Raw genomic sequence first — 55,194 nt, 5'->3', positions numbered from 1 at the left:
CGAACACAACATCTAGTGGTCGCCCCTGAGCCTGCGCCTCGTGATATTCATCATGATCGAGCAGTTGACGGGACACGGTCACAGCCATCAGAATGCCGAACTGCACAGCAGAATGAAGGAGTCGTCATGATCACCGTGTACACCAAGCCAGCTTGCGTCCAGTGCAACGCCACCTACCGTGCTCTCGACGCCAAGGGCCTGAAGTACAAGTCGGTGGATCTCAGCGTCGACGAGAACGCCCTCGACGTCGTCAAGGCCATGGGCTACATGCAGGCTCCCGTCGTCGTCACCGACAACGATCACTGGTCGGGCTTCCGTCCGGACAAGATCGCCACCCTGACCGGCGAACAGTCTGCGTCCGTCGTGGCCTGACAATGCTGCTGGTCTACTTCTCCGCCAATTCCGAGTACACGCACCGCTTCGTCGCGAAGCTGCGTCACCCGGCAGTGCGGTTGCCGACGTTGACCAAGGAGCCGACGCTGCGAGTGGATGAGCCATTCGTTCTCGTCACCCCCACCTATGGGGCCGGTCGCAATCGTGGGGCTGTTCCCAAACAAGTCATCAAGTTCCTCAATGTCGAAGAGAACCGGCGCCATCTGGTCGGTGTCATCGGCGCCGGAAACACGAACTTCGGCATGGACTACTGCCGCGCGGCCTTCAAGGTCGCGGCAAAGTGTCAAGTACCCCTCATGTATCGAGTCGAACTCCTGGGCACTCAGGAAGATGTCGACGCTGTCAACCTAGGATTGGACAAACTGTGCGCGAGCTCGCTGAAGACCGCAATGTAGAGGACATCATCCGCGAAGAGACGGATCTGGATTACCACGCGCTCAACGCGATGCTGAACCTGTACGACGAGGACGGCAGGATCCAGTTCGAGCGTGACAAGCAGGCTGCCCGGCAGTACTTCCTGCAGCACGTCAACAACAACACCGTCTTCTTCCACAACCTCAAGGAGAAGCTCGACTACCTCGTCGAGAAGGACTACTACGAGCCCGAGGTTCTGGAGCAGTACTCGTTCGATTTCATCGAGCAGCTCTCGACGCGCGCCTACGATCAGAAGTTCCGCTTCCAGACCTTCCTCGGCGCGTTCAAGTTCTACACCTCCTACACGCTGAAGACCTTCGACGGAAAGCGCTATCTCGAACGCTTCGAGGACCGCGTCGTCATGGTCGCTCTCTTCCTGGCTCGCGGAGACGAGACTCTGGCCACCGAGCTCGTCGACGAGATCATCGCCGGCCGCTTCCAGCCGGCCACCCCGACGTTCCTCAACGCCGGCAAGAAGCAGCGCGGTGAGCTCGTCTCCTGCTTCCTGCTGCGCATCGAAGACAATATGGAGTCGATCGGTAGGTCCATCAACTCCGCTCTGCAGCTGTCCAAGCGCGGCGGCGGCGTGGCCTTCGCTCTGACGAACATCCGCGAGTCCGGTGCACCGATCAAGAAGATCGAGAACCAGTCTTCGGGCGTCATCCCCGTCATGAAGCTGCTCGAGGACTCGTTCTCCTACGCCAACCAGCTCGGAGCCCGCCAGGGTGCCGGTGCCGTGTACCTGCACGCCCACCACCCCGACATCTACAAGTTCCTCGACACCAAGCGCGAGAACGCCGATGAGAAGATCCGGATCAAGACCCTGTCCCTGGGCGTCGTGATCCCGGACATCACCTTCGAACTGGCCAAGCGCAACGAGGACATGTACCTCTTCAGCCCCTATGACGTCGAGCGCGTCTACGGTGTGCCCTTCTCCGACATCAACGTCACCGAGAAGTACACCGAACTCGTCGACAACGCGGCGATCAAGAAGAAGAAGATCAACGCCCGCGAGTTCTTCCAGACTCTGGCCGAGATCCAGTTCGAGTCCGGCTACCCGTACGTGATGTTCGAGGACACCGTCAACAAGGCGAACCCGATCGACGGCAAGATCATCATGTCCAACCTGTGCTCGGAGATCCTCCAGGTCTCCGAACCGAGCAAGTACGACGACGATCTCGGCTATGACGTCGTCGGCAAGGACATCTCCTGCAACCTCGGTTCGCTCAACATCGCTCTGACGATGGACTCGAGCAACTTCGGGCAGACGATCGAGACCGCGATCCGCGGACTCACTGCGGTCGCCGAGACCTCGAACATCCAGTCCGTGCCTTCGATCGCCCGCGGCAACGACATGTCGCATGCCATCGGCCTGGGGCAGATGAACCTCCACGGCTACCTTGCTCGTGAGCACATCTACTACGGTTCCGATGAGGGCCTGGACTTCACGAACATGTACTTCTACACCGTCGCCTACCACTGTGTGCGGGCGTCGATGGAAATCGCGAAGGAGCGCGGTGAGACCTTCGCCGGCTTCGAGCGGTCGAAGTACGCCACAGGCGAATACTTCGACAAGTACACCGATGAGGTCTGGCAGCCGCGCACCGCTCGTGTGACCGAGCTGTTCTCCGAAGCAGGCGTGCACATCCCGACCCAGGACGACTGGCGCGAGCTCAAGGCTCAAGTGGCTGAGCACGGCATCTACAACCAGAACCTCCAGGCCGTGCCGCCGACCGGTTCGATCTCCTACATCAACAACTCGACCTCGTCGATCCACCCGGTGGCATCGAAGATCGAAATCCGCAAGGAGGGCAAGGTCGGCCGCGTGTACTACCCGGCTCCCTTCATGGACAACGACAATCTCGAGTACTACCAGGATGCCTACGAGATCGGCTACGAGAAGATCATCGACACGTATGCCGAGGCCACGAAGCATGTGGACCAGGGGCTGTCGCTGACGTTGTTCTTCATGGACACCGCCACCACTCGTGACATCAACAAGGCGCAGATCTACGCGTGGCGCAAGGGCATCAAGACCATCTACTACATCCGGCTCCGGCAGCTTGCCCTGCAGGGCACGGAGGTCGATGGCTGCGTCTCCTGCATGCTCTGATGATGGAATCGGCGGACCGATGTGAATCGGTCTGCCGGCTTCGTGCGGGTCCCAAGTCGCCGGCTGGGCCTGCACACATGACTTTCGTCTGCCGCGCAGACAGCACGTACTTACGACGAACAGCACTTTGGGAAGAGAGAGAGCGTTGGAGAATCTGACTCTGGCATCGCATGTCGATGCCATCAACTGGAACCGCGTCGTCGATCCGATCGATGACGAGGTCTGGGACCGCCTGACCGGCAACTTCTGGCTGCCGGAGAAGGTCCCGCTGAGCAACGACATCCAATCCTGGGCGACTCTGACCGACGATGAGAAGACGCTGACGATGCGCGTCTTCACCGGTCTGACCCTGCTCGACACGATTCAGGGCACCGTCGGTGCGATCTCGCTCATCCCGGATGCGGTCACGCCGCACGAAGAGGCGGTGCTGACGAATATCGCGTTCATGGAGAGCGTGCACGCGAAGTCGTACTCTTCGATCTTCTCGACCCTGTGCTCGACGAAGGAGATCGACGAGGCCTTCCGCTGGTCGCGTGAGAACAAGTACCTGCAGTCCAAGGCGGATATCATCCTCAGCTACTATCGGGGTGACGATCCGCTCAAGCGCAAGGTCGCCTCGACGCTGCTCGAGTCCTTCCTCTTCTACTCCGGCTTCTACCTGCCCATGTACTGGTCGGCACACGCCAAACTGACGAACACCGCTGACCTCATCCGTCTGATCATCCGCGATGAGGCCGTGCACGGCTACTACATCGGCTACAAGTATCAGAAGGGTCTGGAGTCGCAGTCCGAGGAGCGCAAGCAGGAGCTCAAGGACTACACGATGAACCTCATGTTCGAGCTCTACGAGAACGAGGTCGCCTATACCCACGACCTCTACGATTCGGTGGGACTGTCCGAGGACTGCAAGATGTTCCTCCACTACAACGCCAACAAGGCGCTGATGAACCTCGGTTACGAAGCGATGTTCCCCAAGGAGGTCACGCAGGTCAACCCGGCCATCCTCGCGGCTCTCTCGCCCGGCAGCGATGAGAACCACGACTTCTTCTCCGGTTCGGGATCGTCCTACGTTATCGGCAAGGCTGAGAACACCGAAGACGACGACTGGGACTTCTGAGTCCTCGCGCCACAGATGCCGAAACGGCCCATCCGAGCACACTCGCTCGGATGGGCCGTTGGCCGTTGTCATAGGGGAGTGTAGCCGTATTCGATGCGGCCGTGAATGACAGACGCCCACCCGCTGCTTAAAACCCGGCAGCAAGTGGGCGTCTTCTCAATCAGTGAGGATCGGGCCGACCCGGTTGGGCCGTGCTGATCCCTGCAGATCGGGGTGACCGAGGTTTATCAGGCGGCGGCCATCGGCGTGATCTCACGCAGCGAAGTGCCGGTGAACAGCACAACACGGCCGGTCGCATCTTCGATCGTGATCTCACCAGGAGCCTGACGGCTGATCCGGGGATCGATCATTCCTGCGTGTGCGAGTCCGCGCTGGACCCACTGTGGGAACTCAGACATGGTTCCCTCCTTTCTTCAGTTGTGAATAGCAGGCAACGACGCGCGCTATTCTTCAGGTTCTCAATACGGCGATTGGGTGGTCGCCATGGGGATCTGCGATTCGAAGAGACACAGTGTCCGGAACATTCATCTGCAAAGTCGAACCATGATCGGGGCCTACGACTTCAAAAGCTTGTCGTCAGGAGCAACGCAACGATCGGTTCGATGAATGCGGACAACTTCGAACGCAAGTTCTAAGCGTAACGCGTCTATGTCGACGTTGTCCAATTGAGGGCAGATCCCTGGGCCCAGGCCGACCGACCTTACCGCCGGGAATCTCGCCGGGGCGGCACCGAACTTTACTGCTGATCCTCTCGCCGTGGTGGACCTGCAAATCGTTTTTGCCGGCCTCTGGCCGAGGAGGCTCTGAATGTTCCTATCGTCGGCCCTGCATCCGTGCCCGGATTCGCAGCCACAGGATCACCGTGGCGATGAAGAGTACGACCCCACCCGCCAAGAGGACGAGCGCCAGGGGATTGTCCAGTGCTGCACCGACAGTCTGGGACGCTATGGATGGCTCCGATTCATCGGACTTCTGGGACTCCGTCGTTCCGCTCGAATCCGATTCGGCGCCCCCGGCATCACTCGAGCTGCCAGTGGCGGTGGGGGCCGCCTCGGCGGTGGCCTGAACCCCGACGGGCACGGTCTGCAGCGATTTCGGGTCCTTCTGGGCGAAATCCCAATCGAGCAGGTCGACGGCTACTTGGCGAGAGTTGTTGTCGATGCCGAGCATGGTCGCGACCACACGGTGCCCGTCACGCTCGGCCACGGCGACGTACGAGCCCTTCGCAGCCCGAGTGAACCCGTTCTTCAGGCCCAGCCCGCCGTCGACCTGGCCGACGATTTTCGTATGGTTCTGGATCTCGTAGCCCTTGAACTTCTCTTTCGTCTGCGGGTTCTTTCCGCCCGGGAATTTGAACGTCTCCGTGCCGATGACCTTCATGAGGTAGTCGTCTTCGCACACCGCCCACGCGAGCTTCATGAGGTCCTCAGCGGTCGTGTACTGGCCCTTTGCATCGAGTCCCGAGGTGTTCTTCGCCTGCGTATTCGACATGCCCAGCTCGGCGGCCTTCTCGTTCATCAGCTTCACGGCCTTGTCCTGCCCGCCGGCTGCACGACCCAGAGCATTCGCCGCATCATTGGCGCTCGACATCAGCATCGCGTGGAAGAGCAGATCGATGGAGTACTTGTTCGTCTGCATGAGACCGACCTTCGTCCCATCGACTTCCATGTCCTCGAACTCGGCGGTCACTTTCTTCTTCCTGTCGTCGAACTCGTCCACGAGCGCCAGAGCCGTGAGCAGCTTGATCGTCGACGCCGGAGCGTGCCGCTTCTCCACATTCTTCGCCACATGCAGCTCCCCGGAGTCGAGGTCGCCGACAAGCCAGGACGTGCCCGTCGGCTCCGGCGGCTTCGCACCGTCACCGAGGTCCTCTGGACTGACATACGCCGGTGTTGTCGACTCCGCCGGCTGCGGCACCGCGTGTGTGGGGGCGGGGGAGTGGACGAGCTGCGCGGCGACCATCAGCAGCGCGGCGGCGAAGCCGATGATGCTCAGTGGAAGGGCGCGTAGTGAGGAAGCAGTCGAGCCGGTGAAACGCATGCGCACCAGTCTACTTTCGCCGCAAGCAGCTCGTCCTCAGGATTCCCTCACTCGGACGAACAATCAACGAGGCGGCACCCACCGAGGCATCCCCACCGAGGCGGCACCCACCGAGGCATCCCCACCGGCAGGGGTGCCCCCCCATCGGCTCGAGTGAGCTTTAGGTACAGATTCTTTCGGACTGCTCAGGTTCCTCACTGTGCAATTGAGAGAATTGTGTACCGAAATCCGGCTGGAGCACGGTCGAAGCGACGACACCCCACCCACCGAGGCGGGACAGACGAAAGCGGCCCCGCACCAAATGGTGCGGGGCCGCTGCAGTCCGGATCAGGCTGGCGCGATCAGAATGCGCGCTGCAGGATCGCCTGCTTCACCTCGGCGATGGCCTTGGTGATCTCGATGCCGCGAGGGCAGGCCTCGGTGCAGTTGAAGGTGGTGCGGCAGCGCCACACGCCTTCCTTGTCGTTGAGGACCTCGAGACGCATGTCTCCGCCTTCGTCACGCGAATCGAAGATGAAACGGTGCGCGTTGACGATCGCGGCCGGACCGAAGTACTGGCCGTCGGTCCAGAACACGGGGCACGACGAGGTGCACGCAGCGCAGAGGATGCACTTCGTGGTGTCGTCGAAGGCCGCACGCTGTTCGGCGGACTGCAGACGCTCACGCGTGGGCTCGTGTCCCGAGGTGACGAGGAACGGCATGACCTCGCGGTACGACTGGAAGAAGGGCTCCATGTCGACGATCATGTCCTTCTCGAGCGGAAGGCCCTTGATCGCCTCGACGGTGATCGGCTTGGACGTGTCGAGGTCCTTGAGCAGCGTCTTGCAGGCCAGGCGGTTGCGGCCGTTGATGCGCATCGCATCGGAGCCGCAGACGCCGTGGGCGCAGGACCGGCGGAAGGACAGCGAACCGTCGATCTCCCACTTGATCTTGTGGAGAGCATCCAGCACACGGTCGGTGCCGTACATCGTGATGCTGTATTCCTCCCAGTGCGGCTCGGAATCGACCTCGGGGTCGAAGCGAGCGATCCGGAAGGTGCAGTCGAAGGACGGGATGGACCCGCCTTCGCCTGACACATGTGTCGGCAGGTCGATCTTCGACGCTGGCTCTGGGGTGGTATCGGTGCTCATCAGTACTTACGCTCCATCGGCTGGTAACGGGTGACGATGACGGGCTTCGTCTCAAGACGCATGCCCTTGATGCCGTCGGTCTCCGCTTCGGGATCGAGGTAGGTCATCGTGTGGTGCATGAATTTCTCGTCGTCACGATCCGGGAAGTCCTCGCGGAAGTGTCCTCCACGCGATTCCTTGCGGTGGATGGCGGCGACAGAGATGACCTCGGCGAGCTCGAGCAGGAAGCCGAGCTCGACGGCCTCGAGCAGATCGAGGTTGTAGCGCTTGCCGCGGTCCTGGATGCCCACGTTGTTGTAGCGCTCGCGCAGTTTGGCGATCTCATCGAGTGCCTCACGCAGAGTCTCGTCGGTGCGGAAGACCTGCACGTTGGCGTCCATGATGTCCTGCAGATCCTTGCGGATCGCTGCGATGCGTTCGGTGCCGTCCGAGGTGCGCATCTTCTCGAGCATCTCGACGACGTCGTTCGCCGGGTTCTCGGGCAGTTCGACGGACTCGGCGGTCTTCGCGTATTCCGCGGCGGCGATGCCGGCGCGTTTGCCGAAGACGTTGATGTCGAGCAGCGAGTTCGTGCCCAGACGGTTCGAACCGTGCACCGACACGCAGGCGCACTCACCGGCGGCGTAGAGGCCGGGGATGACGGTGTCGTTGTCTGCGAGGACTTCGGCCTCGATGTTCGTCGGGATGCCGCCCATCGCGTAGTGCGCGGTCGGGAAGACCGGCACCGGCTCTGTGTAGGGCTCCACACCGAGGTAGGTGCGGGCGAACTCGGTGATGTCCGGCAGCTTCTCGTCGATGTGTGAGGGCTCGAGGTGGGTGAGGTCGAGCAGGACGTAGTCCTTGTTCGGCCCGCAGCCACGGCCTTCGCGCACTTCGTTGGCCATCGAACGGGCCACGATGTCACGCGGAGCGAGGTCCTTGATCGTCGGGGCGTAGCGCTCCATGAAGCGCTCACCCTCGGAGTTGCGGAGGATGCCGCCCTCACCGCGAGCCGCCTCGGAGAGCAGGATGCCCAGGCCGGCGAGGCCTGTCGGGTGGAACTGGAAGAACTCCATGTCCTCCAGCGGGATTCCGCGGTTGTAGGTCACGGCCATGCCGTCACCGGTCAGGGTGTGCGCGTTCGAGGTGGTCTTGAAGACCTTGCCGACACCGCCGGTGGCGAAGACGACCGACTTGGCCTGGAAGACGTGGATCCCACCGGTGGCCAGTTCGTAGGACACGACGCCTGCGGGGCGCTTGACCCCGTCGACCTCGGTCATGAGGAGATCGAGGACGTAGAACTCGTTGTAGAACTCCACACCGTGCTTGACGCACTGTTGGTACAGGGTCTGGAGGATCATGTGACCGGTGCGGTCGGCGGCGTAGCAGGAGCGGCGCACAGCGGACTTGCCGTGGTCGCGGGTGTGACCGCCGAAACGACGCTGGTCGATCTTGCCTTCGGGGGTGCGGTTGAACGGCAGCCCCATCTTCTCGAGATCGAGGACGGCGTCGATGGCTTCCTTGGCCATCACCTCGGCGGCGTCCTGGTCGACCAGGTAGTCACCGCCCTTGACGGTGTCGAAGGTGTGCCATTCCCAGTTGTCCTCTTCCACGTTCGCCAGTGCGGCGCACATTCCGCCCTGGGCGGCTCCGGTGTGCGAACGGGTGGGGTAGAGCTTGGTGAGAACGGCGGTGCGGGCACGCTGGCCCGACTCGATCGCCGCACGCATGCCGGCGCCGCCGGCACCGACGATGACGACGTCGTAATGATGTACCTGCATGTTTCTCCTTTAGGCCTTGCAGAACTCAGCCAGGACCGAGGGGTCCGCTCCGGCCGGGCAGGGATCGAACGTGAAGATGACGAGCGTGCCGAGCACGATGACGATGACCGAGGCGATGTAGAGGATCACCTGCAGGGACATGCGTGTGCCGGGCTTCTCGGAGTAGTCCATGATGATGGTGCGCAGACCGTTGGTGCCGTGCAGCATCGCCAGCCACAGCATGAGCAGATCCCAGATCTGCCAGAACGGGCTGGCCCACTTGCCTGCGACGAAGCCGAAGTCGATGGCCTGGACGCCGTCGCCGGCCCACAGGTTCACGAACAGGTGGCCGAAGATGAGGATGACGAGCACGACGCCGGAGATGCGCATGAACAGCCATGCGAACATCTCGAACTTCGAACGCGTCGACTTGTGCCGGGAGTAGCCGGTCCGCGGAGCCGGAATGGATGTTGTGCTCATGTCAGCCTCCGAAGGTGTGCATCAGCTGGCGGGGAATGAAGGCGATCATGATGATGAGCCACACAATCATGACTCCCCAGAACAGCTTCTTCTGGTTTTTCGGGCCACTCTTCGAGAAATCGACGAGAATGACGCGCAGACCGTTGAACGCATGGAATGCGATGGCGGCGACGAGCGCGATCTCACCGAATGCCATGACCGGTGTCTTATAGGTTCCGATCACTGCGTTGTAGGCCTCGGGCGAGACGCGGACGAGTGCAGTATCGAGCACGTGGACCAGAAGGAAGAAGAAGATTCCGACGCCTGTGACGCGATGCGCGACCCAGGACCACATTCCTTCGTTTCCTCGGTACAGAGTGCCCGTAGACGCTTTGGCCACGGAGCATCCTCCATCTTGAATATTCGGGTGTGTACGTCTAGAAACTACGCCGAAGACCGCTTCGGTGCCAGTCGAGACACAGCTGAGCGTCCCGGATCACACCGCAACCCTGGCAATTCCCTCAAAACTGGGATTTCGTGTCTCACGAAATTTCAATTACATCATAGTCGTGTGCTCTAAATTATTGCGCTCTCGTCCTGACCTGGGCGGCCCAGGAACTGAGGCGCACCATCACCGAGGCGGCCCTGAGGTGGGGAGATCCCCACCGGAGCCTTGGGGATTGGCTCATCCGACACGGCGGACAACGTCGGGGAAGGTGTGCCCGAACTCTGAGACACTGAGACCGTGAACACGCACTTCCACGCCATCATCCCCGCCGGCGGATCCGGAACGCGCCTGTGGCCGTTGTCTCGCCGGGCGACGCCGAAGTTCCTCCACGATGTCCTCGGCCTCGGTCGCACCCTCCTCCAGGCCACCTGGGACCGGGTCGCGCCGTTCGTCGGCGACGACAGAGTCTGGGTGGTCACCGGCGAGAGCCACTTCGATCAGGTCGCCGAACAGCTGCCGCATATCGCCCGCGGCCAGATCATCACCGAACCCTCCCCGAAGGACTCTGCCGCCGCCATCGGACTGGCGGCCATGATCATCGCCCGCGAGGACCCCGACGCCATCGTCGGTTCGTTCTCTGCCGACCATTCGATCACGAACGTCGACGAATTCCGACTCGTCATCGACCAGGCCGTCGCTGCCGCGGAGACCGGTGACATCGTCACCATCGGCATCATGCCCCGCAATCCCGCCACCGCCTACGGTTATATCGAGACCGGTGAGCTGCTCGGGCTCGACGGGGCGCCCACGGCCAGGCGGGCGCTGGCATTCGCGGAGAAGCCGGAGGCGAGCACGGCTCGTCAGTATGTGAATTCCGGACGCTACCGCTGGAACGCAGGCATGTTCATCGCCAAGGCATCCTCCCTTCTCGACATCCTCGCCGAGGAGGACCCCGCCCTCTACTCCGGGCTGGCCCGGATCGCCGAGGCCTGGCACACCCCAGATCATGACGAGGTCCTCAGTGCCGTGTGGCCCGGACTGGAGAAGCGAGCCATCGACTATGTGGTGGCCGAACCCGCGGCCGCGGCCGGTCGTGTCATCGTCATCCCCGGTGACTTCGGCTGGGACGACGTCGGCGACTTCGACTCGGTGGCCCGACTGCGCCAGCCGGTTCCCGGGGAGCCGCGCGGAGTGATCTCGATCGGCGGGAACACCGACCTGCTCGAAGTCGATGCCTCGGGAGTCGTGTTCTCCGAAGGACCGAGGACGGTGGCGATCGTCGGACTCGAAGACCTCGTCGTCGTCGACACCGACGACGTCCTGCTCATCACCTCCCGTTCACACGCCCAGGATGTGAAGAAGGCAGTGTCCGTCGCCGGTGAGCGCGGACTCGACGAACTGCTCTGATCCTGACGCCCGCCTCCGGGGCGGACGGATGCGAACCTGGCCGGGCACGACAAGTGTGGACTGAGCTCGACCTGGTCGTGCGTGCCAGGGGTGGGCGGATATGAACTGGGCGGTCGCCTCGGCGAGGGCGGGGAGCAGGATGCGAAGTATGTCGAAATTGGTCGCAATGGGCACATTTATGACATCGAGTGCCTAACATTGCTTGAAATGTTCGACATCGCCCATCCCCGACCTCCCCGCCCTGAAGGACCCGACGTGATCAGCTCGACAATCGCTGAGATCGGTGCAGAACTCATCGATTTCCGCCGCGACATCCATGCCCATCCGGAACTGTCCTTCCAGGAGTTCGAGACCACCGACAAGATCGTCGCCCGCCTCGAGGCCGCAGGTCTCAGACCCCAGCGCCTCGAAGGCACCGGGGTCGTCTGCGAGGTCGGCGAGGGTCCGGTGGCCGTGGGGCTGCGAGCCGATATCGACGCCCTGCCCGTCGATGACCTCATCGATGAGGAATTCCGTTCCACCGTTCCCGGCGTCGCCCATGCCTGCGGCCACGACGTCCACCTGACCTCCCTCATCGGCGCCGGCATCGCCCTGCAGAAGATCGATCAATCACGGCCCGGCGGCCTCGGCGGAGGGGTGCGACTGATCTTCCAGCCCGGCGAGGAAGTCACCCCGGGTGGTGCGCTGCGCGTGATCTCGCAGGGTGTCCTCGACGATGTGCCCGAGGTCTATGCCGTCCACTGTGACCCGAACGTCGACATCGGCAAGGTCGGTTCGCGCATCGGCGCCATCACCGCTGCCGGCGACACGGTCATCATCCGCCTCTCCGGTCACGGCGGGCACACCTCCCGTCCCCATCTGACCGAAGACCTCGTCTATGCGCTCGGCAAGCTCGCGACCGACCTGCCCTCGACCCTGGGCCGGCTGATCGATCCGCGGCACGCGATCTCCCTGGTGTGGGGCGAGATCAGCGCCGGCCATGCCGCCAACGTCGTCCCCAGCGAGGGGATCCTGCGCGGAACCCTGCGCTGCCTCGACGTCGACGGCTGGAACCAGGTCGCCGAGGTGCTGCCCGAGCTCGTCGACCGCATCGCCGGACCGTACGGAGTCGAGGTCGACCTCGAACACCGCCGAGGCGTCCCCCCGGTGGTCAACACAGAAGACCAGGTCACCCTCATCGAATCCGCCGTCCGCGGGGAACTCGGCGAGAACTCCGTGCAGCTGACCCCGCAGTCCATGGGCGGGGAGGACTTCGCCTGGTACCTCACCCACTGCCCGGGTGCGCTCATCCGGCTGGGTACCCGCACACCCGGCGGTATCACCTACGACATCCACCAGGGTGATCTGCTCATCGACGAACGCGCCGTGGAGATCGCCGCCCGCGTGTTCACCGCCACCGCGCTCAAGGTCCTCGACCGCGATCGCTGATCGACCAGTCACGGTCGGCGACCGTTCGACAGTGATCGGCGGCTGCTTCGCTGCGCCGGCTGTCCACGCTGATTACCCGGCCAAGACGGCGGGCCGATAATCTTGATGTCATGAGTCTCCGAGTCCGCAGCACCTCCATCGCCGCCTTCGCCGCGGTGGGCACCCTGGTGCTGACCGGCTGCTCCGGCACGACTCCCGAGGCCCTCGTAGAGGAACGGCTCGGCTGCCTCGTCTCGGCCCCGGCCGGCTTCGACGATCACTCGGCCGGTGCGCTCACCCTCGAGGAGGCGGAACTGGCCCGTGGAGCCGGGGTCTTCTCGGGTACCTCGAGTCAACGTGTCTCGGGTGGGTCGGCCACTTCGGCGGCATTGGATCGGATGCACAGAAACGACTGTGCCCTGACCACGGTGATCGGACCCGGGGGAGCGGACGAACTCGCGGACTTCGCCGCCGCCCACTCCGACGATCTGTTCCTCGGGGTCTCCAGCGGCACCGATGACCTGCCGAAGAACGTGCTGAGCATGGACTTCGACCTCGTCCCGCCCGCGTTCATCGCCGGCTACACCGCAGCCATCGCCTCGGAGACGGGGAAGGTCGGGGTCGTCGTCGCGCACGGTTTCCCCCAGTCCGAACGTATTCTGGCCGCCTTCGACGCCGGGGTCGACCTGTACAACAAGGAGAAGGACGAGGACCTGCCGAAGGCGGAGTCCTACCGTCCCTCCTCCGGCGGGGCCGCCTCGGCGAACGGTTCGCCTCGGGCGATCGACGATGCCCGCGACGCCGGGAACGACTACTTCGAACGGTCCTTCGATGCCGATGTCGATGTGCTCGTTCCCTTCGGATCGGCGGCCGCGATGGGGGTGGTCACCTCGGCGGATGAGAAGCGGACCGAGCTGACCGCGGCCACACAGGACCCGGACGGCGACGACGAGGGACCGAGCTTGCCGAAGGTCGTCTGGTACGGCACCGCCGGCGGGTTCTCCAAGGCGATCGTAGCCACCGTGGAGCCGAACGTGCGCCGCGGACTGCGCACGATGTTCCCCGACTGGCCTCAGAGCAAGAACCCCGACGAGGTGGCCCCCGCCCCGACGACCGGGCCCGAGGAGATCGGCGGATTCCGCGTCGCCGACCGCCGCTACTGGGGCACCCTCGACAACGGGGGAGTGCGCATCGTCGCCGAGGACGGATTCCTCTCCCGTGTCTCCGACGCCGGACGCGGAATCACGGACCTGCGCGAGCGGATCAAGAGCGGGGAGATCGACCCGGAGAAAGGATGAGGGGCGCGCGCCGCATCGGATAAGCTGAGATGGTGATGAATGTACCCGCCGGCGTCGCATCGGACGACCCCATCCTGCAGCTGCCCAAAGTCTCCCTCCACGATCACCTCGACGGCGGTCTGCGCCCGTCGACGATGCTCGAACTGGCCGACTCGATCGGTCACACCCTGCCCGCCTCCGATGTCGAATCGCTGCGCCGGTGGTTCTCGGAGTCCGCGAACTCCGGTGACCTGGTCCGCTACCTCGAGACGTTCTCGCACACCGTGGCGGTCATGCAGAGCGAGGACAACCTGCGCCGCGTGGCCAAGGAATGGGTCCTCGACCAGGTGGCCGACGGAGTCTTCTACGCCGAGGCCCGGTGGGCTCCCGAACAGCACCTCGAAGGCGGACTCGAACTCGACGCCGTCGTCGAAGCCGTCCAGGACGGTCTGGAAGCCGGCGTCTCCGAGGCCGCGGCCGAGGGCAAATACATCCGCGTCGGACAGCTCATCACGGCCATGCGCCAGGCCGACAACTCGCTGGCGATCGCCGAACTGGCCATCCGCCATCGTGAGAAGGGTGCGGATTCCGGTGTCGTCGGCTTCGACATCGCCGGACCCGAGAACGGCTTCCCGCCGTCTGCGCACCTCTCCGCTTTCAACGCCCTGCACCAGGCATATGTGCCGGTGACGATCCATGCCGGTGAGGCCGCCGGCAAGGAATCAATCCACGAGGCGGTCACCATCTGCCACGCCCAGCGTCTGGGCCATGGTGCGCGCATCGTAGAGGACATGGACATCGTCGACGGTCAGGGGCAGCTCGGCAGCCTCGCCGCCTGGGTCCTCGATCAGCAGATCCCGCTCGAACTGTGCCCGAGTTCCAACCTGCAGACCGATATCGGCGGCACCATCGCCAGCCACCCGATCACGGGGCTCAAGGATCTCGGCTTCGCGGTCACCATCAACCCGGACAACCGACTCATGTCCGGCACTTCCGTGTCGCGTGAGATGCGTCTGCTCGTCGATGAGGCCGGTTGGAACCAGACCGACCTCGAATGGGCGACGGTCAACGCCATCACCGCTGCCTTCCTGCCGCTGGATGTGCGCGAGCGCATGCTCGACGAGATCCTCATCCCCGGATTCGCCCGGGTGACCATTTGAGCTCACACAATGACCGGGCCGCAGCGTCTGGTGCCTCACCGGAGCCTGAGGGACACGGCGTTCCGACCCCACGGGCGATGCTTCTGCCCGTGAGCGTCCTCGGCATGCAGGCGCTGGCCCTGGTCGGTGCGGCGGTGTCGTTCGTCATCACCGCGATCACCGCCGGCCCCTTGGCGGCTTCGCTGATCGGTCTGGCCGTCATGTTCCTCATCTTCGCGGCCGGTGTCGGCGCCGCGGCCCGGGGCGCCTGGCGTCTGCATCGGTGGGCGCGTCCGGCGGCGATCGCCTTCGAGCTGCTCGTCATCGTCTTCGCCTTCAGCGTCATCGGCGGTTCCCTGTGGCTGGGGCTGGCCTGCCTGGTCACCGCCATAGCCGTGCTCTTGGGCTTCTTCCTGCCCGCCGTCGTCGACGCCTACAACCGCGCCCTGACCGACTAGGCGGGTTTAAGCGGGTACTCGTCCGGATGTAGGTCGTTATCGGATACTTTCGAGCGAGAGAAGTATCCGATACCGACCTGAATTCTGCGCTGTGTATCCGATGGCGACCTGCGTTCTTTCGAATTCGAGCCTTTGCAACCACCCACCACCGCTGGGAGAATCCGTTAACTGTGCCAAGATTGCCCAAAAACAGCGTCAGAATGGCAATCTGCGCACACTTAATTCATGTCAGCGGTGCTGGCTGGGCGGATTCCGACCGACAGCGCCGTCCGCAGTGCGCCAGCGGCAGCCGGCCGGCAGCCTCACAAGGGCGGCGGTGACCATTTCTGGACGCTCGCAGCCTGAGCGGCGATGAGTCGTGAGGGAACCGCTGAGAAAACGGCGTTGCGCAGGCCCGCCAAGAACGGCGATTCGAGTTGGAACACCTGCCCCATCAGCCGAGACTTCTGGGCGATCGACTGCGTCCGCGGGCGGCGCAGCGAGTCATAGCGGCCCAGTGCCGCAGCGACGGTCTTGGCCGATGATTCGGCAGCGCCGCCGGATCGGCGGCGCGCGAGCAACGGGGCGAGCAGGACGGTGAGCGTCGCCGCGTCTTCGAGGGCCTGACCTCCTCCCTGACCGAGGTTCGGCGTCATCGCATGCGCGGCATCGCCGAGGAGGACGACTCGGCCGCGGTGATAATGACGCAACCGGCGGGAGAGGTCGGAGATCGCGGTGCGGCGGATCTCATCGGAGGGGGTGGCGGCGATGAGATCGGCGATGGGGGAGTGCCAGCTTGTGAACATCTGCTCGATCGTCGCCTTCTCATCGGCGAAGACCGCGTTCTGCGGCATATTCGCCACGGCGAACCAATAGACGCGGCCGTCGGCCAGTGGAGCGATGCCGAATCGGCGTCCGTGCCCGACCGGCTCCCCGGCCTCGCCGGACAGATCCACCGGCACCGAGGTGATGCCCCGCCACGCGGAATACCCGGAGTACCGCGGTGCCACCAGTTCACCGTCGACGACGGTGCGGACCCGGCTGCGCAGACCGTCGGCGCCGATGATGAGGTCGAAACGCTCTGCCTTCGACTCCGTCGTGGGAGCTTCCTCGGCGGACCCGGCCCTGATAGTCAGCGTTCCATCGGTGCCGGTCGCCGTCGCCTCGGTGCCGGTGCGCACTGTCCCAGGAGCCAGAGCATCGAGGAGGATGCGGTGGAGGTCGGCCCGGTCGACGATGCGCAGCGCACCGACGGAATCATTGGGCACCTGAGCGATCCAGCGGCCGTCGGCAAGACGCTGGCCCGCGGCGAAACCTTCGACGCTGGCATCGGTCACGGCGTCGAACGCCTCACGCAGACCGAGAGACTCCAGCGCGGCAAGCCCGTTGGCGAAGATCGACAGTCCCGAACCACCGGCCCTCACTTCGGGGGCACGTTCGAACACGGTGACCTCGGCGCCGACCCTCTGCAGTCCCACGGCCGCTGAGAGTCCGCCGATTCCAGCTCCGATGACAGCGATCTTCATGAACTCATCGTCGCACGCAGAACGCCGGGTGACGACGCCGCCGGCTGCACCAAGGCGAGGCGAGGAGTGCCCGGAGATTACTGGAGGAACTCTCCGCAGGCTTCGGTGAGGTAGTCACCGGCGACCCCGCCCTCTTCGCCGAGGCTGATGGCTGTCATCTGGATGCCCCACCAAACGCGCGGCGAACCGCCCCACTGTTGGCGGAACTCCTCGCGACGACCGGGATCCTCGGCGAGGTCGTCGGCGGCCAGGCCGATGCGGTCCTGGGCATCATCGGCGGTGCAGCGCTTCGCGTCATCCGGGCCCTTCGGGTCGAGCTCTGGAATGTCTTCGTCATCGACGGTCTTGAGTGTGTAGGCCGAGTTGCCGATCTCCTCGACCTCGAAAGTGCCGTGGATGAGCAGGAACGGGGAGGCACCGTCGTCGACGTTCTTCGAGTCGACGGTGACGCTGACGCTGTCGGGGCTGTCGGCGGTCACGGTCGTCTCGCCGGAGTCGGGGACTTCCGGGTTGCCGGTGTGCACGTAGACCTTGAGGTAGGCCTCGGTCTTCTTCTCGGCCGCCTCGGCGAGGCCCTGCCACAGCGGGTCGGTGTCCTTCGCCCCACCTGGCGAGGAATCGACGATGGACACCTTCGGTGCATCGTCTGGCTTCTCGATTGGGGTGACTTCTTCTCTGCTCACCGAGGGGCGCGGCTGGGGTCGGGTCTCATCGGGAGTCGACACGCAGGCCGTCGTCGTGGCCAGCAGTGCTGCGGCGGACAGCAGGGCAAGGGGGCGAAGTCGCATGGTTCCTCGAGGTGTCTCAGCGTCCAAATGGTGTCGCTTCCACCCTAATGCGCGGGACGGCCCGAGACCGGGTGGACGCGCGGCGATGCGGCGAAAGCGGCGCAGGTGCGAGGCCTCAGCCGCGGCGCGCTGCGGCGATGAGTTCGCGCAGGCTCTGGCGCTGGCCGCCCGCGGCATCGAAGTTCGCTTCGTCGAGCCACTGCTCATAGGCCGATCGCAGCGCCGGCCATTCGCTGTCGATGATCGAGAACCACGCGGTGTCGCGGTTGCGGCCCTTGTACACGAGGTGCTGCCGGAACACTCCTTCGAAGGTGAACCCGAAGCGTTCGGCGGCCGCTTTCGACGGGGCGTTCGCGTCATCGCACTTCCACTCGAACCGTCGGAAACCGGAGGCGAAGGCGAGATCGGCGCAGAGGAAGAGCGCCTCGGTGGCTGCTCGCGTCCGCCGCAGCCCCGGACCCCAGAGGATGTGCCCGATCTCCATGACCCCGTTGGCGGTGTCGATGCGCATCAGTGCCTGCCGCCCCTCGGCTCGACCGGTGGATCGGTCCACGACGGCGAAGAAGAGGGGATCCGAGGAGGTGGCCGCCTCGGCGATCCAGGTATCGAAGTCGCTGCGTTCGGTCTGCGGAGACTGCGGCAGGTAGCGGAACCGCTCCTCGATCCCGTCGGGAACTGAGACCGCAGCGAACAGATCATCGCCGTGGACGGCAGGATCGAGGGGCTCGAGATCGACGTAATGACCGTGGATGGGCTCTCGCCGAGGCGGCTGTGCACCGGTGAAATTCGTGAGGTCGTCGTTCATGGTTGGGTCCTCGTCGTTGGGGTTCGGGTGGGTTTCGTGCGTCCGTGCCTGTGGTTGGGCAGGTGTGACTGGGGTTCAGTCCTCGCCGCCGTCGAAGCCGGTGGACAGCTCGCGCAGCAGCCCGGCGAGTTTGCGACTGCCGGCGGGGGTGAGGCCGCTGAGGATCTCGCGCTCCTTCACGAGCAGGTCCGCCAGGGCGGAGTCGACGGTGGCGCGGCCGCTGTCGGTGAGGTGAACGAGCACTCCGCGGCGATCACCCGGATCGGGGCGACGCTCCACCCATCCGCGGGCCACGAGGCGGTCGATGCGATTGGTCATGGTGCCGCTCGTGACAAGCGTCTCCTGCAGCAGCGTCGAGGGGGAGAGCTGATAGGGCTCACCGGCTCGGCGGAGGGCGGAGAGCACGTCGAAGGCCCATCCCTCGATTCCGTAATCGGCGAAGCTCGCCTTCCGTGCCAGGTCCAACTGCCTAGCCAGCCGCGAGACTCGGGAGAGGATCTCCATCGGGGAGACGTCGAGATCCGAACGCTCACGTCGCCAGGCTGCGACTATTCGATCCACTTCGTCCATGAATCGATTTTACGTCCATATCAAGAATCTTGAGAGCAAAGATACTTTTTGACGAGAGATTCCTTACGCTCAGGGTCCATTTAATCTGCAAGGTTGGATGGACGGGTGCGTTTGGGAATATGGTTGTCCTTGGTTGTTGCATCCGTCAACGAACCTGCAGGGGCCAACCACCCGGCAGTGAGAGCGAAGGAATACACGTGGATCTTTTCGAGTATCAAGCACGTGACCTGTTCGAGAAGCACGGAGTGCCCGTGCTCAAGGCCCAGGTCGCGACGACGCCAGAAGCAGCGAAGAAGGCAGCCGAAGATCTTGGCGGCGGTGTCGTCGTCGTCAAGTCTCAGGTCAAGATCGGCGGCCGTGGAAAGGCCGGCGGCGTCAAGGTCGCCAAGAACCCCGATGAGGCCGAGGCACGCGCCAAGGACATCCTGGGTCTCGACATCAAGGGCCACATCACCGAAAAGGTGATGATCGCCGAAGGTGCCGACATTGCTGAGGAGTACTACTTCTCCGTCCTCCTCGACCGGTCCAACCGCACCTACCTGGCCATGTGCTCGAAGGAAGGCGGAGTGGAGATCGAGCAGTTGGCCGTGGAACGTCCGGAAGCGCTCGCCAAGATCCCCGTCTCCGCCATCGACGGCATCAACGATGCCAAGGCGGCAGAGATCGCCGAGGCGGCCGGCTTCGACGCCGATACCGCCGCGAAGGTCGCCCCCGTGCTGACCAGCCTGTGGACCGTCTTCGAGAAGGAAGACGCCACCCTCGTCGAGGTCAACCCGCTGGTCAAGACCGGTGCCGGTGACATCATCGCCCTCGACGGCAAGGTCTCGCTCGATGACAACGCCGACTTCCGCCAGAAAGAGCACGAGGAGCTGCGCGACATCAGCGCAGAGAACCCGCTGGAACTCAAGGCCAAGAAGCTCGACCTCAACTACGTCAAGCTCGACGGTGAGGTCGGAATCATCGGCAACGGCGCAGGACTGGTCATGTCGACCCTCGACGTCGTCGCCTATGCAGGTGAGAACCACAGCGGCGTCAAGCCCGCGAACTTCCTCGACATCGGAGGCGGCGCCTCGGCTGAGGTCATGGCCAACGGACTCGACGTCATCCTCGGCGATGATCAGGTGAAGTCCGTCTTCGTCAACGTCTTCGGCGGAATCACCGCCTGTGACGCCGTGGCCGACGGCATCGTCAAGGCACTCGAGATCCTCGGCGACCAGGCCACCAAGCCGCTCGTCGTCCGCCTCGACGGCAACAACGTGGAAGAGGGACGCGCCATCCTGCAGAAGGCCGCGCACCCGCTCGTCACGCTCACTGACACGATGGACGGTGGAGCCGACAAGGCCGCCGAACTGGCTGCTGCCAAGTAAGGAAAGGTCTTTACAACAATGTCTATCTTCCTGAATTCCGATTCGAAGATCATCGTCCAGGGCATCACCGGCGGAGAGGGCTCGAAGCACACCGCCCGCATGCTCGCCGCCGGATCGAACGTCGTCGGCGGTGTCAACGCCCGCAAGGCCGGCACCACTGTGAAGCACAACGACCAGGCCGGCAACGAGGTCGAACTCCCCGTGTTCGGAACCGTGGCCGAGGCGATGGAAGCCACCGGTGCTGACGTGTCCGTGGCCTTCGTGCCGCCGGCATTCTCCAAGGACGCCGCGATCGAGGCCATCGACGCGAAGATCGGTCTGCTCGTCATCATCACCGAGGGCATTCCCGTGCAGGATTCGGCCGAGGTCTGGGCTCGTGCGCAGGCGGCCGGAAACGCCACCCGCATCATCGGGCCCAACTGCCCGGGCATCATCACCCCCGGTGAGTCGCTGGCCGGCATCATCCCGGCCAACATCACGAAGAAGGGCAAGCTGGGCCTCGTCTCGAAGTCCGGCACCCTGACCTACCAGATGATGTACGAGCTGCGTGACCTCGGCTTCTCGACCGCCATCGGCATCGGCGGAGACCCGGTCATCGGCACCACGCACATCGATGCGCTCGAAGCCTTCGAGGCCGATCCTGACACCGAAGCCATCGTCATGATCGGCGAGATCGGCGGAGACGCCGAAGAGCGTGCTGCCGCCTTCATCAAGGAGAACGTGACGAAGCCGGTCGTCGGCTACGTCGCAGGCTTCACCGCTCCCGAGGGCAAGACCATGGGCCACGCCGGCGCCATCGTCTCCGGCTCCTCGGGAACCGCTCAGGCCAAGAAGGAAGCCCTCGAGGCTGCAGGCGTCAAGGTCGGCAAGACCCCGACCGAGACCGCCGAACTCATGCGCGGACTCCTCGCCTGAGTCGCGTGAGACGCAACCGCTGCTGAGGGCGGGCCAGCCGATTTCGACCGGCTGGCTCGCCCTCAGTGCATACCAGCTGGCTCAAAGTGCAGGCGCACGGCATAAATGCTCTGCTCCTGCACTTTGAGCCAGCTGCTGTCTTTGGAGGATGAACTGCGCCGATTGTGGCGGTGCGCAACAGCTGGGTCAACGTGCGGGCGCAGCGCGCACATGCTCTGCGCATGCACGTTGAGCCAGCGGGTGTATGGAGAGGTGCGTGACGCCGGCGACTCCACTCCGGACAATTCGCCGCGCGTGGACCGCACCGCACACCTCGCGCGGCACGTACTAGTCTGAGATCGTGAACTCCCAGACACCTGATCAGACAACGCCGTCGACGAACCCCGCGGACATCCTCCCCGACATCGGCACCGCCGCCCCGCCCGTCGACACCAGACCGACCGCGCACCCGCGCAACTTCGGCTCCGACAACTGGGCCGGAGTCCACCCCGAAGTCATCACCGCCATCGCCGAGGCCAACGTCGGCCACACACCCGGCTACGGCGGCGACCCGTGGACGCAGCGCTTCCGCGACATCATGGCCCACCATTTCGGGCCCGAGGCCCAGGCGTTCCCCGTCTTCAACGGCACCGGAGCCAATGTCCTGGCCCTGCAGTCGGCGCTGCCGCGGTGGGCCGCAGTGATCACGGCCGCCTCGGCGCATATCAACTACGACGAAACCGGAGCCCCGGAGAAGGTCGGCGGACTCAAGATCGTCGGTGCCGCCACCGAGAACGGCAAACTCACCCCCGAAACCATCACGGGTGCGATCATCGGCCGCGGCCACGAACACAATGCGCAGCCGCTGGCCGTGAGCATCTCCCAGTCCACCGAATGGGGCACGACCTACACCCCGGACGAGATCGCGGCGATCGCGGCCACCGCGCACGAGAACGACATGATCCTCCACGTCGACGGGTCCCGACTCGGCAATGCCGCCGCCCACCTCGGCGTCGGACTCGGCGACATCACGACTGTGGTCGGAGTCGACATCCTCAGCCTCGGCGGAACGAAGAACGGCCTGCTCGGTGCCGAGGCGGTCGTCGTTCTGAACCCCGACATCGGCCACGGAATGCGATTCCTGCGCAAGATGAACCTGCAGCTGGCCTCGAAGATGCGCTTCCTCTCCGCTCAGCTGAACGCACTGTACGAGGGCGATCTGTGGCGCAACTCCGCCACCCGGTCGAATGCGATGGCGCAGCACCTTGCCCACAGACTCGCCGAGGCGGCCGAACGCGGCCGTGTCCCCGGGCTCGAGATCGTGCAGAAGGTCGAGTCGAACGTCGTGTTCGTCCGGATGCCCGCCGAGGTGGCCGCCCGGGCCCGGCAGACGTTCGCCTTCGCGGACTGGCCGTTGGCCAAGGACATCGTCCGCCTCATGTGTGCGTTCGATACGACGACCGAGGACGTCGACGCCCTGGTCGCCGCCATCGTCGGTGACTGAAGGACCTCAAGCTCGGTTTCGGGCCCGGGCGAGGGTGACCGCACCGGCGACGAGGAAGACCGCGACGGGAAAGATCGCGCGGGGCCCCGATGCGATGAGCGACCATGCCATGAGCGGGACGAGCGCGAGATTGGCCACGCTCCACACTCGCAGTCCGGCGGTGCGGACGTAGGCGACGATGCACATGATGTAGATGATGACGAAGACGCCGCTGGCCGCGCCGATCATGTCGACGACGAGATCCGGTCTCACCAGGAGAATCACCAGCGACACCGTGAATCCGACGCTGAGGACCAGGATGGCCCGGCGCGGCGTCGCACCGGTTTCGACGGCCAAGGACCGCGGCAGAATCCGCTCCGTCGCGGCCACAGCGACGATGGTGGCCACGCCCCTGGTCCAGGCCACGGCATTGAGCGTGATCGCCAGGATCCCCATGGCGGCCAGGACGCTTGCGGCGACTCCTCCCCACGGCGTGGACCGCAGAGCGTCGACGATCCCGGTGACCGGATCGACCTGGCTCGACTGCGCCTGAACGGCCACGGTGAGGGTGAGGACGAGGACCAGCAGCAGTGCCAGCGAGATGATCGCCACCGGGGCGAAGTCACGCCGTGGATCCGGCAGCTCACGGGCGAGGAAGGTGAGATTCTCGAAGCCGATGAACGCCCAGAACGCGATGAGCGCCCCGGCGGGGATGAGGGCCAGCTCGGGGATGTCGGGGACGACGTCGGGCGTTCGGCTCGGGTGCAGCAGAGACCAGGCGACGACCGCGACGATGGCGATGACGAGGACCACCGCGCCGACGCGCTCGACAGTGCTGCCCAGCGACCGGCCGCGCAGATTGACGACGACGGCGAAGGCCATGAGCGCGGCGGCGATCGCGATCTCGGGAACGTCGATGGCCATGATGGCCGCGAGGTTCCGCGCCGCCATCACGGACCCCGAGGGCAGTCCGACGACCACGACCATCGAGAACATGAGGGGGACCATCTCCGCGGGACGACGCCCCAGCCCGACCCTGATCGTCTCGCGAAGAGGATCGGCGCTGTGCCCCGAGGCGGTGACGGTGTCGCGGAAGAGCATGAGCATGGGCAGGCAGACGAGCGCCGCGATGATCCAGGTGAGAGCGGCCGCGCCTCCGGACTCATGCAGGACGGCGGCCGGCACCGCGATGAGTCCGGCTCCGACGATGGATGACAGACCTGCGGCCACGCCCGGTCCGAGTGACCAGATCCTCGCCCACCCCGTATGGTGTCCGTCGGGGAACCTCGGTGCAGACGATTGTGATGGTGCGACCGAGGTCGCAGAGGTGCGTCGTGAAGTCATGACTCCACTCAACCGTCGATCGCAGAGAACCACGAGTGTCTTAAATGACACGCCTCACCGGTTTTCGGTCATACTGGGACCATGTTCACCGCAGCAGTACTCGTTCGCAATGGGCTCTCACTCTTCGAATTCGGCGTTACGGCCGAGGTCTTCGGGATCGATCGCACGGAAGTCGGGTCACCGCCGATCGACTTCCGCGTCTGCTCGGAGGACGGACCGCGCTGGTTGGAGACGAAGCACGTCTCCACGGTGAGGATCGAGTCCACGCACGGTCTCGAGGGCCTTCGCGGCGCCGACGTCGTCATCGTCAGCGCCAGCCTGCCCCACACCGGCACCGAGGCGGAACGGGCAGCCCTCCGCCGTGCCCATTCGGAGGGTGCCGTGATCGTCTCACTGTGCAGCGGTGCTTTCCTGCTCGCCGGCGCGGGCCTCCTCGATGGTCGTCAGGCGAGCACTCACTGGCTGTTCGCCGACCAGTTGGCACGCGATTTCCCACGCATCGACGTCGTCGAGGCCAACCTGTTCACCGATGCGGGGCAGATCGTCACGGCCGCGGGCACCGCTGCGGCGATCGACGCCTGTCTGCACATCGTCCGACGCGAGATCGGAGCGACGACGGCCCGCATGATCGCGCGGAGAATGGTCGTCGCCCCGGCCCGCAGCGGAAACCAGCTGCAGTTCGTCGAGCGGCCGGTTCCCGCAGCCGCCGATCAGGGGCTCTCGGCCACGCTCGAGTGGGCGGCGAGCCGCCTCGGCGAGGACATCGACGCACCTGCCCTGGCCCGGCACGCGAACGTGTCCGTACGGCAGCTGGGCAGGCGGTTCAAGCAGGAGCTCGGAACGACACCGCTGCAATGGATCACGCAGGAGCGGATCCGCGCGGCACAGGAGCTGCTCGAGGTCAGCGACCTGTCGATCGAGACGATCGGGCGGAAGGTCGGCTATTCGTCGGCGACCCAGCTGCGTGAGCACTTCCGCCGCTCGGTCGGGACGAGCCCATCGCAGTATCGGGAGTCCTTCGCCGCGGTTACTTCTTCGTCCGTCGGTCGACCTTGACCGAGACGACGGGGACGTCGGAGTCGAGGATGATGCGTTGGGCCGTCGACCCCATGATGAGCTTGCCGACAGGGGAGCGGCGGCGTGAACCGATGACAATCATGCGGGTGTCGGAGGTCGCCTCGGCCAGCGCCAGGAGCTCTTCGACGGGATCGTTGCCGCGGAGGAACTGAAGGATCTCGTGGGAGACGTCGGAGGACTTCAGAGTCTCCTTGAGCTCCTCGATGTCTTTGCTGGTGGCGACGCCGCGTTCGTCGGGGGTCTCACCGATTCCGGCATTGAGCACGACGAGGACGTCGTCGAATGCGCGGGCCTGCTCGATGCCGAATTCGACAGCGGCCTTGCCTTCGGGCGACGGGGAATAACCGACGAGGATTGTCATGATCTCTCCTGGTGCGACATTGGACGAAGCTCTCTCAACTACTAGCATATCCGCCCAGTTCGGACGGGTGGCTGTTCACTCTGCGGGGAGGGCCTCGGCCGGTGATTGACGGCACACAAGCGAGGAGGCGGCACACGGCCCGCTCGGTTTAGACTGATCGAATGTCCGCCTCCCTGCTGCCCTCTGACTCCGCCGCCGCCCACCGCAGCCGGGAACTGTTGGCGGCTTACCCCCGGCTGAGCGACATGCCCGGTCTGCCGCAGGCGCGGATGCTCATCGATTACGTCATCGGACGCCGCTGCGGAGTCCTCGACGTCTCGGGCCGAGACACCGAAGGCACCTTCGTCGCCGCCGAACTCTCAGCTGAGGTCCCTGAGAACCTCATCCTCGTCGATGATGGGCACGGCCTGCAGGCGACCCTGCTCAGCCGTCTGACGCAGGTGTGCACATACAACGACCGGCTCGACGAGGCGCGGGCCTCGGCTGCGGCGGTCGAGTCTTCGGCCGGCGCCGGCGATTCCGCGGGAGTAGCCGGAGAGCTCGGTACCGAAGCGGCACCCGTGCTGGCGGTGAGCGAGCTCAGAGAGATCGCGGAACTGGCCGAACTCGCGGTGGGGGAGACCTGGGCCGTCGTCAACGCTCCGAAGGCGCTGAACGCGCTCACCGAGACGATCGCGGTGCTGCAGCCGTTCGTGAGCACCATCATCGTCATCGGCCGCAGCGATGCGATGAGCCGCGGCGTCAACAAGGAACTTGCCCGCGGCTTCGGTCGAGTCGATGTCTCTCCCGGGGTCGGCAAGCACCGGATGATCATCGGCAGCCGCCCCCTGTCCTCTCCGAGCCTGCCGGAATTCCCGCGCCGCGGAGTGATCTCCCACGGCGGTGTCGGTGAGCTCGAAGTCCGCGCACATGGGGCCTGCTTCTCCGGGACGAAGAGCGATGAGGGCTCGGAGCTGCTCATCGACTCTCTGCTGGGGCTGCTCCCGGGTGAAGCGCTGGAGTCTGTGCTCGACCTCGGCTGCGGCAACGGTTGGCTGCTCACCGTGGCCATGCGGGCCTCGGGGGCGAATACGGGATTCGGCGTCGATGTGTCGAAGGCGGCGGTCACCTCGGCGAGGGCCACAGCGGAGGCGAACGGAGTCGACGTTGACATCATCCTCGGTGATGCCGCGGACCGGGAAGAGCCGGCGCTCGCGGGCCTGGGCGGATTCGACCTGGTCCTGCTCAATCCGCCGTTCCATCAGGGAACGACCATCGAGACAGAGACGGCCGCGGCGCTCATGGCCACGGCCGCCGAGCATCTGGCTCCGGGCGGGCAGGTGCTCACGGTGTTCAATTCGCATCTGCGCTACCGGGATCGTCTCGAATCGATCATCGGACCGAGTCAGCAGCTGGCCCGGAACAAGAAGTTCACGGTCATCGCCAGCCGCCGCCCCTGAGGCCTTTCGGCAGCTGTGCGACCGGGACGGCTGGTGTGCGATCGGGTCGGCAACTGTGCGATCGGGACGGCAGGTGGCCGTCCCGACCGCACAACCTCACCGACGATTGCGGCGATAGGTCCGCCAGGTGCTGACCTGGTCCCAGACGGTGATGATCCAGATCGCGATGACCGTGATGATCTGCTGGATGTCGGCGTTCGCGGTGTTCGTGAGCTCGGGGTGGAGGACCGGCTGAGTGAGCAGCGCAATGGTGAGGAAGACGGCCATCGCGACGTCGACGATTCCGCCGATGAGGGCCACGGTCGGTTTCGCCGAGGCGGTCGTGAACTTGATGATCTCGACCAAGGCCATGAGCGCGAGGAACGCCCAGTAGCCGACCAGCCATCCGACGCCGAGATCGGGGTTGATGAACGTTCCTCCGCGGTTGAGGTGGCCGACGTAGAGCAGGGTCGTCGGGATGAGCGGGACCGTTGCCAGGGCGACGATGAAGACCAGCCCGAGCCCCGCCTCGGCGCGGATCTGCTTGCCGTGGGAGCCACGTCGGTCGAGATCATCGATCGTCCACGTGCCCGACTTCCGTTTGCGCATCGTTTCGGGTGCGCCGCCGTCCGAACTGCGGTCGCCGAGGCCGATGATGATCGTGATGACGGCGAAGGCGGTCAGCAGCGCGGTGACGGTGCTGCCGACGGTCTTGCCGATCAGTTCGCCGATCTGGACGTCGGGGGAGGTTGCGAGGGTGACCACGACATTCGTGAGAATGGCCAGCAGGCCGACGGCCGGCAGGATCCAGCGCAGGCTCCAGAGGAAGAGCGGGTACGATTTCGGGCCGATGAAATGCTGTGGTGAGTTCGAGTACTCCCGAGACAGCGCGACGGGATCGCCGAGCTCTTCGAGGACTTCGCGTTCGACAGTCGCCGTGTGATCCGGGGAACTGTCGGCATCCTCGCCGAGGCGGGCGTCGACCATGTCGTCGATCGTGGCGGTGATCTCGGCGGCGATGTCCGGGCGGGACTCTTCGGGGAGGTGGCGGGTGACGTTGTCGACGTAGATTTCGGTGAGCGCACTCATGGTGTGCCGTCCTTCCAGAGCTTGGTGATGCTGGAGTTGAGTTCGAGCCAGCGGCTGTGCAGTGCGGCGGCCACTTCGGCGCCGCTGTCGGTGAGTGTGTAGTACTTGCGGGGGCGAGCTTGTTCGGTGTTCCAAACCGATGTGAGCAGGCCCTGTTTCTCCAGTCGCCGCAGCAGGGGGTAGAGGGTGTTTGCCTCGGTGGGGATGCCTGTTTCGGTCAGCGTCGTCAGCAGTGAATAGCCGTACTGCGGCCGTCGACAGGCGACGAGGCTGGCGAAGACCACGGTGCCGCGTCGCAGCTCCTGTTCGTGGGCGGCCAGTGCCTTGTCTTCATTGTCGTTCATGCATCACGCGATAGTCTGTGACACACACTATTACAAGGGGCGGGGTATTCTATGCTGCGGCACGGCACGGCACGGCACGGCACGGCACGGCGCGGTACGGCAAGGCGCGGTACGGCGCGGCACGGCACGGCGCGGCACGGCGCGGCAGACCACCGGCGTTGACGGCCGTTTTGGTACAGGTTCCTCTCAACGGATCAGTTTCCTCGGTGTGCATTTTGGAGCAGGGTGTAACAAACCTCCGCCCTGGGCCTGGCAGTGTCCTCTGCGGTGCTGATGCTGCTTTCCAGGGCTGCTGGATGTCCCTGCACCCTGGCGGGCAGGGTTGCTTTATGGGATTGAAGAAGTGGGTGCTCTTCGATATCGGGGGAGTTCTGGAGGTCGTCGATGATGACGCTTGGGGGGAGGCGTTTCGCCGGTCGGTGGCAGGAGCGCTCTGGATTCTCAGCGGAGGAGTATCGTGCTCGTCTGACTTCCGCGGAGCTGCCCGATATCTCCCGTCAAGAGAATGTTCGCGCCGAGTATTGGGCGCAGATCGGCCAGGCCCTGAATGTGGATCAGACCCATGTCGAAGCGATGGAGGCCGAGATGTGGGACGAATACTGCGGGAGTCTCAATACAGAGTTGTGTGAGTATGCAGCTGCGCTGAGGCCACGCGCCGGTATGGCGATTCTGTCGAACTCAGTGGACGGGCGCGGCGCGAGGAAGAACGGCGGTTCGGGTTCAGTGAAGTCTTTGACCCGATTCTTTACAGTCACGAGACGCGTCTGCTCAAGCCCGAAAGTGAAGCCTATGAGAATGCGCTTGAGCGACTGGGTGCCGATGCAGACGATGTGTTCTTCATTGATGACCACGAGGTGTGTGCCGAGGGTGCTCGTGCCGTGGGCATGAACGCAATCGTACACCGCGACAACCCGTCGACGATCACGGCGATCGAGGAGTATCTGAAGCAGGCGATTCGGCTCGAAAGGATGTGACTGAATTGGTGAACGACAGAGTTTTGGCGGTATAGATTATCAGCCTGGCCGGTCTGGGGCGCGTGGATGGTGCGTAGGGCGTGTCGTTGCCTGCGTGCCCAGGAAGAACAGGCGGTTAGCATTCGATGATCTGAAAGTCTCCTTTCAGCCGAAGTTCACCGACCTTGACTACTTGGAGGTCGCCGACCTCAAGCTTCTTCCGGGCGTTCTCTTCTTGGAAGTAGATGTCTTCGACGGCGGCATCGCTCAAAAGCTCGATGGCTTCCCCGCCATCTGGTGTCGGTCTATAGGTGGCCATGTAGTGGTAAGCGTAGACGGTGTCACCGGGCTCGATCGTGTGCTCACCCGCATCCTCGACCTCACGTTCCTCCCAACTGATTTTGTATTCTGGCCGCTCCTTCTGGACGCGAAGACACTCGGCCTCATCGGTCAAAATGCCGACCAGCGGATCTATCTTGTCCTCAGGGTCGAATGGAGACGTCTGTTCAGCAAATAGAAGGTACACCGTTTGATTGTTCATATGTCGACCATCACTCTAATCCGGGGTGCACGGCGTCTGAGAAAGACACCCGATCCGACAGTTAACGCGACACCCGCACCGGCCATAGCTCCACCGACTGCCACGTTCTTCTTCGCATCGGCACGACATTGGACGATCCCATCCGACAGTGGATACCCGTTTGCTTCAGTGATCCGCATAGCGTTGAGGCCGGAGGGGCAAGCCCACATTCCCTGATCATCAATGTAGGGCCCGTGCCAACCCATTTGGACGAAGAATCCACCAGCAATCAGACCGACCGAAGCCACTCCGAGCAAAGCGAGTGGCAACCATGCGTGCTGCCTTTTCACGATGACAGTCAGGAACCAGATCGCTACGGCGGCACCAACTACGAACCAGCCGAGCAACACCCATTCCACCCACTGCACATCTTTCAGATGGTACAGCTCGACAGTTTCGTCAGTGGCTTTGATCATCATGTGCGCCGAGTGGTCATGTCTCACTGCGAAGCCCCCTTATGCCCTGTCTTAATGGTCTGGTCTCAATATGCCACTCTGGCGTCTAGGGCTCCTGGCACTGTGCATGAGCTCGCCGAGCCTGATCGGTTGATCCTCGATCTGGAGAAGGCCCCGCACACGGTTGCTGTGCGTGACGCTTTGTGCTGACGTATCAACCTGTCGGTCGAGAAATACGCTGTTGTGCTCGAAGGGCTGGTGGATACGGAGGCGAGCGGCAGTTACGCCCTGGACATTGTGGAGCGGGTCAGACGGTTACGGGCTGAGCGCTTCGCGTTCGAACGGCGGCAAGGTCGATGGAAGTCGTTCAGGCAGTAGCTCGTCGCGTTCACGTTGGATGCAGTATTCCGGATTGAGATTCTGAGATCCTCTGAAAAATGGAGTGACGCCTGTACACCTTTGATCCCAGTATCCCGCCCGCAGTTTTCGAGCAGTGACTGTGCCGGTGCTGATGCTGCACTCAACTGGGCCGTCGCAAGATACAACGACGAGGAGTCGGCGAAGGCAATCACGGTTTGGGCTTATAGACGGTCTCAGAAGTCGAGTAGTCCCGAAATCGAGAACTTCATTGATTCGAGTGCCGAAGTCGAACAGAGTGCGAGATGTGGGACGAGTACTGCGGCGGGCTCAATAGTGAGCTGTTCCAATATGTATCCGCGCTCCGGTCGCGCGCCTACGTGGCGATCCTGTCGAACTCGGTCGACGGTGCTCGCGCCGAGGAGGAACGACGATTCGGGTTCAGTACATTCTTCGAGCCGATCCTCTACAGTCACGAGACCGGTCTGCTCAAGCCCGAGCCGGAGGCCTATGAGAATGCGCTTGAGCGGATGCGTGCGGATGCCGGACACGTGTTGTTCATCGATGACCACGAGGTGGGCGCCGAGGGTGCTCGTGCCGTGGGCATGAACGCGATCGTACACCTCGGTAACCCGTCGACGACTAAAGCGATCGAGGAGTACCTGAAGCAGGAGAGCTGAGAGGAGTCGGCGTGACCTCGAAGATCGTGGTCCAGCGGTTCAGTGTTGTTCAGAGATGCTTCGCGGCGGTCGACTGATCTGAATCGGCCGAGTCAACGGCGAGTTCGGAAGGTTGGGTGCGGAATCCCTTTGTCGTCACCGCGAGAATGACTGCGCCGACGACAAGCCAGATCGTGCCGAGGGTGATCGCGTGCACGTCGAGCTGAGTGAGCAGGAAACCGATGACGATGACTCCGATGACCGGGCAGGCCAAGTAGAGGAACACGTTGAGTGAACGGCCGCCTCGGCGCTCGCGCACCCAATAGACGATGACCGAGACGTTGACCATGATGAAGGCGAGGAACGCGCCGAAGTTGATGAACGACGTCGAGGTGGCCACGTTCATGAAGATAGCGATGAGACCGATCGCAGCGATTGCCAGGAGCGACAGCACCGGAGTGTGGAAGCGCGGGCTGAGCTTTCCGAAGAAGCCGCGTGGAAGCACTCCGTCGCGTCCCATCGCATAGAGCAGACGGCTGCCAGCGGCCTGGGCGGCGATGCCGGAAGTGAACTGAGCGATGACAAGGGCGGCGAGGAAGATCGCGCCGAAAAGGTGCCCGCCGATGCTCTTAGCGATCTCGAACGCTGCGGCGTCGGAATTCTCGAACACTCCACCGGGGTGGACGAGCTGAACAGCGTAGGCCACGACGACGAAGATGCCGCCGCCGATGAGGGCGATGAGCATAATGGCCTTCGGCACGGTGCGACGGGGATCGATGGTCTCCTCGGTGAAGGTGGTGACGGCATCGAATCCGAGGAACGAATACGCGGCGACCGCGGCACCGCCGCCGATGGCCACGAGAGTCGAGTCGATACCGGTGAACGGAGTCGCGCTGATCAGTCCAGCACCGCCTTCCGAGCCGAACACATCGGCCAGCGACAGGGCGACGAAGAAGACGATGACGAGGATCTGGAACGACATGAGAATGAGGTTCACCCGGTCGGCGACCTTGATGCCCACGATGTTGAGCACCGTAGTGAGGAAGATGAAACCGATGATCCACACGGCCATCGGCACCGCCGGGAACTGCGCCTGCAGGTAGGAGCCGCCGATGAGCCAGATGACCATGGGGAGGAACAGGTAGTCGAGCATCGTCGCCCACCCGACAAGGAATCCGATACGTCCGTCGATCGTTTTGCGCACATAGGTGTAGGCCGATCCGGCGACCGGATAGGCCGCGGCCATGCGACCGTAGCTGTTGGCAGTGAAGAGCATCGCGCCGAGCGCGATCAGATAGGCGCTCGCGCTCGCCCCGTTCGTCTGGGAGGCGATGACGCCGAAGATGCCGAGGACGATGAGTGGGGTGAGGTAGGCAAGGCCGAAGATGACCAGGGACGGCAGCTTCAGGGTGCGGTTGAGTGTGACGGTGTCGGACATGATCACTCCGTTGTTGATTCAGATTTCCGTATAGCAGAAGTGCCTGCTCTGGTGGACTGGGGTGCGGCTGTCGCCGGCAGTTAGCGGTGGCTCGGATCCAACGGTCGCGTCAGGGGGTGTCGTGGCCAGGTGACCAGCGGCTTGGGTCGAGACAGCCTCCATAGAGCGGGAGGGGGATCGGATCGTCGTCGCGGTTGAACTGCGACCACACTCGGTTCGTTCCCGCAGTCCCGATTTCGCGGACTCGAGTGACCCGATGGGGGTCGACCCGCACGATGATCGTGTCTTCGCCCAGCCCAGCCTCGCCGAGGGCGAGGCCTTCGGGATCGACGGCGATGGATCGTCCGCGGCCGATGGGTTCGGCGCAGTTGACGCTGAGCACGTAGACCTGGTTGACGATTGCGTTTGCCCGCGCCAGAACCAGTTCCTGTTCGCGGTCCTGGCTGGTCGTCTTGACGATATTGAGGATCGCGTCTGCACCCATCCAACTCAGGTGCCGTGAATGTTCGGGAAACCAGGCGTCGTAGCAGATCGAGAGGCCGAAGGTGCCGTGATCGGGAGTCTGGGCGACGACGAAATCGACGCCCGGGCGGTGCGGTTCGAACGGTCGCCATGGGAAAATCTTGCGGTAGGTGGAGACGAGTTCGCCGGTGGGGGAGAAGAGCAGCTGAGTGTTGAAGAAGCTCCCGTCGTCGGCAATCTCACCGATGCTGCCCGGGCACAGCCAGATGTTGTGCTCGGCGGCGATGCGGCCGATCTCGGCGACGAACTCCGAGTCGAGTCGCACGGCCTTCTCGCGCAGAGCTGCGGGGCGGTCGTCGACAGGCAGGTCGTCGGCGCTGTGCAGATGAAGCTCGGGATAGATGATCATTCCGAGTTCGGGAAACCTCGCCGAGGTGGCCGCCAGGTCCGTGCGGAAGCCGGATAACGGGTCCGGTCCGGTCAGGGGTGCACGCTGGGCCAGCCCGACTGCGATTTCGCTGGTGTCCACTTCGTTCCCTTCGCCGACGTCGACAGCGGTTCTTCCCACCGTCATTGAATTGATCAGTTTGATCACTATAAGTCGATGTGACGTTAGACTCAACACATGGCAGTGAGAAATCCTTCGACACCCGATCCTGCGGGCGTGGATTCTGAGCGGAGTGGGTTGGACTCTGCGCAGGCACACGCAGTTGATCGAACGCTGTTCGCTGCCCCCGGAGCCGCAGAACTCACGCGGCTTTCTGCTGTCGATACCGTCCGAGCCCGAGTTCTGCTCTCCATCGAGCACGCTCTGCTCGCGCCGGGCAGCAGACTGCCGAAGACCGAGCTGTTGGCGGCGGGCCTCGAGGTCAGCGTCATCACCGCCCGTCGGGGACTCGAAAGCCTGGTCGAGGACGGAGTCCTCGTGCGCAGGCGGGGCCGTGGAGGTGGAACGTTCGTTGCCGACGACCCGCCGCATCTCAACGACTCCGCTGTCACCGCCTACCGGGCAGACGCGGACGCGATCCATCGGCTCATCGACCAGCGCAGTCTGATGGAATCGGCCATTGTGGCTGAGGCGGCGATGCGTGCCACTCCCGAGCAGTGTGATGAGCTCGATGCACTCATCCAAGCGTCGGCCGATGCCGAGGACTGGCATGAGCACCATATTCCTGACACTCGTTTCCACCGATTCATCGCAGAGATCAGCGGTTTGCCCGAGGCTCAGACTTACCTGTCCTGCTACGGCGGTCTGACGAAGTACTTCGTGCCCTACCCGCAGGAGCAGCTCGAGGAGGGGCGTGATCATCACCGTCGGCTCGTGGCGGCTTTGCGGAATCGGGACCCTCTCGCCGCCGTCGAAGTTACCCGTGTTCATGTCGATGCCTTGCGGCGTGAGATGTTCGTCGGCCTTGAGGAGAACGACGGATGAGCGTTGCAGAGCCCGGCAGAGGCAACCGCCGCGCTTTCTGGTCCACGGCGAGACGTCATAACCCCGACCTACCGGTGGCGATGCCAGAAGCATGGGCCTTCGGTGCGACTCCCGAGCACGCGGACGATCTCCTCGCTCTCGTTCTGTCCGGGGCGAAGACGGGCACCGCCTCGGCGCTGTGGGACATCGAAGCCGATGACGAATCCGTCCCCGAGGTGGGCGAACTGAGCATCATCCTCGACGGCCGAGACCGACCGAGAGCCCTCATCGAAACCACGGCGATCGACATCGTCCCGTTCTCCGAGGTGACCGCCGAGCATGCCCACGCTGAAGGGGAGGGCGACCGAACCCTGGCTGCCTGGCGCGACATCCATGAGCATTTCTGGCAAGAGCACGGCCAACGTGGATTCGCGCCCGAGATGCCGGTCGTGTGCGAACACTTCCGCCTGCTCTTCGCCGCGGACGGCGAAGAGCCCGACAGTGAATCCAGCAACGACTCACAGGAGAAGAGCCCATGAGCGAAACCGAAGCCTGGGACCTCATCCACGCGGAGCGCGCACGCCTGGCCGATCTGCTGACCACACTCGAACCCGAGCAGTGGGCGCACGCCACCCTGTGCACAGAATGGACGGTCGAACAGGTCGTCGCCCACCTGACAGCCGCGGCCAACACCGGACGATGGGCCTGGATCCGCAGTATCATCCGAGCAGGTTTCGACCCCGCAAAACACAACGCGCGACTGCTCGAACGCCGCCTCGGTGACTCACCAGAGCAGACCCTTGCGAAGTTCCACAACTCGATCCCACTGACTATCGCGCCGACCAAAGACTTCCCGGCCTTCCTCGGTGAAGTCATCGTCCACGGCCAGGACATCGCACGACCCCTGGAACTCGACCTGGTTCCAGGCGACAAGGGGACCATCCACGTGGCCCGATACTTCGCCTCTAAGGACTTCGCTGTGAACTCGAAGACCCTGGTGAAAGGGCTGAAGCTCAGCGCGGTCGACGCCGACTTCGAATCCGGAAGCGGTCCGGAGGTGACCGGGCGTGTCCTCGATCTCGTCCTGGCCATGGCCGGCCGACCGGAAGCACTGACAGATCTGACCGGGAGCGGAGTCTCCGAACTCCGGCGACGGATGAACTGAAACCTCAGCGGTCGGAGCGCTTCGCCTACTGCTGCTCGAGGCGCCGATCCTGCTCGTTCAGCAGCACTTCGCCCTGGCCTACCGAGCTCTGCCTCTCCTCACTCGGCAACTCCTTGCTCACGTCTCCGTCGGCTTCGCGTCGTAGGTGAGCCAGTTAGTCTTCGCCGCGACATCGTCATAGAGCACCTGAGCCTGAGCGTTGTCATCGGCGGTGATCCACCGAACGACTGAGCAGCCTTCGGACGAGGCAATGGCCTGCAGCCGGGAGATCAATGCACGGCCGACACCTCGTCCGCGCGCCTCGGGATCGGTGAAGAGATCGTCGAGCCAGATGCCGACGCTGCCGGCTGAGGGCCGTGAGAAACGACGGTAGTCGGCGATTCCGACGATCGATCCGTCCGCCTCGGCGACGAGTCCCTGGCATTCATGGGCGGAGTCGGTCAGCCACGACCACACGCGAGAGACGATCTCCTCGGACGGCACCAGTCGGTAGAACTCGCGGTAGGCGCGGAAGATCTCCTTCCACCGGGCCTCGTCGGTGGGCGTGGTAGGGCGGATCGTCGGGGCTGGGGACGTCGTCATCGGCAGTCCTCTCACTAGGTTCGGTGCACCAATGACCACACTGCGTTCTCCGCGGCTGTTCGCGTACAGATGTGATGACAGAAAAGTCCCCGGCGCGGAAGCCTGTCGACTTCCGCGCCGGGGACCGCGGTACGCGAGAGGGGACTTGAACCCCTACGTCCGAAGACACTGGAACCTAAATCCAGCGCGTCTACCAATTCCGCCACTCGCGCTGAAGCGGCCACAGTCGCGGCCACAACGCCCTCAAGATTAGCAGGGGCGGCCCGAGTTGTTGAAAACTCGGACCGCCCCGATGCTCACGTTGAGCACGGGCAGTTCAGCCCGCCCGACGCTCAAGTTGCAGCGGACTCAGGCAGCGTCGATGCCGAGCTCCTTGCGCACGCGGGCGACGTGTCCGGTGGCCTTGACGTTGTACTGGGCGAGTTCGACCTTGCCCTCGGCATCGACGACGACGGTCGAGCGGATGACGCCCTCGACGACCTTGCCGTAGTTCTTCTTCTCGCCGAAGGCACCCCACTCGGTCATCATCGTCTTGTCCTCATCGGAGAGCAGGTCGAAGTTCAGGCCCTCCTTCTCGATGAACTGCTGGAGCTTCTCCGGCTTGTCCGGGGAGATGCCGACGACGGCGATGCCGGCGGCCTTGAGTGCTGAGAGCGAGTCACGGAAGTCGCAGGCCTCGGTCGTGCAGCCCGGTGTCATGGCGGCCGGGTAGAAGTACACGACGACCCGCTGGCCCTTGAAATCGCTGAGGCTCACGGACTTTCCGTCCTGGTTGACGAGCGTGAAATCCGGGGCGGTGTCGCCGACTGACAGACGTGACATGAGTGCTCCTCCTTGAATAGGCTGACCCGATCTGGGCTCGGTTCCCGAAGAACCGATGACGTCCACCACTCTATTCCGTGACCGCGACCGATCCCAATGCGATCGATTCCCGCACCGAGGCGGCCGGCCGAATCATTCGACCCGGGCGATCGTCTGGCCGACGCTCACCGCATCGCCGATGGCCGCGACCTGGCGGAGCGTGCCTGCGACCGGTGCTTCGACCCTGGTCTCCATCTTCATCGCCGAGAGCACGGCGACCTCATCGCCGGCAGCGACCTCGGCCCCGTCGTCGACGAGGAAGTCCACGAGGCTGCCCGGCACGGGTGCGCTGACATCCCCGGCGCTCGCCGAGGCGGCTCCACCGTTGCCGGCGGAACTTCCGTCACGGTCCTGATCGGCGTTTCCCCCACGGGCCGAGCCGAGAGCTGCCAGCAGCCCGGCAGGCAGACCGATGGTCGTGAGCTTCCCGTCGATCTCGATCGACATCCGCTGCAGCTCGACATCGGCGACCGGGGCCGGGCGCTCCTGAGTCTCGAAGCGCGGAAGCAGTTCGGATTCGATCCACTGCGTATGGATGCCGGCGACGCCGGCCTCACCGAGACCCGTGAATGCCTCGTCGCCGAGGATGGCGAGTGAGCACGGCAGCACCGTGGCAACCCCGTCGACGCGGAGCTCCTTCGCCGCTGTCAAGGTGCGTGCGATCGCCTGCCCGCGGTCGGGACCGTGGACGATGAGCTTCGCGAAGAGGGAATCGAAGGCCGGCTGCACTGTGTCACCGGCACGCACACCGGAATCCCAGCGCACGCCGAGACCCCCGGGCACATCGAGTACATCGATGCGTCCCGGAGTCGGCAGGAAGCCACGGCCGGGATCTTCGGCGTTGATGCGCAGTTCGATGGCATGACCGACCGGCTGCGGGGTCGATTCCAGAGACAGTCCCTGGCCGAAGGCGATGCGGAACTGTTCGGCGACGAGATCGACCCCTGAGGTCACCTCGGTGACGGGATGCTCGACCTGCAGTCGGGTGTTGACCTCGAGGAACGTCATGGTGCCATCTGCAGCGAGCAGGAACTCGACGGTGCCGGCACCGCGGTAGTCCACCTCGGCGCAGATGGCTTCGGCCGAACGGTGCAGGCGCTCACGCTGCTCATCCGTCAGTCCCGGGGCGGGTGCTTCCTCGATGAGCTTCTGATTGCGCCTCTGAGCGGAGCAGTCGCGGTCACCGACGGCCACGACCCGACCCTGACCGTCGCCGACGATCTGGACCTCGACATGGCGGGGACGCTCGAGGAACTTCTCGACGAAGCATTCGGGGCGACCGAACGCCTCGACGGCCTCACGGGTCGCCGATTCGAAAGCCCCTGCTACCTCGGTCAGCTCGTGGACGATCTTCATTCCGCGTCCGCCGCCACCGTGGGCGGCCTTGATGATGATCGGCAGTCCCGCCTCGGCGGCGAAGGACTCGACCTCGGCCGCGTTCTCGAGGGGACGGTCGATGCCCGGTGCCAGGGGAGCGCCGACTTTCTGCGCGAGCTGACGGGCCGTGACCTTGTCGCCGAGGGCCGTGATCGTGTCAGCGGTCGGACCGATCCAGATGAGGCCGGCGCCTTCGACGGCGGCGGCGAAGTCGGCGTTCTCGGACAGAAATCCGTAACCGGGGTGGACGGCATCGGCACCGGCGGCCTTCGCTGCGGAGAGGATCGCATCGATGTTGAGGTACGTGTCGCCCGCTGTCGTCCCAGGCAGAGCGAACGCTTCGTCTGCAAGCCGGGCATGCATGGCGTCGGCGTCCTGATCAGCATAGACAGCCACCGAAGTGTGCCCGTGCTGGGCGCAGGCGCGGAGGATGCGGACGGCGATCTCGCCGCGGTTGGCGATGAGGATTCTCGACATTGTTCAGCCTTCGTTCTCGTTGGTGCGGGGTCCTGCTGCGGTGCTGGACGCCTCGGCCGAGTGGGCGTTCGGCGTCGGTCGGGCAGAGGTGGTGAAGCGCAGCTTCACGCCGGGAGGCAGCTGCGCGGCGAGGTCGACATCATCGATGCTGGCGATGATCGGGTAGCCGCCGGTGAGCGGATGGTCGGGCCCGAAGAGCACCGGCTGACCGTTCGGCGGAACCTGCAGGGCACCGGTGACCGCGCCTTCGCTGGGCAGCTCGCCCGTGCGGGCACGTTCGAGTGGAACCTCACCGTTCAGTCGCAGTCCGACCCGGTCGGATTCGTGGGTGACCGTCCACTCCTGTGACAGCAGAGTCTCGATCCCGGCCTCGGTGAACCAGTCCTCGCGCGGTCCCAGCGTCACGCTCAGTGTCACGGTTTCCCCCGCCTGCGGAAGATCCCTTGGCTGCGCGGGATTGGGATCGACGAGGTGGGGCGCCGTCCGCGGAGCGTGCACTCCCACCGTGGTGCCGTTGTCCACAGCGGCCGGACCGAGCCCGGCCAGGGTGTCGGCGGAGCTGCTGTCGAGAGCCGTCTCGACAGCGATTCCACCGCGCACGGCGAAGTAGCGGCGGACTCCGCGCTCGGTTGGTCCGAGCTCGAGTTCGTCCCCGTCGGCCAGTGCAAAGGCCTCGCCGAGGCGGGGCGTGAGGACCGTGCCATCGGCAGCGGTCACGGTGATCGACCCGGTCGCTCCGGTGACGGCTGCGACTCCGTCGCCGGTGGCGCGCAGGAGCACTGCGCCCCCGAAGCTCTCGAGCCCGGCCGCGGTCTCGGCATTGCCGACGAGGCGGTTGGCCGCGGTCAGAGCGGTGCGGTCGGCGGCGCCGGCGGCGGAGACGCCCATCGAGGCGAAACCTGGTCGGCCGAGATCCTGGATGAGCAGCTGCAGCCCGGGACGCAGCACCTCGAGGGCATGGGAGGCCGCTGCCGCCGAATCGGATGCCGAATCCGCTGCTGAATCCACCGCAGAATCCGACTCCGAACCTTCCGCACCTGGCGAACCCGAGAAACCTGAGGCACCCGACCTCGCACTCGAGCCCGCGACCTCGACGGTCTCGCGGCCCGCCTCGGCGAATTTCACGATCGTGCCGGGTACGAACAGGGCCGGTGGTTCCCGGTCCAGGTCCCACAGCTTCGCATCGGTGCGTCCGATGAGCTCCCAGCCGCCGGGGGAGGAGCGAGGGTAGACGCCGGTGAACTCGCCAGCCAGAGCCACCGATCCCACGGGCACTCGCGTGCGTGGGGAGGAGCGACGGGGAACGTTGAAGAGTTCGTCGTCGCCGGCGAGGTAGCCGAAGCCGGGGGCGAACCCGGCGAACGCGACCTGCCAGGTCGCGGCCTGGTGGCGTTTGATCACCTCGTCGGGGGAGACGGAGAGGAGGTCGGCCACCTCGGCGAGGTCGTCCCCGTCGTAGTGGACATCGATCGTCACCTCACGGGCCGCATCCGAGGCCGACTCGGTGTGCCCGAGCCCGCGCACTGCCTCGGCGAGGATCTCGGCGTGCGTGCGTGCGGGATCAAAACTTATCAGCACTGTGCGGGCGGCGGGGATGAGTTCGGTGACGCCGGGCAGATCGGCGGCTTCGAGGCTGCGGTGGAGCGCCATCGTCGCGGTCAGATCGGCGCACTCGACGAGGAGGTGACGCCTGGACGCGGTGTGGAAGATCGGGGAGTCGGCCGGCGGTGTCGAGGTCATTGGCGGTAGGTGTCTTCCGGTTCGTCGGTGATGAACATCTTCCCGGGTGAGTGCGTAATTGCGAAGGGGATTCCCGAGGCCTGGATGGCTGCCTGCGGAGTGACTCCGCAGGCCCAGAACACGGGAATGTCGCCATCTTCGATGACCGGGGCGTCACCGAAATCGGACGCGTCGAGGTCAGCGATGCCGATCTGGGACGGGTCGCCGATGTGGATCGGGGCACCGTGGACCGCGGGGAAGCGATCGGTGATGCGCACCGCCTCGGCGACCTGGGAGGCCGGGATCGGGCGCATGGACACGACCATGTCCCCGCTGATCCGGCCGGCGGGACGGCAGGCCGTCGACGTGCGGTACATCGGCACATTGCGACCGGCCTCCTGGTGGCGGATCGGGATGCCCGCTTCGGTCAGGCCGTTCTCGAAGGTGAACGAACAGCCGATGAGGAAGGACACGAGGTCTGGATGCTGCTCCCAGACTGAAGTGGCGTCGGTGACCTCGTCGGTCAGAACGCCGTTCTCCCAGATCCGGTAGCCGGGGATGTCCGTGCGGATGTCGCTGCCGGGGGCCAGTGCGGATGCCAGCTGTCCGGGTTCGAGGACGTCGACGACCGGGCACGGCTTCGGGTTGCGCTGGGTGAAGAGGAGGACGTCGAAGGCCCAGGCGTAAGGCACGGAGATGAGGTTCGCCTGGACGAGTCCCGGTGCCATCCCCGAGGTGGGACCGTCGAATCCTGCCCGGATGCGTGCGCGGGCTTCCGCACCCGCAGCCCTCATCGTGTCCACGGCAGAGGTTGAGGTGGTGCTGGTGGTGGAGCTCATCGTCCGGCTCCGGCGAAGGCGGCGATCGTCACGCCCTCGGATTCGAGGAGGTCGCGGGCGGCGCGGGCCATGTCGATGGATCCCTGGCTGTCGCCGTGGAAGCAGATGGACTGCGCATCGACGTCGACGAGGCTGCCGTCGATGGCTTCGACCTGTCCGGTCTGGACGAGGCGCAGGACGCGGGAGGCTACGGCCTCTGGGTCGTCGAGGACCGCGTTCGGCTCCGACCGGGAGACCAGGGAACCGTCGGGGTTGTAGGACCGGTCGGCGAAGGCCTCGGCGGCAACGGTCAGTCCCGCCTCGGCGGCGACGCGGTTGGCCACGCTGCCGGCGAGCCCGAGGAAGACCAACGAGTCGTCGATGGACGTGATCGCGTCGACGACGACCTTCGCCTGCGCTTCGTCATGGACGATCGCGTTGTAGAGGCCGCCATGGGGTTTGACGTAGGAGACGGTTCCGCCGACGGCGGTGGTCAGTCCGATGAGTGCGCCGATCTGGTATTCGACCTGCGCCTGCAGGGTCGCTGCCGGCACGTCGAGGGCGCGGCGACCGAAGCCTTCGTAATCGTCGTAGCCGGGATGTGCTCCGATGGCGACTCCGCCCTTCGTCGCGGCGGCGACGGTGGCACGGATGCCTTCGGGGTTTCCGGCATGGAAACCGCAGGACACGTTCGCGCTGGTGACGAGGCCGAGCATGGCGGCATCGTCACTGACGACACGGTCGGGGACGTTCTCCCCGAGGTCAGAGTTGAGGTCGATTCTCAGTTCGCTGTTGACAGACAATGTCACCCTCCGATTCCGATCATGGCGAAGATGGGGCCGATGGACTGTGTGGCCGTGTACCACGTGACCAGTGTTGCCGCGGTGCCGATGATGAGTAACCACTTCGGGTACGAATCAGTGCGCAGCAGGCGCGGCCTGAACCAGCCGATGTACATGAAGATCGTCAGACCGATCGGCAGGATGAGCCCGTTGAAGCCGCCGACGAAGACGAGCAGTGTGGCAGGTGCCGTGCCGAGGACGAGGTAGACGACGAGCGAGACGACGATGAAGGACACGGTCGCCAGCTGGAGCGGCCAGCCGCCTTCGAGGCGTTTGGAGAACGCCGAGAGGAACGTCGCCGAGGTGTAGGCGGCGCCGATGACCGAGCTCAGAGCCGCGGCCCAGAAGATCGCGCCGAAGATGCGCATTCCCGCATCGCCGAGGACTGCGGCGAAGGCCTGACCGGCGGGGTTGGCCACGCTCGTGTCGAGGTCGAGAGCGACACCGGAGGCGACGACGCCGAGGATGGCGAGGAAGAGGACGTAGCGCATGACTCCGGTGACGACGATCCCCGACAGAGCCGAGCGCATGACAGAACCGGCGTTCTCCGGGCCGGTCTTGCCCGAGTCGAGGTACCGGTGGGCACCGGAATAGGTGATGTAGCCGCCGACGGTGCCGCCGACGATCGTGGTCACGGTGGCGAAGTTGATGGTGTCGGGCGCGATCGACTGTCTGAGCGCCTCACGGACCGGCGGGTTCGAGACGATGGCGACGATGCAGGTGAGGATGATCATCCCGATGCCGAGGATGAGCACGACGGTGTCGACGACCTTGCCGGCGCGCTTGAACAGGAAGATGCCGATGGCGAGCAGTCCGGTGACGAGCCCGCCGAGCTTCGGATCGATGCCCAGCAGCGCGTTGAGGCCGAGACCGCCGCCGGCGATGTTGCCGATGTTGAAGGCCAGTCCGCCGACGACAATGAGGATGGATAGGAGGATGCCCGAACCGGGCACGGCCGAGGAGGCCAGCTGGGCAGCACGTTTGCCCGAGGAGGTCACCATCCGCCAGACATTGAGCTGGATGGCGATGTCGATGAGGATCGACGCGAAGATCGCGAAGGCGAAGGCCGCACCCATCTGAGCCGTGAATGTGGCGGTCTGGGTGATGAAGCCCGGACCGATCGCCGAGGTGGCCATGAGGAAGATGGCGCCGATGATCGCGCTGCGGCTGATCTTGGAGCCGATTTCGCTCTTGGCATTGTCAAGGCCCGAGGCGGCCCCATCCGTAGAAGAGGATTCCGGCGGTTGGGATTCCGGTGCGTGTGACATGGGAGTCTCCGACTGTCTGGTGGTCAGTTGTTCCTTCGTATGCGCCGATGGGGTGAGGATAGCGAGGACTGTGTCCTGGCACACGTGAAGTGTTAAACAATCTAGCACTCATTGTTCAACAAACATACATGGGGGGGTCACACTTTTCGTCGTCGCTTTGTCGACGGACGGATGGGAGTTCGGGGTGCTGTTTCAGTAGGATGGAGAGGTGAATCACGACTCGTCCCTGGTCAACAGGCTCACTGACCGTCTCATCGCTGGAGAGCTGCGCCCCGGTGAGCGGCTGTCCGAAACCGCGCTGGCGAAGGAATTCGATGTTTCGCGCAATACTCTGCGTGAGGCGTTCCGGGTCCTCGGTGAGCAGGGCCTGGTCACGCATATCCCGCACCGAGGCGTCTCAGTGGCGTCACCGAGCACCGCCGATGTCGTCGACATCTACCGGGTGCGTCATCATGTGGAGTGCTCGGTGCTCGGTGCTCGAGTACGCGCCGCGCAATCACCCGAACGCCGTGAGGATGGAGGCGGCCGTCGAGGCTGCCGAGAAGTTCGCTGGCGAAGAAAACTGGCTGGAAGTCGGCACGGCGAACATGGGGTTCCACAATGCCGTCGTCTCGCTGTCGGACAGCAGGCGGCTGATGCGGTCGTTTGCCAATGTGCTCGCCGAGCTGCGCCTGGCCTTCCTCAAGGTGGAGGTCCTCGACTTCCTCCATGCGCCCTTCATCGAGCGCAACCGCGAGGTGGTCGAGATCTATCGCTCTGATGGGCCGGGGGCCGCCGCTGCTAGGCTTGCCGTCTACCTCGGGGATTCGGAGAGACAGGTTCTCGGTGCCTATGCCCGCGCCGGGCAGGACTGAATTGGGAAGCTGGGGGCTCGTGAGTGCTATTGAACCGGATTCGATGACGCCTCGAGCTGCGAATAGCGGTCGTTCTGAGGAGTGAGCTTGGACGCGCCTTTGAGCTTAGATGAGAAGGGGCCGTTGGAGACACCAAGGTAAGCCTGCTTACGAGTGTGCTGCCAGTAGTCTGGAGCATCAATCCTTGAGCTCTTCAGAGTTGACCAGCTGGCCGATTGAAATCTGGCGGGTGGCAGAGTTGGCTCACTAAGGTCACGACACCACCTAGCTTCGGGCGAAGACGTGTCAACCGTTGTCACGACAGACTGATCGGACAGTTAGTGCAGTTCGGGTGCCACCAAAGGCAGCACCCGAACCCGTTCTCTGATGTCGTTAATTGAAGCTTGCAGTCCTTCTGGAGGGTGGATCAGGTCAGGCTGGAATGAGCCCGTGCGGATCGATGATGAACTTGTCCGAAGCACCCTGATCAAAGGTTGCGTAGGCGTCTGGAGCATCGTCGAGACTGATGATCTTCGTGTTGAGCATGTCGCTGAGGTACGGCATGCGGTCCCAGAGAATGGCCATCATCAACTCGCGGTTGTAGTGCATGATCGGTGCCTGGCCGCCCGAGATTCGAGGTGACTTGATCCATGCTTTTCCGAAGTTGAGTGGGAAAGTTCCTTCCTGCTCTGCTTTCGACTCTGCAAGCGGATCGGGTCCGTAGACTCCGATAATGCCGGTGGCTCCGCCAGGTCGGGTAGCGTCCATGACTTGATTGATCGCGTGCGCGGGATCCATATCTCCGGCCTCACGACCGATTCCATGTGCTTCCGAGCCCACGTAGTCCACCGCACAATCCACCATGGGCTCGCCTAGAATAGCTTCGATCTGATCGGTCAGAGGAACATCCTCGTTGAGGTCAATGGTCTCGCAGCCGTTCTGTTTCATCAGATCGAGGCGGTCCTTGTGGTAGTCGCCGACAATGATGCATGACGCTCCGAGTAGGCGAGCTGCCGCTGCCCCGCACCGGCCGACAGGTCCTGCACCGGCAATATAGACTGTCGAGCCTGGCTTGGCGCCGGCCTCCATGAGTCCGTGGAATGCAGTGGGAAGAATGTCTGACAAGAGGGCCAAGTCGCGGACCCAGCGATAGGGTGCCGCCCGCCACTCAAGGTCCATTCGGAGTGGATCAACCAGTCCGCGACCGAACCCGCGGCTTGACACTCCTCGGTAGTAGTCGCCGACCCCCTCACCATCCTTTCAGCGGGGTGCCTCCTGGGTACGTGTGCCGCGCCTCCTCGCTTCGAGCGCCGCAGTCAACGTCCGGGCGTCATAGTCGCCCAACAGGCGCCGACCTTCGACAAAGAACGTTGGGGTGGCATGAGCACCGCTGGCCTCGGCACTCACGAGGTCGCGGTTGACTCGTTGCGCGACAGCCTCGCTGTCCATGTCTTGGATGAAGCGATCGACGTTCAGCCCGAGCTCTTCCGCATAGGCAAGGAGATGCTCCCGCTCGAGCGCGTCCTGGTGTGTGAATACGAAATCGAGCCATCGCCAGAACTCGCCTTGGTTTGCAGCTGCTTCAGACGCTTTTGCAGCCAATGGCCCGTGTGGGTGGTGGGGAAGATGCCGCACTACGTAACGAAGATCGTCGCCGAATTGCGCGCGCAGGTCGTCCCAGGAGCCAGTGGCGTGTGCACAGTACTCGCACTCGAAGTCGATATATTCGACCAGTGTCAGCTTGGCGTCCTGCGGGCCGCGAATGTGATCGACTTCGGGATCGACTGTAGGATCGAGCACCATCGGCAGATCTGCAGTCTCCTCACCCCACCGCTTGGCAGCGATCTTGAAAATCAACCAGCCCAGGGCAACGGCGAGCACCATGGAGACCAGGACACCCACAGTCGCCTGTCTCCCGAGATCAGTTGTCGAGCCGAAGGCAAGTCCGATGACGAGCAGAGAGACGGTGAACCCGATGCCTGAAAGCGCTGCACCGCCGAAGACGCTGCCCATTCCCACCCCTTCTGGCGGTCGGCCAAGGCCCATTCGGACTGCCAGCAGAGTGGCAAAGCCAATTCCAAGAAGCTTACCGAGTACGAGGCCGGCAATGACTCCCCAGGTCACGGAAGAGCCGAGGGAATCAGCGAGCAATCCACCTCTGAGGTCGACGCCGGCATTGGCGAGTGCGAAGATCGGCACGACAAGCAACGCAGTGGGCCAGCGAAGGACTTCGTGCATTCTCTCGTTCACCGAGATCCCCCGTGCGAGACCGCGGTTGACACCGCGCGCTGAGGCGGCGCTGGGCGACTGCCAGAAGTCACGGAAAAGCTGGCGGGCAGCAACTACCTCTTGGCGCTGGGTAGGGTAGGCGGGGATGAGCAGCCCGGCTATCATGCCCGCGAGTGAAGCATGAACCCCGGAAGAGACAGTGGCGAACCACAGAACAATCACAATGATCACATAAGGCCCCGTAATCCACTGTCGTGAACGGCCGAGCGCCCACAAGCCGATGAGGCAGGCTAGAGCGATCAACAAGGGGACAAGCTTGATCTCATCGCTATAGACAATGCCAATGATCGATACTGCCAGGAAGTCATCGACCACTGTCAGGGTGAGCAGGAAGACACGCAACTGACCTGACAGTCGTGGACCCACTATTGCCAAGGCGCCGAGCATGAACGCTGTATCCGTTCCGACGACAGCACCCCATCCGCCAAGTCCGCTACCGCCGGACAAGCTGACGACAAACGCATACACGAGAGCCGGGAGAGCGACGCCTGCGACGCCAGCTATCAAAGCGAGTTGAGCACGACTTCGATCGCGCAAAGATCCGTGCGCGAACTCTTGCCGCACCTCTAGTCCGACAACAAAGAAGAAGATCACCATGAGTCCGTCGTTGATCCAGTGGTGCAGAGTCATATGCATGCCCACGGGACCGACATCGAAGCCGACCTCCTGATGCCAGAGCGCGAAATAGCTTTCAGATAACGGCGAGTTCGCCCACGCAAGCGCCAATACTGTGACCAGCGCCAGAAACATCGCCGATCCGGACTCTGTTCGTAGACTGCGTACGATTTGCCCGAGACCTGGCTTACGGTCAGCGAAGTTCTGCATGGAGGGAGTCTAGCTGAACTTGCTGTTGTATCTTCATACCGAGGCACCCGAGGACCAGTGGTCGTTCGGCAGTCCCTGGGCCTGGCTATCATCGCGTGGCGTCGCGAAGGTGGCGAATCTCAAGATGGGCTGGGAGGAGACGATCGGCTTCTCAGGGACTGAAAGCAGTGTCGAGGCTGACACGTCCAGTCCACACCCACATCTTGGCCTACAGCCCACGATCTCTTCGCAGGAAAGAGAACAGAAAACCGCCACCCGGTTGATCCGAATGGCGGTTGTCAGTGTGCTGTGCACCCCCCGGGACTTGAACCCGGAACCCACTGATTAAGAGTCAGTTGCTCTGCCAATTGAGCTAGAGGTGCGTGCCGCGCATCCTGCGCAACGAGAATTAATATTACTCAGGTGTCTGCCGATCATGCAAACCGAGATCGGCCCATATTTGATTTTGTGATGAAGGTCGCAAGCCCCAGGTCGGATACCCGATCAGACAGCGGCCAGTCCCTACAGGTACATTCCTGAACTCGACTGCTCGGCCGGCTCGGAGATCGCGTGGACGTCGCGTTCGCGCAGCAGCACATAAGCGCGCCCCTCGAGCTCCACCTCGGCGAGTTCCTCGGGATCGTAGAGGACGGTATCGCCGAGGTTGGCCTGCCTCACGTGCGGGCCCGCCGCTACGACCTCGCCCCACACGAGGCGTCTGCCCATGCTGGCGGTGGCGGGAATGACGATGCCCGCCGAGGATTTGCGTTCCCCGGCTTCCGCGCTGGGTTCGAGCAGGATCCGGTCATGGAGCATCCGGATCGGTAGTGCCGCATCAGCCACGCTTGCGGCCGGAGAGTCCGACGATGAGGGCGGCCACACCGAGGACGGCACCGGCACCGAGTGCGATGATCTCAGGCTTGGGGGAGCCGTCTTCCTCGACGACCTCGGACTTCGCCTTGTTGACGGCGCGCGTCGCCAGCACCTTTGGGTGGATGCGGCCGACGAGCTCGTCGATGTTCTCGGCGATGCGCTCCTCGCGCAGTCGGAGCGACTCCGCGAGCTGTGCGGTTGTGGCCTGGTCGACGGTCACATCTGAGGTGTAGACGTTGTCAGTCATCGGGTCGAGTCCTCCCGGTCGAGAATGCTTTGCTGCGTCTGTGACCTTGTGCCACAGTGCTTCGCTGTCCAGCTTAGCGGCTGGGCACTGCGAGTGTCAGATATCTGCCGCGGTTCGACGGAATCTTACAATCTCGACGTTCGCGTTCGCGGGCATGGTCGGGTAGTGGTCGCGGAGATTGGCGATGTACCGTTCCAGTCCACCCGAGCGGGTGAGGTCGAGATCCTCACATCGCAGTGCGTCGATTCGCTTCACCATCACCGAGGCGACTTCCACGGGAAGCGTGCCATGCTCGGTATTCTCGAAGTGCGCCAGAGCCGGACCCGTGCAGTGGCGTTCGTTCCACCGCACCGTCAGCGTCTTCGTCCCGTCCGCGACGGCGTCGAAGTATCTGGAGTGGAACCTCAGCAGTCGTCTGGGAGCAGAATCCGGATGCCGATAGGAGTGGGGGAGCAGGGCGGGGAGCGGGGCGATCGACGTCTGGCCCGTGGTGTCGTCCGGTACGGCGACGAGCGCATCGGGATGGAGGTCGAGAATGACTTGGCGGCAGCGTCCGCACAGGGCCAGCGCACCGCGGTTCCGGTCGCCGACCGCTGCGATTGTGACCAGTGGTCCGGCGTTCGCGGCGGCACCGATCACGACGAGTTCCGCGCAGGGTCTGCCGGTGAAGTGAGCCCGCTCACGAGCTGCTCGGCGGCGTCGATGACTCGCAGTTCGGAGTCGAAGAGGCCCACGCGGCCTCACTCCTGTTTTCCGCGGCGTCCCATGAGGTAGATGATGAACCCGACCGCGGCCATACCGGAGGCGGCGAGGACGAAGATGGGCCAGGAGCTGACGATCGTGGAGATGATGGATTCGCCGAACGAGGTCGCCGGATTCTGGTTGGCCCGCGGGGACGGCTGATCGCCACCCGTGATGAGGTCCGTGTCGTCTTTGGGCGCAGGTTCGTCGGGGTTGCGAGGCACAGGGTCAGAGTAGTCAGGGGTTTCGCTATCCTCGTCATCCCCGGGCAGCCATTCATCACCAGCATTTCCGGGAATGGTCTCGCGTTCATCGTCGGGGGAGCCGTTGCCGTTCGACGGGTCCGGAGTGGTCCCGTCGGCGTCAGAGGCGCCGATCGACGAACCGGAACCATGCTTGTCCGAATCCTTCTCGTCATCGTCGCCGGAATCCGCGTAGGAGCCTGAGCTGTCGGAATCGCTGCCGCGTGAGCCGTCCGATCCTGAACCGGAATCGGTGTCAGATTCTCGGCCGTCGGAGTCCTTGTCGCCCGAAGAGTTCGCGCGGTCTTTCGACCCCGAATCCGATGAGGTGGAGCCATCGGTCGAGGTGGTGCTGTCGTCAGAGGTTTCGCTGTCTGCGGACGATCCGTCCTTGCCGGCCTTGCGGTCGTTCGCGGAATTGTCGTCGGAGGTGGCGCTGTCCTTACTGGCAGCTTCGTTGCTGTCCAAATCGCTGTCGGCCTCGGCACCGTCGGATGAGGTCGACCCATCTGCTGTCGGAGAGGGACCGCTGTCGGCCGTCCCGTCCTTTTCGGTGCCATCAGAGTCGCTCGATGCTTCGGCAGTGCCTTCGTCATCTGAGTACTGTTCGCCACTGGCAGTGATGTTCTTGCCGTCGGCTTTGAAAGTCCACTCCGGGTCGGGGCCCTTGTCTCCAAAGCCCTCGAACCTGAAAGCCTTTTCATCGCCCGCGGCTCTGATCGTGCCGTCAGAGCCGAACTCGAATTGGGTGGGTGCATCGGCCTGCGTGGTCGCGTCAGCCACGGATCGGTCGCTGTCGTCAGTATCCGAATCGCTGCTGGTTGAGTCCGCGGTGCCTTTGATCGATGTGTCTTGCGCTGGGACTCGGACCATTCCGCGATCAGTCGGCGCGTCGAACTCTACGCCCTCCCAGCTCTTCGGCAGGCTTCTGGGCTTATTGTCGTTCGGCTTGACCGAAAGCTGCTTGGTGTCCTTATCCCAAGTCGCTTCGAGCTCGCCCTCGATCGCACATGGTTCGTCCGAGGTCCACTCTTGATCCTTGCAGGCCTTGTCGCCTTCTTCATCAGGACCGGGATCCGGATCAGAGTTGTCGTCGGCGTCGACCTCGGTGATTCCGTTATCGGCACCGCTCGAATCCGCGCCGGCACCGTCTGTGCCGTCTGCCGTCGACCCACCATCATCGCCGGCAGATGAATCGGCTCCGGCGGAAGCGCCGGCCTCGGCGCTCGCACTGGCTTCGGCCGTGGGACTGGGACTCGGCTGGGCGAATGCAGGTGTGAACGTCGCTGAGATCGGTAGTGCTGCCAGGGCAAGCGCGGCGCCGACTGCGGCGGCTCTGCGGCTGAACCTGTGTGAGACTGGCACTACGTTCCTTCGCGGTGGGGATTCCGACTTCATTGGGTCAAGGGGACATGACGTTCAGACACATCGGTGCCCATCTTAATGTCTCGACCAGACGTGTTAAAGTCGCTGGCGTGTTTCGCCGTGGCGCGAAATCAGCGATCCTGTGTCTCTGACTTCTTCGGATATGCGCGAACGGTCGAGTCCTCGCCGAGCACCAGGGCCTCGTGGCCCTTGTCGACGACGGCCAGGAGCTCGGTGTCGGTCTTGAACGCCTGCTTTCCGGCGAGCAGGCATGAGGAGTTCGTGTCCATCGTGCAGGGGACGATGGTGCCGCGCGGCTCGGACAGGTGGATATCGCGGCTGGACACGTCCATGAGCAGCAGACCCGACTCCAGATCGAAGAGGTAGGGGCCGATGTACGCGCGCTGTCCGGCCTGACCTCGGACCCACGACTTCTCACCGACGATATCGGTCGTCGTGGTCACAGTGGACAGAATCGAACCATCGTCGAGGGAGTGGACGACGAGCTGGATCCGGTGGCCCGAGTTCGTCGACGCACCCTGTTCTCCCCAGAGCGTGATCGCTTTGCCGTGACCCGCCGAGATCCAGTCGATGATCTGCAGTTCGTCACCGGGGCTTTCGAGCTTGATGCTGCGTTCCTCACCGGTCTTGATGTTTTGTGCCTTGACCGGTCCGTTCCAGTCAGAGCTGAAGAGCTCATCATCGTCGATGGCCATGGGAGTGGATCCGGCTTGTGGGGTGGGCACATTCTCCAGACCGTCGGCGCCGAAGGTCGAGAGCCGGTTGCCCGATTTGATGAGCACACTCTTGCCTGCCGAGGTGATGCGAGCCTTCTCCGGCAGCTGGTACGTCTTCGGTTTCGAGTCTCCGTCGAAGAGCGCCTCGGCGGTGTTGCCCGACTGCCACAGCAGAGCCGGCCGACCGTCGATGACGGTGTCTACTGCGAAGGTCGGTGACTCGCTGATCTTCGCCTTGTAGCGCGACTTGCCCGTATCGGCGTCGAGGACCTCGAGTTTGTTGTCGTTGACGAGGAGGACACCGCGATCGGAAGCCGTCACCGAGGCGCGTTTGGGCACCTTGGTCTCCCACGTGGGCGAATTAACGTAGCTGGGCACGACATCCTGAGTGCTGTCGACAGAGAGTTCAGAAGCCGGGTTGACCTCCTGTTCGGAACCGATCGTCTGCGGGGCGCCGTCCGAGTTGACGGGGACGATATTGGGAACGACGAACGCGCCGATCATGAGGATCGCCAGACCGATGAGCACAAGGCCGGGAACCGTGATCTTCTTCAGCCGCTGCGGACGACCGCTGGCCGAGCGCTTCTTCACCGGAGTCTTCTTCACGGTCGGCGCGGCAGGCACGGCCGGACCTGAGAAAGGGGTTCCCGTCGGGTAGCTGTCGCCGTTCGATGTCGCAGTCTCGTCGTGTCCAGCGTCGCCGGTGTGCCCAGCGGATCCACCAGCACCATTCGCGGGGGCAGCGGATGACGATTCGGTGGGGGCCGCCTCGGTGCCGGTGTCGGAAGAAGGGGAGGGGGCAGCCCCGACTTTCCCGTTCACGTCGATGCCGATCTCGGTGGTCTTCTCACCATCACCGATCGTCACAGCCAGCGGAGTCGCGGTCTCTCGGGCGTAGTCGCCGAGGTAGGAGATGGCCTGCCCAGTGTCGGAATAGCGACTCGTCGCCCCGTTGAGGGTGGTGTAGGTGAACCCGTCGTCTGAGACGGCGATCAACGCACGAGCCATGTACAGGGTTCCTTGAAGATTATCGAGGGCAGGGCCGAATCAATACTAATGAATGTCTGGGGTCGCTCCTACCAGTTGTCCGAAACCGTTATAGATCGCTACAGAATCGTTGCACGCAATGAGATCTGTGTCTCAATGTGCCCAAAGGTCGGTTCCGGTTTGCTCAGGTGAAGAGGGAACGGCTAAGATATATCTTGCTGTCTGCGCCTATGGGCGCAGCGCATGTGGTGGGTATAGCTCAGCTGGTAGAGCGCCGCGTTGTGGTCGCGGATGTCGCGGGTTCAAGTCCCGTTACTCACCCCAAATGGGAGAGGTTCAAACCCTCGACAAGAGTAACTACTCTTTATCCGGTTTGAGCCTCTCCCTTCTTTTTCGCTTCAGCGGCCCAGTTCAGGGCGTTCATCTGCTCCTCCGTGTCGCAGAGCGAACCGAAGGGGCGCTCGTACTCGACCCGCACATCTCCTTCTTCCTCGATGAAGATCCGATGAAAGAACGCCTGGTTGCACAGCCGCCGGTTCGCGTCATCAGCACGTTGATAGATGCTGACGATGTTGGCGAGCAACCCGAGCGAATCATCGAGGTTCGCCCGGGCTGACGCATACTCGTCATGGTGCGCTTCGAGCCGGTGTTGAATGTCACCGATCTGGTTCGCGATGCGATCTTGCTCCTGCTTCAACAGGTCGATCGGTACCGCCCCCGCATAGTGGGCTTGCAACAGTTTCATTCGCTCATCGTCAAGACGGTCGCGCTCGCTCGTCAGCCGCGACAGTTCTTTCGTCTCGTTCGCCATGAGCAGATCGAAGTCGGCGTGGATCTTCCCGGCGAGGTCTTGCCGCAGCCCAGGTGACACTTCGATCATCTCGTAGTACTTCTCGATGAGCCGCTCAACATCTTCGATGAGCATCGCCTGCGTCGTGCACTCGGTCTTTCCCGAGTGCCGTCCCGAGCACACGAAATACGGGTAGACGTTGCCGTGCCGGTTCTTCGCATTGGTGATAATCAGGCGTTCGCCGCACTGGCCGCAATAGACCGTGCCCTTCAAGTAGTGGTCATGCACTTGGGTCGCATCAGCCGCGGACTTGTGTGCGTCGAGCACTGCTGCACCTTATACCAGACCTCTTTCGGCACGATCGCTTCGTGGCTGCCCTTGTAGGTTGCACCTTTGAACCTCACATCTCCCTTGTAATACGGGTTCGAGAGCAATCGGTGCAGGGTTGAGATCGCGATCGGCTTCGAGGGACGTTTCGGTGTCGGCAGGGTGGTGAGCCCACGGGCGATTAGTTCGCGATGGATCTGAGAGAGCGTCCACCTGCCCGATGCGTACACCTGGAACGCCCACGTAATGTGCGGCGCACGCTCTTCGTCGACCTGCACGGTACGGTTCTCACGGCCGCGCTCGTCGCGCACACCCACATTCACATAGCCGATCGGTGCTCGATTCGTGGTGCCACCCTGCGCGGCTTTCTGTGTGAGCCCCTTCACTGTTTCGGTAGCGAGGTTTCGCGAATAAAACTCGGCGATGGGACTGATGCAGGGTTAGGTGACATCTAATCTGGCTTGTTCATAGGCAAGCCTGGAAGGATAGACACCATGCCACAGCCCTACCCGAAAGAATTCCGCGACGACGTCATCCGCGTCGTCCAGACCAGGGATTCCAAGACGACGATCGGACAGATCGCCAAGGACTTCGGAGTCCACGAAGGCACCATCAACAAATGGCTCCGCCAAGCAGAAATCGATGCCGGCAACAAACCCGGCAACACCAGCGACGAGTCCGCCGAACTACGAGAGATGCGTCGGCGCAATCGTCTGCTTGAGCAGGAGAACGAGGTCCTGCGCCGCGCGGCCGCGTATCTGTCACAGGCGAATCTGCCGTCAAAAGGCTCTACCCGGCCGTGAGAGAGCTCGCCGCCGACGGGATCCCCGTGGCGGTGTCAGAGGGGGTACCTCCCGCTTGAGAGCGGAGCGCGCGGGGGAGCGGGTCTTGAAGCTCTCCCGCCAGCCCTACTACCGGTGGCTGGCAGCACCCATCCCTGAAGCAGTCGTCATTGAGGCATATCGGGCCGATGCGCTCTTCGATGCCCACCGCGATGATCCCGAGTTCG

At 63.8% G+C, this 55,194-nt stretch carries 55 protein-coding genes, 3 tRNA genes and 2 pseudogenes; 23 read left to right on the top strand and 37 right to left on the bottom strand.

Annotated elements, in window-relative coordinates:
• Nucleotides 1-126: 126 nt before the first annotated feature.
• The 4 genes from nrdH (at nt 127) to nrdF (ending at nt 4,037) form a co-directional block, all read left to right on the top strand.
• Nucleotides 127-372: a glutaredoxin-like protein NrdH gene (nrdH, locus tag BI49514_RS12595; RefSeq protein WP_025778731.1), complete on the top strand. Its 246-nt coding sequence runs from the start codon at nt 127-129 to the stop codon at nt 370-372.
• A 2-nt stretch (nt 373-374) separates the two neighbouring features.
• Nucleotides 375-788: a class Ib ribonucleoside-diphosphate reductase assembly flavoprotein NrdI gene (nrdI, locus tag BI49514_RS12590; protein ID WP_101546862.1), complete on the top strand. Its 414-nt coding sequence runs from the start codon at nt 375-377 to the stop codon at nt 786-788.
• A 5-nt stretch (nt 789-793) separates the two neighbouring features.
• Nucleotides 794-2,920: a class 1b ribonucleoside-diphosphate reductase subunit alpha gene (gene nrdE, locus BI49514_RS12585; RefSeq protein WP_257904130.1), complete on the top strand. Its 2,127-nt coding sequence runs from the start codon at nt 794-796 to the stop codon at nt 2,918-2,920.
• A gap of 145 nt (nt 2,921-3,065) precedes the next feature.
• A complete protein-coding gene (gene nrdF / locus BI49514_RS12580; RefSeq protein WP_098731519.1) occupies nt 3,066-4,037 on the top strand; it encodes a class 1b ribonucleoside-diphosphate reductase subunit beta in 972 nt (323 codons plus the stop codon).
• A 227-nt stretch (nt 4,038-4,264) separates the two neighbouring features.
• Here nrdF and BI49514_RS16590 read toward each other — a convergent pair whose 3' ends face one another.
• The 6 genes from BI49514_RS16590 to sdhC form a co-directional block, all read right to left on the bottom strand.
• On the bottom strand, nt 4,265-4,435 hold the full coding sequence (locus tag BI49514_RS16590) for a hypothetical protein (protein ID WP_155807412.1): 171 nt from the start codon (nt 4,433-4,435) through the stop codon (nt 4,265-4,267).
• 415 nt (nt 4,436-4,850) lie between these two features.
• Nucleotides 4,851-6,077, bottom strand: coding sequence for a D-alanyl-D-alanine carboxypeptidase family protein (locus BI49514_RS12575; protein WP_101546860.1), 1,227 nt, complete (start codon nt 6,075-6,077; stop codon nt 4,851-4,853).
• 341 nt (nt 6,078-6,418) lie between these two features.
• On the bottom strand, nt 6,419-7,207 hold the full coding sequence (locus BI49514_RS12570) for a succinate dehydrogenase iron-sulfur subunit (protein ID WP_101546859.1): 789 nt from the start codon (nt 7,205-7,207) through the stop codon (nt 6,419-6,421).
• Complete coding sequence (gene sdhA / locus BI49514_RS12565) at nt 7,207-8,967, bottom strand: succinate dehydrogenase flavoprotein subunit (protein WP_101546858.1); 1,761 nt, start codon at nt 8,965-8,967, stop codon at nt 7,207-7,209. Before sdhA ends, BI49514_RS12570 begins: the two co-directional genes overlap by 1 nt.
• Before the next feature lie 9 nt (nt 8,968-8,976).
• Complete coding sequence (locus tag BI49514_RS12560) at nt 8,977-9,426, bottom strand: succinate dehydrogenase hydrophobic membrane anchor subunit (protein ID WP_025778711.1); 450 nt, start codon at nt 9,424-9,426, stop codon at nt 8,977-8,979.
• Between the two features lies 1 nt (nt 9,427).
• Nucleotides 9,428-9,805: a succinate dehydrogenase, cytochrome b556 subunit gene (gene sdhC / locus BI49514_RS12555; protein ID WP_092011973.1), complete on the bottom strand. Its 378-nt coding sequence runs from the start codon at nt 9,803-9,805 to the stop codon at nt 9,428-9,430.
• A gap of 345 nt (nt 9,806-10,150) precedes the next feature.
• Between sdhC and BI49514_RS12550 the strand changes: the two genes are divergently transcribed.
• The 5 genes from BI49514_RS12550 (at nt 10,151) to BI49514_RS12530 (ending at nt 15,541) form a co-directional block, all read left to right on the top strand.
• Nucleotides 10,151-11,260, top strand: coding sequence for a mannose-1-phosphate guanylyltransferase (locus BI49514_RS12550; protein WP_101546857.1), 1,110 nt, complete (start codon nt 10,151-10,153; stop codon nt 11,258-11,260).
• A 255-nt stretch (nt 11,261-11,515) separates the two neighbouring features.
• Complete coding sequence (locus tag BI49514_RS12545; protein WP_101546876.1) at nt 11,516-12,688, top strand: amidohydrolase; 1,173 nt, start codon at nt 11,516-11,518, stop codon at nt 12,686-12,688.
• Nucleotides 12,689-12,798: 110 nt separating this feature from the next.
• The gene (locus tag BI49514_RS12540) at nt 12,799-13,965 is read left to right on the top strand and encodes a BMP family ABC transporter substrate-binding protein (RefSeq protein ID WP_101546856.1); all 1,167 of its coding nucleotides are present in this window, start codon (nt 12,799-12,801) and stop codon (nt 13,963-13,965) included.
• Between the two features lie 29 nt (nt 13,966-13,994).
• Nucleotides 13,995-15,104, top strand: a complete 1,110-nt coding sequence (locus tag BI49514_RS12535; protein ID WP_101546855.1) for an adenosine deaminase — start codon at nt 13,995-13,997, stop codon at nt 15,102-15,104.
• Nucleotides 15,101-15,541, top strand: coding sequence for a hypothetical protein (locus tag BI49514_RS12530; protein WP_244195169.1), 441 nt, complete (start codon nt 15,101-15,103; stop codon nt 15,539-15,541). The genes BI49514_RS12535 and BI49514_RS12530 overlap by 4 nt, the downstream gene beginning before the upstream one ends.
• Before the next feature lie 302 nt (nt 15,542-15,843).
• Here BI49514_RS12530 and BI49514_RS12525 read toward each other — a convergent pair whose 3' ends face one another.
• The 4 genes from BI49514_RS12525 to BI49514_RS12510 all read right to left on the bottom strand — a co-directional run bounded on the left by BI49514_RS12525 (nt 15,844) and on the right by BI49514_RS12510 (nt 19,209).
• Nucleotides 15,844-17,046 carry an FAD-dependent monooxygenase gene (locus tag BI49514_RS12525; RefSeq protein ID WP_101546853.1) on the bottom strand — a complete coding sequence of 401 codons (1,203 nt, stop codon included), beginning with the start codon at nt 17,044-17,046 and terminating at the stop codon, nt 15,844-15,846.
• Between the two features lie 77 nt (nt 17,047-17,123).
• Nucleotides 17,124-17,834, bottom strand: a complete 711-nt coding sequence (locus BI49514_RS12520) for a hypothetical protein (RefSeq protein ID WP_101546852.1) — start codon at nt 17,832-17,834, stop codon at nt 17,124-17,126.
• Between the two features lie 115 nt (nt 17,835-17,949).
• Entirely contained in the window at nt 17,950-18,639 is a 690-nt protein-coding gene (locus BI49514_RS12515; protein ID WP_101546851.1) for a GNAT family N-acetyltransferase, read from the bottom strand.
• 75 nt (nt 18,640-18,714) lie between these two features.
• Complete coding sequence (locus BI49514_RS12510; protein ID WP_101546850.1) at nt 18,715-19,209, bottom strand: MarR family winged helix-turn-helix transcriptional regulator; 495 nt, start codon at nt 19,207-19,209, stop codon at nt 18,715-18,717.
• Between the two features lie 197 nt (nt 19,210-19,406).
• Here BI49514_RS12510 and sucC point away from each other — a divergent pair, with 197 nt between their 5' ends.
• The 3 genes from sucC (at nt 19,407) to BI49514_RS12495 (ending at nt 22,974) form a co-directional block, all read left to right on the top strand.
• Complete coding sequence (gene sucC, locus BI49514_RS12505) at nt 19,407-20,576, top strand: ADP-forming succinate--CoA ligase subunit beta (RefSeq protein WP_101546849.1); 1,170 nt, start codon at nt 19,407-19,409, stop codon at nt 20,574-20,576.
• Between the two features lie 18 nt (nt 20,577-20,594).
• On the top strand, nt 20,595-21,491 hold the full coding sequence (gene sucD, locus BI49514_RS12500; protein ID WP_101546848.1) for a succinate--CoA ligase subunit alpha: 897 nt from the start codon (nt 20,595-20,597) through the stop codon (nt 21,489-21,491).
• Between the two features lie 403 nt (nt 21,492-21,894).
• Nucleotides 21,895-22,974 (top strand): threonine aldolase family protein, encoded by a 1,080-nt coding sequence (locus tag BI49514_RS12495; RefSeq protein WP_167444035.1) that lies wholly within the window; start codon nt 21,895-21,897, stop codon nt 22,972-22,974.
• A 6-nt stretch (nt 22,975-22,980) separates the two neighbouring features.
• Here BI49514_RS12495 and BI49514_RS12490 read toward each other — a convergent pair whose 3' ends face one another.
• The gene (locus BI49514_RS12490; RefSeq protein WP_101546846.1) at nt 22,981-24,297 is read right to left on the bottom strand and encodes an APC family permease; all 1,317 of its coding nucleotides are present in this window, start codon (nt 24,295-24,297) and stop codon (nt 22,981-22,983) included.
• Between the two features lie 81 nt (nt 24,298-24,378).
• Here BI49514_RS12490 and BI49514_RS12485 point away from each other — a divergent pair, with 81 nt between their 5' ends.
• Nucleotides 24,379-25,353: a GlxA family transcriptional regulator gene (locus BI49514_RS12485; RefSeq protein WP_101546845.1), complete on the top strand. Its 975-nt coding sequence runs from the start codon at nt 24,379-24,381 to the stop codon at nt 25,351-25,353.
• Here BI49514_RS12485 and BI49514_RS12480 read toward each other — a convergent pair.
• On the bottom strand, nt 25,325-25,735 hold the full coding sequence (locus tag BI49514_RS12480) for a universal stress protein (RefSeq protein WP_101546844.1): 411 nt from the start codon (nt 25,733-25,735) through the stop codon (nt 25,325-25,327). The two genes, BI49514_RS12485 and BI49514_RS12480, sit on opposite strands and share 29 nt — an antisense overlap.
• Before the next feature lie 161 nt (nt 25,736-25,896).
• Between BI49514_RS12480 and BI49514_RS12475 the strand changes: the two genes are divergently transcribed.
• Nucleotides 25,897-27,174, top strand: coding sequence for a class I SAM-dependent methyltransferase (locus BI49514_RS12475; protein WP_101546843.1), 1,278 nt, complete (start codon nt 25,897-25,899; stop codon nt 27,172-27,174).
• 96 nt (nt 27,175-27,270) lie between these two features.
• Here BI49514_RS12475 and BI49514_RS12470 read toward each other — a convergent pair whose 3' ends face one another.
• The 3 genes from BI49514_RS12470 to BI49514_RS17050 form a co-directional block, all read right to left on the bottom strand.
• Nucleotides 27,271-28,242: an HAAS signaling domain-containing protein gene (locus tag BI49514_RS12470; protein ID WP_101546842.1), complete on the bottom strand. Its 972-nt coding sequence runs from the start codon at nt 28,240-28,242 to the stop codon at nt 27,271-27,273.
• On the bottom strand, nt 28,239-28,586 hold the full coding sequence (locus BI49514_RS12465; protein WP_101546841.1) for a PadR family transcriptional regulator: 348 nt from the start codon (nt 28,584-28,586) through the stop codon (nt 28,239-28,241). Before BI49514_RS12465 ends, BI49514_RS12470 begins: the two co-directional genes overlap by 4 nt.
• A gap of 554 nt (nt 28,587-29,140) precedes the next feature.
• Entirely contained in the window at nt 29,141-29,437 is a 297-nt protein-coding gene (locus BI49514_RS17050; RefSeq protein WP_244195168.1) for a hypothetical protein, read from the bottom strand.
• Between BI49514_RS17050 and BI49514_RS17045 the strand changes: the two genes are divergently transcribed.
• The gene (locus BI49514_RS17045) at nt 29,327-29,560 is read left to right on the top strand and encodes an HAD-IA family hydrolase (protein WP_244195344.1); all 234 of its coding nucleotides are present in this window, start codon (nt 29,327-29,329) and stop codon (nt 29,558-29,560) included. The genes BI49514_RS17050 and BI49514_RS17045 overlap by 111 nt on opposite strands.
• Nucleotides 29,561-29,675: 115 nt before the next feature.
• Here BI49514_RS17045 and BI49514_RS12455 read toward each other — a convergent pair whose 3' ends face one another.
• Nucleotides 29,676-30,080: a hypothetical protein gene (locus BI49514_RS12455; RefSeq protein ID WP_101546840.1), complete on the bottom strand. Its 405-nt coding sequence runs from the start codon at nt 30,078-30,080 to the stop codon at nt 29,676-29,678.
• On the bottom strand, nt 30,077-30,538 hold the full coding sequence (locus BI49514_RS12450; RefSeq protein ID WP_101546839.1) for a hypothetical protein: 462 nt from the start codon (nt 30,536-30,538) through the stop codon (nt 30,077-30,079). Before BI49514_RS12450 ends, BI49514_RS12455 begins: the two co-directional genes overlap by 4 nt.
• Before the next feature lie 638 nt (nt 30,539-31,176).
• Here BI49514_RS12450 and BI49514_RS12440 point away from each other — a divergent pair.
• On the top strand, nt 31,177-31,551 hold the full coding sequence (locus BI49514_RS12440) for an HAD-IA family hydrolase (RefSeq protein WP_101546838.1): 375 nt from the start codon (nt 31,177-31,179) through the stop codon (nt 31,549-31,551).
• A gap of 49 nt (nt 31,552-31,600) precedes the next feature.
• Here BI49514_RS12440 and BI49514_RS12435 read toward each other — a convergent pair whose 3' ends face one another.
• On the bottom strand, nt 31,601-32,968 hold the full coding sequence (locus BI49514_RS12435; RefSeq protein ID WP_101546837.1) for an APC family permease: 1,368 nt from the start codon (nt 32,966-32,968) through the stop codon (nt 31,601-31,603).
• A gap of 109 nt (nt 32,969-33,077) precedes the next feature.
• A complete protein-coding gene (locus tag BI49514_RS12430; protein ID WP_219618456.1) occupies nt 33,078-33,959 on the bottom strand; it encodes a carbon-nitrogen hydrolase family protein in 882 nt (293 codons plus the stop codon).
• 156 nt (nt 33,960-34,115) lie between these two features.
• Here BI49514_RS12430 and BI49514_RS12425 point away from each other — a divergent pair, with 156 nt between their 5' ends.
• The 3 genes from BI49514_RS12425 to BI49514_RS12415 are packed head-to-tail and all read left to right on the top strand — an operon-like array spanning nt 34,116 to nt 36,006.
• Nucleotides 34,116-34,862 (top strand): FadR/GntR family transcriptional regulator, encoded by a 747-nt coding sequence (locus BI49514_RS12425; protein WP_167443965.1) that lies wholly within the window; start codon nt 34,116-34,118, stop codon nt 34,860-34,862.
• The gene (locus tag BI49514_RS12420) at nt 34,859-35,380 is read left to right on the top strand and encodes an ASCH domain-containing protein (RefSeq protein ID WP_101546835.1); all 522 of its coding nucleotides are present in this window, start codon (nt 34,859-34,861) and stop codon (nt 35,378-35,380) included. The genes BI49514_RS12425 and BI49514_RS12420 overlap by 4 nt, the downstream gene beginning before the upstream one ends.
• A complete protein-coding gene (locus BI49514_RS12415) occupies nt 35,377-36,006 on the top strand; it encodes a maleylpyruvate isomerase family mycothiol-dependent enzyme (RefSeq protein ID WP_101546834.1) in 630 nt (209 codons plus the stop codon). Before BI49514_RS12420 ends, BI49514_RS12415 begins: the two co-directional genes overlap by 4 nt.
• A 117-nt stretch (nt 36,007-36,123) precedes the next feature.
• On the opposite strand, the gene BI49514_RS12410 is transcribed toward BI49514_RS12415, so the two are convergent.
• The 8 genes from BI49514_RS12410 to BI49514_RS12375 form a co-directional block, all read right to left on the bottom strand.
• On the bottom strand, nt 36,124-36,588 hold the full coding sequence (locus BI49514_RS12410; protein ID WP_101546833.1) for a GNAT family N-acetyltransferase: 465 nt from the start codon (nt 36,586-36,588) through the stop codon (nt 36,124-36,126).
• 130 nt (nt 36,589-36,718) lie between these two features.
• Nucleotides 36,719-36,800 (bottom strand) — tRNA-Leu (locus BI49514_RS12405).
• A 136-nt stretch (nt 36,801-36,936) separates the two neighbouring features.
• Entirely contained in the window at nt 36,937-37,410 is a 474-nt protein-coding gene (gene bcp / locus BI49514_RS12400; protein ID WP_101546832.1) for a thioredoxin-dependent thiol peroxidase, read from the bottom strand.
• A 132-nt stretch (nt 37,411-37,542) separates the two neighbouring features.
• A complete protein-coding gene (locus tag BI49514_RS12395) occupies nt 37,543-39,303 on the bottom strand; it encodes an acetyl/propionyl/methylcrotonyl-CoA carboxylase subunit alpha (RefSeq protein WP_101546831.1) in 1,761 nt (586 codons plus the stop codon).
• A 3-nt stretch (nt 39,304-39,306) separates the two neighbouring features.
• Nucleotides 39,307-41,043, bottom strand: coding sequence for a 5-oxoprolinase subunit B/C family protein (locus BI49514_RS12390; RefSeq protein WP_101546830.1), 1,737 nt, complete (start codon nt 41,041-41,043; stop codon nt 39,307-39,309).
• The gene (locus BI49514_RS12385) at nt 41,040-41,861 is read right to left on the bottom strand and encodes a putative hydro-lyase (protein WP_244195167.1); all 822 of its coding nucleotides are present in this window, start codon (nt 41,859-41,861) and stop codon (nt 41,040-41,042) included. The genes BI49514_RS12390 and BI49514_RS12385 overlap by 4 nt, the downstream gene beginning before the upstream one ends.
• Nucleotides 41,858-42,643, bottom strand: coding sequence for a LamB/YcsF family protein (locus BI49514_RS12380; RefSeq protein WP_244195166.1), 786 nt, complete (start codon nt 42,641-42,643; stop codon nt 41,858-41,860). Before BI49514_RS12380 ends, BI49514_RS12385 begins: the two co-directional genes overlap by 4 nt.
• 2 nt (nt 42,644-42,645) lie before the next feature.
• A complete protein-coding gene (locus BI49514_RS12375; RefSeq protein WP_101546829.1) occupies nt 42,646-43,950 on the bottom strand; it encodes an NRAMP family divalent metal transporter in 1,305 nt (434 codons plus the stop codon).
• A gap of 208 nt (nt 43,951-44,158) precedes the next feature.
• Between BI49514_RS12375 and BI49514_RS17035 the strand changes: the two are divergent.
• Together BI49514_RS17035 and BI49514_RS12370 are read left to right on the top strand one after the other, a co-directional pair.
• Nucleotides 44,159-44,293, top strand: a pseudogene (locus BI49514_RS17035) (GntR family transcriptional regulator); the annotation flags it as partial.
• A gap of 79 nt (nt 44,294-44,372) precedes the next feature.
• On the top strand, nt 44,373-44,804 hold the full coding sequence (locus tag BI49514_RS12370; protein WP_257904128.1) for an FCD domain-containing protein: 432 nt from the start codon (nt 44,373-44,375) through the stop codon (nt 44,802-44,804).
• A 411-nt stretch (nt 44,805-45,215) separates the two neighbouring features.
• On the opposite strand, the pseudogene BI49514_RS12365 reads toward BI49514_RS12370, so the two are convergent.
• From BI49514_RS12365 to BI49514_RS12330, 8 genes and pseudogenes are all read right to left on the bottom strand, one after another.
• Nucleotides 45,216-45,926: pseudogene (locus BI49514_RS12365) on the bottom strand (MDR/zinc-dependent alcohol dehydrogenase-like family protein); the annotation flags it as partial.
• A 117-nt stretch (nt 45,927-46,043) separates the two neighbouring features.
• Nucleotides 46,044-47,897: a Na+/H+ antiporter NhaA gene (gene nhaA, locus BI49514_RS12360; protein WP_101546828.1), complete on the bottom strand. Its 1,854-nt coding sequence runs from the start codon at nt 47,895-47,897 to the stop codon at nt 46,044-46,046.
• A 289-nt stretch (nt 47,898-48,186) separates the two neighbouring features.
• Nucleotides 48,187-48,259, bottom strand: a tRNA-Lys gene (locus BI49514_RS12355).
• 139 nt (nt 48,260-48,398) lie between these two features.
• Nucleotides 48,399-48,692, bottom strand: a complete 294-nt coding sequence (locus BI49514_RS12350) for a GroES family chaperonin (RefSeq protein ID WP_167443964.1) — start codon at nt 48,690-48,692, stop codon at nt 48,399-48,401.
• 19 nt (nt 48,693-48,711) lie between these two features.
• The gene (locus BI49514_RS12345) at nt 48,712-48,996 is read right to left on the bottom strand and encodes a DUF3618 domain-containing protein (protein WP_101546826.1); all 285 of its coding nucleotides are present in this window, start codon (nt 48,994-48,996) and stop codon (nt 48,712-48,714) included.
• 96 nt (nt 48,997-49,092) lie between these two features.
• On the bottom strand, nt 49,093-49,635 hold the full coding sequence (locus BI49514_RS12340) for an ASCH domain-containing protein (protein ID WP_167443899.1): 543 nt from the start codon (nt 49,633-49,635) through the stop codon (nt 49,093-49,095).
• A 101-nt stretch (nt 49,636-49,736) separates the two neighbouring features.
• Nucleotides 49,737-51,344: a hypothetical protein gene (locus BI49514_RS12335; RefSeq protein WP_101546824.1), complete on the bottom strand. Its 1,608-nt coding sequence runs from the start codon at nt 51,342-51,344 to the stop codon at nt 49,737-49,739.
• A gap of 131 nt (nt 51,345-51,475) precedes the next feature.
• Nucleotides 51,476-53,089 (bottom strand): hypothetical protein, encoded by a 1,614-nt coding sequence (locus BI49514_RS12330; protein WP_101546823.1) that lies wholly within the window; start codon nt 53,087-53,089, stop codon nt 51,476-51,478.
• A gap of 227 nt (nt 53,090-53,316) precedes the next feature.
• Between BI49514_RS12330 and BI49514_RS12325 the strand changes: the two genes are divergently transcribed.
• A tRNA-His gene (locus BI49514_RS12325) sits at nt 53,317-53,392 on the top strand.
• A gap of 40 nt (nt 53,393-53,432) precedes the next feature.
• Here BI49514_RS12325 and BI49514_RS17030 read toward each other — a convergent pair.
• Entirely contained in the window at nt 53,433-54,185 is a 753-nt protein-coding gene (locus BI49514_RS17030) for a recombinase zinc ribbon domain-containing protein (protein WP_244195164.1), read from the bottom strand.
• Nucleotides 54,128-54,571 carry a recombinase family protein gene (locus BI49514_RS17025; RefSeq protein ID WP_244195163.1) on the bottom strand — a complete coding sequence of 148 codons (444 nt, stop codon included), beginning with the start codon at nt 54,569-54,571 and terminating at the stop codon, nt 54,128-54,130. The genes BI49514_RS17030 and BI49514_RS17025 overlap by 58 nt, the downstream gene beginning before the upstream one ends.
• 108 nt (nt 54,572-54,679) lie before the next feature.
• On the opposite strand from BI49514_RS17025, the gene BI49514_RS16705 reads away from it, so the two are divergent.
• Nucleotides 54,680-54,988: a transposase gene (locus BI49514_RS16705; protein WP_219618455.1), complete on the top strand. Its 309-nt coding sequence runs from the start codon at nt 54,680-54,682 to the stop codon at nt 54,986-54,988.
• Nucleotides 54,989-55,194: the final 206 nt, after the last annotated feature.

Origin of the sequence: Brevibacterium iodinum ATCC 49514 (genome assembly GCF_900169265.1) — a bacterium.
Classification (GTDB): domain Bacteria; phylum Actinomycetota; class Actinomycetes; order Actinomycetales; family Brevibacteriaceae; genus Brevibacterium; species Brevibacterium iodinum.
This window is presented reverse-complemented; position numbering and strand designations above follow the sequence as displayed.

What these genes read in the sequence shown, in the direction of transcription:
- nrdH (WP_025778731.1), top strand. Translation starts at nt 127, where the DNA reads ATGATCACCGTGTACACCAAGCCAGCTTGCGTCCAGTGCAACGCCACC.
- nrdI (WP_101546862.1), top strand. Translation starts at nt 375, where the DNA reads ATGCTGCTGGTCTACTTCTCCGCCAATTCCGAGTACACGCACCGCTTC.
- BI49514_RS16590 (WP_155807412.1), bottom strand. Translation starts at nt 4,435, where the DNA reads ATGTCTGAGTTCCCACAGTGGGTCCAGCGCGGACTCGCACACGCAGGA.
- BI49514_RS12575 (WP_101546860.1), bottom strand. Translation starts at nt 6,077, where the DNA reads ATGCGTTTCACCGGCTCGACTGCTTCCTCACTACGCGCCCTTCCACTG.
- BI49514_RS12570 (WP_101546859.1), bottom strand. Translation starts at nt 7,207, where the DNA reads ATGAGCACCGATACCACCCCAGAGCCAGCGTCGAAGATCGACCTGCCG.
- sdhA (WP_101546858.1), bottom strand. Translation starts at nt 8,967, where the DNA reads ATGCAGGTACATCATTACGACGTCGTCATCGTCGGTGCCGGCGGCGCC.
- BI49514_RS12560 (WP_025778711.1), bottom strand. Translation starts at nt 9,426, where the DNA reads ATGAGCACAACATCCATTCCGGCTCCGCGGACCGGCTACTCCCGGCAC.
- BI49514_RS12540 (WP_101546856.1), top strand. Translation starts at nt 12,799, where the DNA reads ATGAGTCTCCGAGTCCGCAGCACCTCCATCGCCGCCTTCGCCGCGGTG.
- BI49514_RS12535 (WP_101546855.1), top strand. Translation starts at nt 13,995, where the DNA reads ATGGTGATGAATGTACCCGCCGGCGTCGCATCGGACGACCCCATCCTG.
- BI49514_RS12525 (WP_101546853.1), bottom strand. Translation starts at nt 17,046, where the DNA reads ATGAAGATCGCTGTCATCGGAGCTGGAATCGGCGGACTCTCAGCGGCC.
- BI49514_RS12520 (WP_101546852.1), bottom strand. Translation starts at nt 17,834, where the DNA reads ATGCGACTTCGCCCCCTTGCCCTGCTGTCCGCCGCAGCACTGCTGGCC.
- BI49514_RS12515 (WP_101546851.1), bottom strand. Translation starts at nt 18,639, where the DNA reads ATGAACGACGACCTCACGAATTTCACCGGTGCACAGCCGCCTCGGCGA.
- BI49514_RS12510 (WP_101546850.1), bottom strand. Translation starts at nt 19,209, where the DNA reads ATGGACGAAGTGGATCGAATAGTCGCAGCCTGGCGACGTGAGCGTTCG.
- sucD (WP_101546848.1), top strand. Translation starts at nt 20,595, where the DNA reads ATGTCTATCTTCCTGAATTCCGATTCGAAGATCATCGTCCAGGGCATC.
- BI49514_RS12490 (WP_101546846.1), bottom strand. Translation starts at nt 24,297, where the DNA reads ATGACTTCACGACGCACCTCTGCGACCTCGGTCGCACCATCACAATCG.
- BI49514_RS12485 (WP_101546845.1), top strand. Translation starts at nt 24,379, where the DNA reads ATGTTCACCGCAGCAGTACTCGTTCGCAATGGGCTCTCACTCTTCGAA.
- BI49514_RS12480 (WP_101546844.1), bottom strand. Translation starts at nt 25,735, where the DNA reads ATGACAATCCTCGTCGGTTATTCCCCGTCGCCCGAAGGCAAGGCCGCT.
- BI49514_RS12475 (WP_101546843.1), top strand. Translation starts at nt 25,897, where the DNA reads ATGTCCGCCTCCCTGCTGCCCTCTGACTCCGCCGCCGCCCACCGCAGC.
- BI49514_RS12470 (WP_101546842.1), bottom strand. Translation starts at nt 28,242, where the DNA reads ATGAGTGCGCTCACCGAAATCTACGTCGACAACGTCACCCGCCACCTC.
- BI49514_RS12465 (WP_101546841.1), bottom strand. Translation starts at nt 28,586, where the DNA reads ATGAACGACAATGAAGACAAGGCACTGGCCGCCCACGAACAGGAGCTG.
- BI49514_RS12455 (WP_101546840.1), bottom strand. Translation starts at nt 30,080, where the DNA reads ATGAACAATCAAACGGTGTACCTTCTATTTGCTGAACAGACGTCTCCA.
- BI49514_RS12450 (WP_101546839.1), bottom strand. Translation starts at nt 30,538, where the DNA reads ATGATGATCAAAGCCACTGACGAAACTGTCGAGCTGTACCATCTGAAA.
- BI49514_RS12440 (WP_101546838.1), top strand. Translation starts at nt 31,177, where the DNA reads ATGTGGGACGAGTACTGCGGCGGGCTCAATAGTGAGCTGTTCCAATAT.
- BI49514_RS12435 (WP_101546837.1), bottom strand. Translation starts at nt 32,968, where the DNA reads ATGTCCGACACCGTCACACTCAACCGCACCCTGAAGCTGCCGTCCCTG.
- BI49514_RS12420 (WP_101546835.1), top strand. Translation starts at nt 34,859, where the DNA reads ATGAGCGTTGCAGAGCCCGGCAGAGGCAACCGCCGCGCTTTCTGGTCC.
- BI49514_RS12415 (WP_101546834.1), top strand. Translation starts at nt 35,377, where the DNA reads ATGAGCGAAACCGAAGCCTGGGACCTCATCCACGCGGAGCGCGCACGC.
- BI49514_RS12410 (WP_101546833.1), bottom strand. Translation starts at nt 36,588, where the DNA reads ATGACGACGTCCCCAGCCCCGACGATCCGCCCTACCACGCCCACCGAC.
- bcp (WP_101546832.1), bottom strand. Translation starts at nt 37,410, where the DNA reads ATGTCACGTCTGTCAGTCGGCGACACCGCCCCGGATTTCACGCTCGTC.
- BI49514_RS12395 (WP_101546831.1), bottom strand. Translation starts at nt 39,303, where the DNA reads ATGTCGAGAATCCTCATCGCCAACCGCGGCGAGATCGCCGTCCGCATC.
- BI49514_RS12390 (WP_101546830.1), bottom strand. Translation starts at nt 41,043, where the DNA reads ATGACCTCGACACCGCCGGCCGACTCCCCGATCTTCCACACCGCGTCC.
- BI49514_RS12385 (WP_244195167.1), bottom strand. Translation starts at nt 41,861, where the DNA reads ATGAGCTCCACCACCAGCACCACCTCAACCTCTGCCGTGGACACGATG.
- BI49514_RS12375 (WP_101546829.1), bottom strand. Translation starts at nt 43,950, where the DNA reads ATGTCACACGCACCGGAATCCCAACCGCCGGAATCCTCTTCTACGGAT.
- BI49514_RS12370 (WP_257904128.1), top strand. Translation starts at nt 44,373, where the DNA reads ATGTCGTCGACATCTACCGGGTGCGTCATCATGTGGAGTGCTCGGTGC.
- nhaA (WP_101546828.1), bottom strand. Translation starts at nt 47,897, where the DNA reads ATGCAGAACTTCGCTGACCGTAAGCCAGGTCTCGGGCAAATCGTACGC.
- BI49514_RS12350 (WP_167443964.1), bottom strand. Translation starts at nt 48,692, where the DNA reads ATGCTCCATGACCGGATCCTGCTCGAACCCAGCGCGGAAGCCGGGGAA.
- BI49514_RS12345 (WP_101546826.1), bottom strand. Translation starts at nt 48,996, where the DNA reads ATGACTGACAACGTCTACACCTCAGATGTGACCGTCGACCAGGCCACA.
- BI49514_RS12330 (WP_101546823.1), bottom strand. Translation starts at nt 53,089, where the DNA reads ATGGCTCGTGCGTTGATCGCCGTCTCAGACGACGGGTTCACCTACACC.
- BI49514_RS16705 (WP_219618455.1), top strand. Translation starts at nt 54,680, where the DNA reads ATGCCACAGCCCTACCCGAAAGAATTCCGCGACGACGTCATCCGCGTC.